This is a genomic window from Pseudomonadota bacterium (assembly GCA_039024915.1).
Lineage (GTDB): Bacteria > Pseudomonadota > Alphaproteobacteria > Rhizobiales > MH13 > MH13.
Genome location: JBCCPK010000003.1, coordinates 1 through 57,671, shown reverse-complemented (window position 1 = coordinate 57,671; position 57,671 = coordinate 1). Strand labels below are relative to the sequence as shown.

Sequence of the window (57,671 nt, the reverse complement as noted above, 5' to 3'; positions counted from 1 at the left end):
TATAGCGTTTGCCGTGGCAGACATCGCAGGTCACGTAGACATCGGGCAGGAAGTGCATCTCAATCTTGATGACCCCATCGCCCTGGCAGGCCTCACAGCGCCCGCCTTTAACGTTGAACGAGAAGCGCCCCGGCGCGTAACCGCGCGCCTTCGCCTCCGGCAGGCCCGCAAACCAATCGCGGATCGGTGTGAACGCGCCGGTGTAGGTGGCCGGGTTTGATCGCGGGGTACGCCCAATCGGCGACTGATCGATGTCGATGACTTTGTCGAGATATTCGAGGCCAGTGATTGAATCGTGCGGCGCGGGGTTGTCGCGCGCACCGTTCAGACGCCGGGCTGCAACCTTGTAGATGGTCTCAAGCAGAAAGGTCGACTTTCCACCGCCCGACACACCCGTCACGCAGGTAAACGTGCCCAGCGGTATCTTCGCATCGACGCCCTTGAGATTGTTGCCGCGCGCGCCCTTCACTGCGATGGATTGGCCCTTTTTGCCCTTGCGACGCTTCGCAGGGAACGGGATCGCCATCGTCCCCGACAAGTATTTCCCCGTGAGCGACTTGGGGTTGGCCATGACCTCGCCGGGCGTGCCTTCGGCCACAATCTGGCCGCCATGAACGCCGGCACCGGGGCCGATATCGACGACATAATCGGCGGTCCGCACCGCGTCTTCATCATGCTCGACAACGATGACCGTGTTACCCAGGTCACGCAGGTGCTTGAGCGTATCAAGCAGGCGGTCATTATCCCGCTGGTGCAAACCGATGGATGGCTCATCAAGGACGTACAAGACGCCCGTGAGGCCGGAACCAATCTGAGAAGCGAGGCGAATGCGCTGACTTTCGCCACCCGATAACGTGCCCGATGATCGCGAAAGCGTCAGATACTGCAGACCGACATCGTTGAGAAATTTCAGGCGATCTCGGATTTCCTTCAGGATCGCCTTGGCAATCGCATTCTGTTTGTCGGTGAGCTTTTCCGGTAGCGCGTTGAACCAATCATTGGCGGCAGCGATCGACAGCGTTGAAATCGCGCTGATGTGCTCGCCATCGATCTTGACGGCAAGTGCTTCGGGCCGGAGGCGATAGCCTTTGCAGGCCTCACACGGCCGGTCGGACTGATACCGGGCCAACTCTTCGCGAACCCATTGCGAGTCGGTTTCACGCCAGCGCCGTTCGATGTTGCCGATCACACCCTCGAAGGGCTTTTTGGTTTTGTACGAGCGCAAGCCATCGTCGTAGGTGAAGGTGATATCCTCATCGCCAGAGCCATAGAGGATCACCTGCTGGACTTTCTCCGGCAGGTCGCTCCAGGACTTCGCCATCGACGCCTTATAGTGGCGGCAGATCGCTTCGAGCGTTTGCGTGTAGTACGGTGAGGTGTTGCCTGTCTTCGCCCACGGTGCCACCGCCCCCTGGCGCAGCGAGAGGGAAGGATCGGGGACGATCAGCGCCTCTTCAAACTCCAGTGTTGTGCCAAGCCCATCGCAGGTCGGGCAGGCGCCTTGCGGCGAGTTGAAGGAAAACAGCCGCGGCTCGATTTCCGGGATGGTAAAGCCTGATTCAGGGCATGCGAAGCGCTCGGAAAACATGATGCGCTCGGGCAGCGGCTCGCCCTCCTTGAGATCGGCGAATTCGGCAACGGCGAGCCCATCAGCGAGCTTGAGCGCGGTCTCGAAGCTGTCGGCCAGCCGGGTTGCGAGATCATCGCGCACGACGATGCGGTCCACGACCACATCGATGTCGTGCTTGTACTTTTTGTCGAGTTTTGGCGCGTCGGCGATCTCGTAATAGTCGCCGTCGACTTTCAGGCGTTGGAAGCCCTGTTTCATAAGTTCGGCGATTTCCTTGCGGTATTCGCCTTTACGCTGGCGTACAATCGGCGCGAGCAGATAAAGCCGCGTGCCTTCCGGCAGGGCCATTACCCGGTCGACCATCTGGCTGACAGTCTGGCTCTCAATCGGCAAGCCGGTAGCAGGCGAGTAGGGGACGCCCACCCGCGCCCACAAAAGCCGCATGTAGTCGTAAATCTCGGTGACCGTCGCCACCGTGGAGCGCGGATTGCGGCTGGTCGTCTTCTGCTCGATTGAAATGGCCGGTGATAGGCCGTCGATCTGATCGACGTCCGGCTTCTGCATCATTTCGAGGAACTGCCGCGCATAGGCCGATAAGCTCTCAACGTAGCGGCGCTGCCCCTCGGCGTAAATCGTATCAAACGCGAGCGACGATTTTCCCGACCCTGACAGGCCGGTCATCACCACCAGACTGTCGCGGGGCAGAGAGACGCTCACATCTTTGAGGTTGTGCTCGCGTGCACCGGTCACGGTGAGATACTTGTTGGAATGCGCAGGGACTGGCGGTTTAGAAGCGGCCATCAAAAACTCGGATCAAAGACTGAACGGGTTGGGGGGAGCGAGGCGCCCGAACCAAGAACATTAGCGCAAGGGCGAGGACTCACCAGTGTGAACAAACATAGAACATCACTTGTCTCCTGACACAAGTCTCGATAGGGTGTGGATAACAATCCCGGCCATACTGTCAGCCACCGAAAGGCCTCGCAGCGGGTGCACGGCGCGCGTATGGCTTGACGGTAATGAGGTTACGGCAGGCGGCGCCCATCGGATTGGATGGCACCAGCAAGGAGAGCACCATGGCAGGTAGCGTTAACAAGGTCATTTTGGTGGGCAATCTGGGTGCGGACCCTGATGTGCGCTCGTTGCAGTCGGGCGACAAGCTGGTCAACCTATCTTTGGCGACGTCCGAAACGTGGCGCGATCGCCAGTCTGGCGAGCGCCGTGAGAAGACCGAATGGCACCGCGTGGTGATCTTCAATGAGAACCTGGCCAAGGTGGCTGAGCAATATCTGCGCAAGGGTTCAAAGATTTACATCGAAGGCGCACTGCAGACGCGCAAGTGGCAGGACCAGAACGGTCAGGATCGCTACTCGACCGAAGTTGTGCTGCAGAAGTATCGCGGCGAACTGACGATGCTTGACGGCCGCAATGACGGTCAGGGGGCATCTGGTGGTCAGATGGGATATGGCAGTGGAGGCGCGTCAATGCCGCAAGATCGCGGACCAGCACCGGCCATTGGTTCTGACCTGGACGACGATATCCCATTCTAGGCGCCTGGCGAGACAGCTTTGCCAATGCATGCAAGGTTGGTCGTTATGTCGTCGATTTTGTATGCCCGTTTAAGCGCCAGAGACATTCTAGATCGGGATTGGTGAAATGTCTGATTGGCTCAAGCGGGTTGTTGGACTGGGTATCGGCGCAGCCGCTCTGCTGCCCGCCTCGGCAAATGCTTTCTTTTGGGGCACAAAATTTGGTGTCGCCTCCTGCGAAGCGTCAGTCGCCGGGCAGTGCGATAGTATCAACGACAAGACAGCGCTCTATCGCAGCACGTCACTCCGCATTGTCTATTATGCGCCTGACGGAACCTACTATCAGGTCGAAAGCACCACGGTTGTGACCGGGCGATGGCGCGTCGATGAGACGGGCGAAAACGTCATCCTACGCACCTTTGGCGCTGGCCAGTTTCCACCGCAACCGATTGGTGAGTTCGTGGCCCGGGCATCAGATATCGTCGATGGTGATCCAGCAGCATTGGCGGACAACAAACGGGGCATCTACCTGCTTCCCTTGCGGGACCTGCCGACCGAAGAAATCATTGCGCAGGTCCGTGCACGTTAACCGAGCCGGACGGTGCCTAGGGTGACACGCCAATCACTGTTACATGTGGCTTTGGTCGTCCGAGACTATGACGAAGCGCTTGACTTCTATGTCGGCAAACTCGGCTTCGATCTGCTCGAAGACACCTACCAACCGGCACAAGACAAGCGTTGGGTCGTCGTGGCACCGCCCAATTCCTCAGGCTCGACGATCCTCTTGGCCCGTGCATCCAAGCCGGAGCAGGAACGCTTCATAGGCGATCAGGCTGGGGGCCGTGTTTTCCTATTTCTCAAAACCGATGACTTCGAACGCGACTACAAACGGTATCTCGATGCTGGTGTCGAGTTTACGCGCCCGCCGACCGACTTCGATTACGGCCGGGTCGCAGTTTTCAAAGACCTGTACGGCAATCTTTGGGACCTGGTGCAGCATGCGGACGACCACCCATTGGCCGGTCGCTTCTAGAGCAATCCTCTGCACTTTTCCTCCCGCGATCGCTCGCGCCGCGGCTCTGCAAAAGCGGTGAAGCCCTACCCGAACCGTCTATGGCATCGTCTGTACGGAAAGGTCCGCCGCGTGACAGGTAACAGCGGTTCCGTATCGTCAGGCCGATAAATCCAGCCCCAGGACGGACCGGATATTCGCGCTTTGTGTGGTTGGTAAGCCTGTCGCTTACCCGGGAATATGCCGCCAAAACCCTCTGAGCGCAGTGGAATGTTGCCTGCATCTCGAATGGCTGCCGACTGCCGCATTTTCGCAGTGAAGTGCTTGAGGGCCCGCACCAAAGCGGCCGCTAGCGAAAAAGCAACCGAGTTTCAGGTATCGACTTAAGGCCTTTGTAATCCCAAGCCGCTAGATGATGGGCATCACAAGCTTTGTTTGTAGAGTAGGTGGGTATGCTTGATGCTGTCCTGACCATCGCCCAATCCGTCGGCGACAAAGGCCTGTTCATTATTCTGGGCTTCAGCCTTTTGCTGCTGGTCATTACTGCGCTTCGCAAGGGCTTCAAGCAGACATTCTCCAAAAAATTCTTCTCCGGTTCCGCCGCGACTATCATCCTGTACTCGATGAATGTCTGCACCGGGATCGCCATTACGGTGTTTCTGTTCGATATCAGCAAGCTTTACAGCGTTATCAGCTTGCCCACCATCGACCCCGCATTTTGGGACGATGTGCCAATCGTTCTGACGTTCCTCGCAGCGCTCGTGGTCAAAGACTTCATCGACTATTGGACGCATCGATGGATGCATATGCGCTGGCTTTGGCCGGTGCATGCCGCGCACCATTCCGAAGAAGAGATGACCGGTCTGACGACCTATCGCGTGCACTTCCTCGAGACGTACGTGATGATCATCTCGTACGTCTTGGGCGCATCGTGGCTCGGTATCCCGAAAGAAGCGATCGCAGGCGGCGGCATTATCTATCTGTTGCACAATGCTTATGTGCACGCTGACCTGGATTGGGAGCACGGGCCGTTCAAATATCTGCTGGCATCACCGCGCTTTCATCGCTGGCACCACGCCAACGAGCCATCGGTTTTCGGGAAGAACCTCGCGAATATGATGCCGATTTGGGACGTCCTGTTCGGGACGTATCATAACCCCCATCGGTGCCCACACGAGCTTGGAATCGATGAGATCAAGCACGACGATCCGGTCGCTATCTATTTCTACCCGTTCAAGAAATGGGCGAGCGAGCTGCGGGCAGAATTTGCCTCGTCACCGGCGGAAGGGACCGCACCACTGGTCGACGAGCGACAGGAACCGCGGTCGGCGCTACAAGACCCGCCGGCTCGCCCGTATACAACGGGCTAACTGGCCGCCACCACCAGTTCGGTGACCCCATCGGCGATGAACTGGACCGCCAGCGCAGATAGGATCACGCCGAGCAGTCGCGTCAGGATAATCCGTCCGGTATTGCCCAGAAGCTTTTCGATCCGTCCGGCTAACAGAAAGACCGTCAGGCACATCAAGATGATGGCGAGCAACACGCCGACCAGAGCACCCGTCCCGGTCCAGCTTGCGGTCTCTTGTGCCTCGTGGGAGAGCAGGACCATCGCCGCGATAGCGCCAGGGCCTGCCATGAGCGGGATCGCCAGCGGGAACACCGCAACATTCTTGATATGATCCTTGTCCATGGCGCGCGATGTAGTCGTATCGCGCCGCTCGGAGCGTTTTTCGAACACCATCTCAAACGCCAGCCAGAACAACAGGACGCCGCCGGCGATCCGGAAAGCTGGCAGCGTGATGCCCAGCGCATCAAGCAGGCTTTGGCCGCTGATGCCAAACACCAGCAGGATACAAAAGGCGACGATGCAAGCCCGGATCGCCACCTCGAGACGCGCGGCCCGGTCCATCCCTTGCGTCAGCGTCACGAACAAGGGTGCAAGCCCGATCGGATCAATCGTGACGAGGAGGGTGACTGCCGCATTGGAGACGAAATCAAGGAGCATGAAGGCTCCCTGACAGCCGATCTCCAACTCCGCAAGGCCCTGCTTTTCTAAGCGGTTGATAAAGCGCTCGTCGGGGGCGCTATTTTTTGTGTGCGGGCGCTGAATCGGCTAGTCAGAAGCGACGCAAATACAAAGAGATTCGCCTTGTCAGACGACTCAGAAAACCAAGTGCCGCCGTCGGGCGGCAGCGGTGATATTCGTTCGGTCTCCATCTCCGGAGAAATGCGAAAATCCTACCTTGATTACGCGATGAGCGTGATCGTCAGCCGTGCGCTACCGGACGTGCGCGACGGCCTGAAGCCTGTGCATCGGCGCATTCTCTACTCGATGCATGAATCGGGCTATGATTGGAACAAGGGCTACCGCAAGTCTGCGCGCGTTGTCGGCGACGTCATCGGTAAGTACCACCCGCATGGCGACCAATCGATCTACGATGCACTGGTGCGCATGGCGCAGGATTTCTCCATGCGTCTGCAGCTACTCGATGGGCAAGGTAACTTTGGCTCGGTCGACGGCGATCCCCCGGCTGCGATGCGCTACACTGAGGTGCGCATGGCGCGCCCAGCGCACTTCCTGACCGAAGATCTCGACAAGGACACGGTCGATTTTCAGGACAATTACGATAACACCGAAAGCGAGCCGACGGCGCTTCCTGCGCGCTTTCCGAACCTGCTGACCAATGGTGCCGGCGGTATCGCGGTCGGCATGGCGACGAACATCCCACCGCACAATCTGGGCGAGGTGATCGACGCAACGGTCGCTCTGATAGATGACCCGGAGACAGAGCTTGAGCAGCTCATGGAGATCTTGCCGGGCCCCGACTTTCCAACCGGAGGGCTTATCCTCGGTCGCACAGGTATCCGGCAAGCCTACTCGACAGGTCGGGGCTCGGTCATTATGCGCGGCCGTGTCGAAGTCGAGGAGATCCGCAAGGAGCGCGAGGCGCTGGTGATTTCCGAGATTCCCTACCAGGTCAACAAGTCTTCGATGATTGAGAAAATCGCCGACTTGGTGCGCGAGAAGCGCGTGGAGGGGATCGGCGATATTCGCGATGAGTCTGACCGAGACGGCATCCGCGTCGTTATTGAACTTAAGCGCGACGCTGTCCCGGACGTGGTGCTCAATCAGCTATACCGTTTCTCGCCGCTGCAATCGACGTTTGGCTGCAACATGGTGGCGCTCAACAGCGGGCGGCCGGAACAGATGACGCTTCTGGACATGCTGTCGGCATTCATCGCCTTCCGCGAGACTGTCGTCACGCGCCGCACAAAGTTTCTGCTGGGCAAGGCGCGCGACCGGGCCCACGTTTTGGTTGGCCTGGCGATCGCAGTCGCCAACATTGATGAGGTGATCAAGGTCATCCGCTCGGCACCTGATCCAGCTTCGGCGAGGGCCGAACTGATGGCCCGTAACTGGCCGGCTGGTGACGTTGCGCCGCTTGTTGAGTTGATTGCCGACCCGCGCCACAAGGTCCTTGATGATGGCACCTACACACTGTCGGAAACCCAGGCGCGGGCCATTCTCGATTTGAGGCTGCAGCGGCTGACGGCGCTTGGGCGCGACGAGATTGCCGACGAGTTGCACAAGATCGCCGATGAGATTCGCGACTATCTCGACATTCTGGCGTCGCGCGCGCGCATTCGTCAGATCATCAAGGATGAATTGGCCGAAGTTCGCGAACTGTTTGCCAATGAGCGGCGCACGGAAATCACAGAAAGCGATGCTGACTTCGAAGACGAAGACCTGATCCAACGCGAGGATATGGTCGTCACCGTCAGCCATGCCGGCTACATCAAGCGCGTTCCGCTCTCGACCTATCGTGCACAACGCAGGGGCGGGAAGGGGCGTTCGGGCATGTCCACGCGCGATGAAGACTTCGTTACGCGCATCTTCGTTGCCTCGACGCACACACCCGTACTGTTTTTCTCGTCCTCGGGGCAGGTGTATCGCGAGAAGGTTTGGCGTCTGCCGCTATCGGCTCCTCAAGCGCGCGGCAAGGCACTGGTAAATATTCTACCGTTGTCGCAAGGCGAGCGGATCACCTCCATTCTACCGCTACCGGAGGACGAAGACACGTGGGGTAATCTCGACGTTGTGTTCTGCACGAACGTGGGGTCGGTCCGACGCAACAAACTGTCTGACTTCCAGCGTATCAACCGCAACGGCAAGATCGCCATGAAGCTCGACGATGGCATGAGCATTCTTGCGGTCGATCTGTGCACCGAGCAGGATGATTTGCTGCTGACAACGGCGAAGGGGCAGGCGATCCGCTTCCGCGTTACTGATCTTCGCGTGTTCCAGTCACGCGACAGCACGGGCGTCCGCGGTATCAATCTTGGCGACGGCGACGAGGTCATCGCGATGTCGATCCTGCGCGGGTTCGATGCGACGCCTGCCGAGCGGACGGCTTACATCAAGCGGCGTCGCCTTCTCGAAGGCGAAGTCGAGGATGTGGTCATCGACGAGGAAGGTGCAGAGGACGAGGGCAGCATCGACGAAGCGCGCTATGTGGAAATGTCGGCCGCTGAGCAGTTTATTCTGGCCATGTCCGAAAATGGATACGGTAAGCGTTCGTCGAGCTATGAATACCGCGTTTCAGGTCGGGGAGGCAAAGGCATCACGGCGATGGCCGTCACCCCGCGCAATGGGCCGATCATTGCAAGTTTCCCCGTGGAGAACACCGACCAGATCATGATCGTGGCAGAATCTGGCCAGCTTATCCGGGTCCCGGTTGATGGTATTCGCGTAGCGGGCCGAGCGACACAGGGCGTTACAATTTTCAACGTTTCAGACGCGGACAAGGTCGTGTCCGTTGAGCGCATATCTGAACCTGAACCTGAACCCGAAGACGGCGATGCCCCTGAAGCTGATTCAGAGGGTGAAGACGAGTGAGCCCTGTGGGCAATGTCTGGCCACATGCGATGGGTCATGTAAGCTGCTGTGAACAAACAAAAAACACTCTCTCGTCTGACCGAGAGAGTGTTGAGGTTTGGTGGGGGAGGTATCCACCGGGGTGAAGTCTAATAGTCGCTGCGACGGACGCGATTTCTCCGCCTCGCGTTCCGATTAGCGGCTCGCCACATCTATCGGCTGGGCCTTCTGGACCACCGTGAAGCCATGCTCGACGTCGGTGACCGCGATCGAGATACTCCGGTCGAAGCCTTCGGCGTTGTTGGTGGCAGCAATCCAGCGGGCGCAGCCATCAGTGAAGTGCGGCCAGGCTTGGCCCTGGCAGAGATCGAGTTCTGCAGCACCCAGGCGGCTTTCAACGCTGCGGGTAGGTTCAAAGGGCGCGTTGCCGGTGTTGGCTGGTGCGGTTGAAGCGAGCCAGAATCCGCTGAAAACGGCAGCGATGATGGCCAGCGAGGTCAATGCCATTGTCTTGGTCAGGTTCATCATGGGAATGCTCCATCTGTTTTCTAAGCGGCGTTACGTTCGCCGTCTTTATGCCCACACCGTGCCTGAACGCCCGATGACTGCCTGTGACAGGAATCACGAAATGCGTGCTTGCTGATTTGCAGACCGCCTTGATAGGGAAGGGCGCCCGGCTAGCGTTGTGACCGACACGACGTGCGGGGCCACCAACTGTTACCAACTGCGAGGCGACAAGCATGGTTCGACGCGGGTTCTTCCCCGGATCGTTCGATCCCATCACCAACGGCCATCTCGATGTGATCCGCGCTGGTCTAACAGTTTGTGATGAGTTGATTGTTGGTGTCGGTCAAAACCCAAACAAAACGCCGACACTGCCAGTCGAGGTGAGGTGCGCCCTGATTGAACGGATCGCGCGTGAGCTTCCCCAAGGCACAGAACGCCCGGCCACGGTGCGCGCTGTTGGCTTCTCCGGGCTGCTCGTTAAAACGGCGAGGGAGATGGGCGCAAACATTCTTTTGCGGGGCCTGCGCGATGGCGCTGACTTCGATTATGAGATGCAAATGACAGGCATGAATGCGGCGATGGAGCCTGAGTTGGAAACCATCTTTGTGCCGGCGCGGCCTGCTAACCGGCATATAACGGCCACCCTCGTTCGGCAGATCGCTCAGATGGGTGGAGACATTTCCCCCTTTGTGCCACAAGCGGTCGCACAAGCGCTCGCGACCACAAAATCGCCATCGTAGCGCCGCCTACGCCGCGGCACGCTGCCTCCAAATCGCGATCCTACGAAAAGGAAGTCAAACCTCATGCCCGCAGATATCAATTTTCGGCGTGTTGTCGCCGCATCGCTCTCGACCACCGCGCTGTTCGTCGTTGCGTCCTTCGCACTCATCACGTCCGCCCTCGCGGTCGATGTGCCTGCGGACGTCGAAGCGCTGGACGCGGAAAATGTGATGGTGATTGAAGTTGATGGCGGAGCGATTTTCATCGAGCTTCTTCCCGATGTCGCACCAGACCACGTTGCCCGCATGAAGCAGCTTGCGGGGGAGGGCTTCTACGATGGTGTGGTGTTTCACCGAGTGATCGACGGGTTCATGGCGCAAACGGGCGATCCGACCGGCACCGGCCGCGGCGGTTCCTCTTACCCGGACCTTCAGGCGGAATTCTCTGACATTGACTATGAGCGCGGGATTGTGGGCATGGCCCGTACCAACGACCCCAACAGCGCAAACTCCCAGTTCTTCATCATGTTCGCCCCCGCGCCGAGCTTGACCGGCGCCTACACGGTGTTCGGCCGCGTCGTGGCGGGGATGGAAAATGTCGATGCGATCAAGAAAGGCAGCCCGGCCCGTAACGGGATGGTCGACGATCCCGATGCGATCGTCCGTGCGCGCATTCTGGCCGATCTCAGCAGCTGATCCCAAACAATTTCAAAGCAACGAAAGGGCCCACAATGGCCGATACCAATACGCTCGTCCTGGAAACATCAAAGGGTGATGTGACCATCAAGTTGCGGCCTGACCTGGCTCCCAACCATGTCGAGCGGATCAAAACGCTGGTCAGCGAAGGTTTCTATGATGGCGTCGTCTTCCATCGCGTCATCGACGGATTTATGGCGCAGGGCGGCGACCCGACCGGCACGGGAATGGGCGGCTCGAAGCTGCCAGACCTCAAACAGGAGTTCTCCAGCGAACCGCATGTACGCGGCATCTGCTCGATGGCCCGTTCGGCTAACCCGGACAGCGCCAATTCGCAGTTTTTCATCTGCTTTGACGATGCTCGCTTTCTTGATGGTCAGTACACCGTTTGGGGCGAGGTTACCGAGGGTATGGAGACCGTTGATCAGTTCGCACGTGGGGAACCGGTCCGTAATCCGGACCAGATCAACAAAGCACGCTTGGTTTAGGCGAACGCAAATAGGCGACTATGCGCGTTGATGCGTTTGACTTCGTCTTACCTGAAGACCGCATCGCGTTACGGCCGGTTAAGCCGCGCGATGGGGCGCGGCTTTTGCAGGTTGCGCCCGATGGTGTCTTCTCCGATCATATAGTTCGAGACCTGCCGCAGTTGTTGCGCCCGGGCGACCTTCTCGTCCTGAATGAGACGCAGGTCATCCCGACACAGCTTTCTGGACATCGTTACCGGGAAGGGGCTGAACCGCTGGCCTGTTCGGTGACCCTTGTCGAAGAAGTCTCAGGGGGCAACCAACAAGCTGGACCAGTCTGGAAGGCGCTGGCGAAGCCCGGCAAGCGGTTAAAGCGCGGCGACAGGCTTATCTTCCGTTCTCAGAATCCGGACGTCTCCATGGAACTTGCGGCGACGGTGACGGGAAAGGACGAGAACGGTCTGATCTCCTGCACGTTTGATGTTCCTTCAGCAGACTTTGCAGAGCGCTTAGCCCTCGTCGGTCAGCCTCCCTTGCCGCCCTACATTGCGGCTAAAAGACAAACGGACGATGCCGACCTATCTGACTATCAGACGATATATGCCAAGTTTCGCGGTTCAGTTGCCGCTCCAACGGCAGGGCTGCATTTCACCGATGCTCTGTTCGCCGCCCTTGATGCGCGCGGCGTCGAGCGAGCATTTGTGACGCTCCATGTCGGTATGGGAACATTTCTACCCGTCAAGGCTGAAACCACCGATCAGCACGATATGCACGCCGAATGGGGCGAGATTACCGCTTCGGTTGCAGACCGTATCAACGCGACCAGAGCGGCCGGTGGCCGGATCATTGCGGTGGGCACGACCAGTTTGCGTATACTGGAAAGCGCGGTTTCGGCGGACGGTCTTATTAAGCCACTTCAATCCAAGACTGATATCTTCATCACCCCAGGCCATACCTTCCGTGCGATCGACGGTTTGATGACAAATTTCCACTTGCCCAAGTCGACCCTGTTCATGCTTGTCTCGGCTCTTGCCGGCCTCGACCGTATGAAGGCGGCGTACACCCATGCGATTGAACGGGGCTACCGTTTCTACTCCTATGGCGACGCATCACTTCTTTGGAAAGCGGGAGCCACACCGTGAGCGGCGCTTTTGCCTACAACCTGCGGGCCGCAGACGGTCGGGCGCGGCGTGGACTGATCACAACGCCGCATGGCGATGTCCAAACGCCGGCATTCATGCCCGTCGGGACCGCAGGGACCGTCAAAGCCATGTACCTCGACCAGGTTCGGCATGCGGGCGCCGATGTCGTTTTGGGCAATGTCTATCACCTGATGCTGCGACCGACTGCGGAGCGTGTTGCGCGGCTTGGTGGTCTGCACCGTTTCATGGGTTGGCCGCACACCATTCTAACCGATTCCGGCGGCTTTCAGATCATGTCGCTGGGCGCCCTTCGGAAGCTTGATGAGACCGGGGTCGTCTTCAAATCTCATGTCGATGGCAGCGCCCACACGCTTACGCCTGAGCGATCGATCGAGATCCAGGCACTGTTGGGCTCCGATATCCAGATGCAGCTGGACGAATGCATCGCGCTGCCTGCTGAGCGGAATGAGGTTATCCGTGCCATGGAGCTTTCCGCGCGTTGGGCAGAGCGATCAAAAAGAGCGTTCCAAGATCAGGGAGGCCCGCAGAAGGGCCAAGGTCTGTATGGGATCGTGCAGGGCGGTACAGATATCGAACTGCGTTTGCGCTCGGCAGAGCTCCTAACCGATATCGACTTCTGGGGTTACTCGGTAGGCGGGCTCGCTGTGGGTGAGCCGCAAGAGGAGATGCTGCATGTCCTTGATGAGACTTGTCCGGCACTGCCTGAAGGTAAGCCGCGTTACCTGATGGGTGTCGGGACACCCGATGACCTGATCGAAGCAGTTGGCCGTGGCATCGACATGTTCGACTGCGTGATGCCAACCCGCGCGGGACGCCATGCAACGGCGTATACGCGCTTCGGCAAGATCAATCTCAAGAACGCACGTCATGCGGACGATCCCAGACCGCTTGATGAGGAAAGTGATTGTCCCGCCGCGCGCGACTATTCACGCGCTTACTTGCATCATCTGGTGCGAACGGGTGAGCCGCTGGCTGGAATGCTGCTCAGCTGGAACAACATTACATACTATCAGAAGCTGATGGCCGGCGCTCGCAATGCGATTGAGCGCGGACAGTTCGACGCTTATCGCGTGGCCTGCAAGGATGGGTGGGCCCGCGGTGATATCGAACCGCGGGCCGCCTAGAGCTGGTGCGAGGTCTAGATCTGCTGAGCGTTTTGCCGGCGCAGATAAACGCCGGAAATCGAAAGACTGCCTTCATCATCTTCCGAGAAGGTGTAGATACCGCCCCAAATCTGCCCGTCGGGCGCGACGATCTCAATCATCTGAGCCGGCCCCCGCGGGGTTAGAGCGCTTTCGATGAACTCATAGCTCTGAGCGCTGTAGACGGCGGGGTAGCCGCGCTCAACCATGGATGCGAAGCGCTGAGCGTTGGAAAATCTGCGCTTGATTGCCGGAGAGGCGTAAGAGTACGCCGTCTCTGCATCCTCGGCGCGGAACGCGTCAATTTGTGCCGCAATGATTGAATGCATGCGCTCTTCCAGGTCACTCGAGACCGTTGCAGCTGGCGCCTCGTCTGCACGCGCTGAATGCGTAAACAGCGCCAGAGTGAGAGCCATCATGACGAAAGCCGCAAGCATGAGCATCGTCAGCTTGGCAAAAGCCACCGTCTGGGCGTCGCGTGTTGAGCGCACAAGTGCGTGAGCGCGATGGTTCTGGTGAGAAAGGGGACGCTGATTGAACTCGCTGGACTGGGACTGCGGCGTAAGAAACGACATGGGGAACCCTCCAATTGCGGTTAACAATCAGGAGGGTAGCGCAGGAATTGCTATCTCCAAGTGTAAGCTTTGGGCAAAAGATGCGCGAATTGTGGCCATCAGATTGAAGAGCGTCTGGGACGGACGGTCAGCCTGTGGCTGTTTGGCGAGCAGTTTCGATATATAAATCGCGCAACCGGCTTGCGATGGGCCCCGGTGCACCGTTCGACATCACCCTGTCGTCGATCTCGACAACCGGCATAACCAGTGTGGTCGCTGCGGTGATGAACATTTCATCGGCCTGATAAAGTTCATCGACATCGTACGTCCGTTCCTCGACCGATAATCCCAGTTCGTTGCACAATTGCATCACCGACAGGCGCGTCACGCCGGGCAAGACGGCATTTGACAGGTTGCGGGTGATCAGTTTTCCGTCTTTGACAATCCATGCGGTGGAGGAAGAACCCTCCGTCACGGTGCCTTCTTCAACCATGATTGCTTCCCCGGCACCCGCCCGCACGGCCTCTTCCTTCGCCATGGTTTGCGCAAGCAGCGATACCGATTTGATATCGCGCCGCTTCCAGCGCAAATCAGGTGTGGTGATCACCTTGATCCCTTTTTCTGCACGTGGATCGTTTACCAACGCGCGCTCCTGCGTGAACATCACAAGGCTCGGCTTGGCATCTTTGGGGAAGCTGAAATCGCGTTCGGCCGCACCGCGCGTGATTTGCAGATAGATACCGCCCTCCTTGAGCCCGTTGCGTCGTGCAAGCTCCAGCTGCAGGTCGGTCAGTTCGTTAAGTGGTAGGGGATGCGCCATATCCAGTTCCGACAGCGACCGCTCGAGCCGGGCGAGGTGTGGGGCGTTGTCGACCAGCTTGCCGTCGATGACGGCCGTCACCTCGTAAACGCCGTCCGCAAACAGAAAACCCCGATCGAGAACCGAAATCTTGGCTTCTTCGAGCGGAACGAACTCGCCATTTACATAGGCAATGCGTGACATGTGTGCTCCTCAAGACGTGGATCAGACGTTCGTGCGCAAAAGAGGCAACGCTGTGGACCGGCCATTAATTGTCGAGCGCCTCGAACGCTTCATCGACGAATTCACCGTCTACCGGTGTGCATCGCTCGATGTAACGACGCAAGGCCGCTGGGCCATCGTCGCGGGCCTGCTGGAAGGTTATCGTGCTCGAACACAGGCTCTCGAGTACGCCATCCGAAATGTCCAGATCGACGGCGTCATCCTCAACCGGCCTTTGCGTGCTTGATGGGCCTTTGCGTGCAGTTGGTGGGTCGAGTGGATCGTTCGGCAAGGTGTTAGACGGCTGATTGGCCGGCGGTGTCCGTACCTGCTCTATCTGACGATCCTGCGTAGGTTGCGGAGTAGGCGGTGTAAGATTGCCTGGTTGATCATCAATGAGCCCCAAGCCTCCAGTGCTGATGACCCAGGCGACTGCCAGCGCAACGATGAAGCCGATAACGGTGGCTTTGCCCATCGAGCGCTTTGGCTTCGCCGTAGCTGCTGGCTGTGCGCCGATGGTCGAGGTACGTTTGCGGATTGGCGGCACTGCGCCTGAGGGTGATGCCCGCTCCTTCTCGCCCCAGGGTCCGCGCTGCGAGGCAGTGCCGGAGCCTTGTGGTAAGGGTGGTGGAACGGATGCACTGCGTTTCACAGTTTGCTCCATCGGTTTTGGAGCGTCCTGCGCAAGTGCGGCCAATGCCTCGCGAAAATCAGCCAGAGATTGAGGGCGCACGGCGGGATGAAGCCGTAGCGCGCGGTCGGTGACCGATCGTAGTGCGCCGTCCGAAGCTTCGGAGCTGCCGAGCGCCGTCAGAGGGTCATTATCGTGGCGTGCCTGGGCATCGAGCCTTTCTGCCGCGGGCGATGGGACACAGCCGCTGATCGCCCGGTAGATAAGGCAACCGACGCTGAAGACGTCAGCGGCAGGACCCGGTTCCTCGCCGCCAAGTGCTTCCGGCGCTTGAGCACCTTGAAATGCGTGCTGCCAATCTGCATCGGCAATTTTGAGCGGAGGAAGAAGCCGCCACTCACCAGTGGTCAAGAGTATGATGTGGTGGGCGTTGAGATAACCATGGGCAGAACCCCCACGATGCATGGTTTGCAGCGCTTCGACGATTGGCAGCATGCCTGCCGCGAACTCACCAAGTGGAGCAGGCGCCGCCTGTCGTATCCAGTGATCAACGGTGACGCCGTGCAGATCGCCCTTGAAAACGGCTGCCGGACCCGTGCCGTAACGAATGATCCGATCGACGTTGAGAAGTGGAAGTTCGCCTCGAACTCCAGTTTCTGGAGGACTTTCCTGAAGCAGGACTATCGAGACGGGTTGGTCGCCTTTGGTGCTGTCGATCCCAGAATACGCCGAACCCAGACCGGTGAGTGTCAACGAACCGGTGACCTCAACCCCGTCGGCACGATCACCGATCGAAAGCCTGCCGTCCGCTTCGCGCATCTTGTCCCAACCTCTGCATGCCCGCGTTGATGATCACCATCATCCAACTGCACTGGATGTCCGCTTATCATCGGTGATGATCTTTTCGCCAGCGGGAAAGCTCAACGCAAGCCGGCATCGAAGCGGTTTGTCTTTGTGTCAGGTTCCGCAAAAGGTCGCGTGAACGACTTCGTCGGCGGCGGGCGGTGTGGCGAGTAAGGCGGCCTGTCCAGAACTGGCTGGTTCCGCGTAAGGAGACTTGAGCGCTTCGACCATGGCGCTGAAAGGCTCAAAATCCCCGTCATAGGCGGCCGCAATCATGGCTTCGACCCGATGGTTTCGTGGCATAATCGCCGGATTGACCGCGTTAAGCTGCACTCTGATCGCCGCAGTTTCTATATTGCCCAGCCGATCGCGCCAGCGCTGCAACCAGCTCGATGCATCTGCGCCCAGGAACTGAACGAGTGGTGCACCGTCTTCTATTGCCGCACCCAACGCGCGAAAAGTTCCAGTGAAATCAGCTTCACTTTCCGCCATAAGCCCCAGCAGGTCGTCGATCAGCTGTACGTCCCCGTCGTCCGTGCCTGGCAGTGCCAGTTTTGTCCGCATGACGGTTCGGTAGGCCGCCTCAAACTGCGCGGGGAAGTGGTTGACCGCTTCCTGCGCAAGGCTCACCGCCGTTTCCTCGTTCGGATCAATGGCCCGCAGTAGTGCTTGAGCAAGTACAGCCATGTTCCAGTGCGCAATGCCCGGCTGATTGGCAAATGCGTAGCGGCCCATATGGTCGATGGAGCTGTAGACCTGAGCCGGATTGTACCCATCCATAAACGCGCATGGCCCATAATCGATGGTCTCGCCAGAGATCGTGCAGTTGTCGGTGTTCATGACACCGTGAATGAAACCGACGCCCATCCATTGAGCGATGAGTTTCGCCTGACGGGCGATAACGGCTTGTAGCAGGGTCAAGCCGGGCCTCCCGTCGCGGACGATATCGGCGTCAGTCTCAACCGGATGGCGCTGGAGCGCGAATTGAACCAGTGCGTCGAGCACGTTTGGATCGGAAAGGCGTGCGGCATACTCGAAAGTGCCAACCCGCAAATGGCTCGCGGCAACCCGCGTCAGGATCGCGCCCGGCTGAACGCCTTCGCGAAGCACCATATCGCCCGTAAGGACTGCAGCTAAAGCTCGGCTTGTTGGTATTCCAAGCGCCGCCATGGCCTCGGCGACAACATATTCGCGCAGCACCGGACCGAGAGCAGCACGCCCATCGCCTTGTCGCGAGAAGGGCGTTTGCCCGGAGCCTTTGAGTTGGATGTCAAAGCGTTCGCCGCTTTCCGTCACCGCTTCCCCAAGCAGATGAGCCCGGCCATCGCCCAGCCTGGGCACAAATCCACCGAACTGATGGCCCGCATAGGCCATAGCGAGAGCCGGTTGTGGAGCGGGCCGGTGGTTGCCCGCGAAAAAGGTCGCCGCCGCTGCGGGCTCGTCCGCAAACGAAATATCAAATCCCAACGAACGCCCGAGATCGCCATTGTAGGCGACCAGTTTGGGCGACGACGCGCCGTAGGGTTCGACAGTCGCATGAAGCGCATCCGGCAAAGTGCGATACTGCATATCGAGCTTGGGAATCTGCGGTGTGGTCGTTGTGGTCAGGGTGTCCATGATCTCTCCGCAAATGTTTTGACGTCCCGGGTAGTCGAGCCCGCTCATGCATGGCAGCCATGCATACAATGGTACAAGTGGGCTTTATTTTTGACACTTTCAAAGCGCCCGACGCACAAACAGTCCCAATCCTTCACGAAAACCTTGAGTTATGACCCGTCAAATTCTTCCTATCGCCGCTCTTTTGCTTGGCTCTGGCTTCTTGTTTTTCGCCGGAGGCATGAACGCGCTGTTGTTGCCCGTTCGTGGCCAACAGGAAGGCTTTTCGCCTTTTGCGCTTGGCTTGTTGGGCACTGGTTGGGCCGTAGGTTTCGTCACTGGTTGCATCGTCGTTTCCAATCTGGTGGCGCGGGTCGGCCACATCAGGTCGTTTTCGGTCATGGCCGCGCTCGCGTCGCTTGCGGTCCTGGCCTCGCTCCTGCTGCTGACGCCGTACGCTTGGGTGCCTTTGCGGGCCTTGTCCGGCTTCTGTTTCGCTGGCGCAGCTATGATTGTTGAGAGCTGGCTCAACGAACGGGTCGACAAAGGGTCGCGCGGGAAGGTTTTCGGGGTCTACCAGATGGTCAATCTGACGGCGTCGACCCTTGGGCAGCTTGTTCTGACGTTGGGCGACACGCGCGGCTATCTGTTTTTTGTGCTTGCGGCGATGGTCTATGCGCTCGCCTTGATACCAACTGCGGTTTCCTCATCGCGTGCGCCGGCTCCGCTGGTGGCAACAAAGCTCAATATCAAGGAGCTGTGGCAGAATTCGCCCGTCGCGGTCGTATCTGTTGTCCTGATTGGTGCCTCCAATAGCGCGTTCGGCACCCTAGCAGCGGTGTACGCCAGCCAGATCGGCCTCAGCATTGGCCTTATCGCCCTGTTCGTGGCGCTTCCCGTTCTGGCGGGGGCCCTCATTCAGATCCCGGTCGGGGCTGTATCCGATAAGATCGATCGCCGCCTCGTGATGATCATGATGGGAACGTTGGCGATCGTGGCCGACCTCATGTTTATCTTCTCATCCACGCCGACCATCACCGTGCAGATCGCGTTTGCGATCATGTTCGGTATGGCGATTTTCACAATGTATCCATTGGCCATTGCGCACGCCAACGACCATGCTCCGCCCGAGGCATATGTCCGGACGTCTGGCGGGCTGCTTCTGCTATTTGGGTCAGGATCGATGGTCGGTCCGCTGCTGGCCGGCTTCATGATGAACTCAGGTGGGCCGACCGGCCTGTTTATGGTGACGCTTGTCGCCCATGTCGGTGTCATAACCTACGCCGGCTACCGCATGACAAGACGCGCGGCTGTTCCGAGGGCAGAACGCCAGCAGTTCGTCGCCACCCCAACGGCGCGGAACACAACACCTCAAACATCTGCACTACGGCTGGGTAACCCGACTTTGGACAAGGCGGAGCCGAAGGCCGCAGTCCCGCCGGTCAGTGACGCTGATGCAGCGCAATCGCCTTGAGCTTCGTCGCCACGTGCTTTTTCTGGTAGTTTGTTTGGCCGAACACGGTGTTGACGTTCATGCGCGCGCGCTCTGCATGCGCTGCACGTGAAATGGGGGTCATTTGGATCGTGATCGGGGTTGAAGCCACCTCGGCAAACTGCGTTTCAAGCGCCTGAAATCCGGCAATCAGTCCCCCGCTCGCGTGGGCACCTGAAGGTACGGCAATCGCGGCCGCCAGTGCGAGCGATGCGAGACAGGGTTTTGCAAGGGTAGGGCGCTTTGCCATGGTGTCCGTCGTTGGAAAACTGTTACGATGTCGAAGACGCTAACAGCTCAACCTTGAGGTCTGGTGCGAGAAACAGATGGCATTTTATGTAAATGCTACCGGGGCACGCCACTACGGTTGGCAACGCAGGAGATCGGCTTCGCAACGCCCGTGTTTCGATGCGTACACCGATCTGGACAGATCGGTGCCGGCTCCTACGAGATGCCGACAAAGCGGTCCGCGTACCGCAGGCTGACCAAAATCAACGCCGGTCGTGAAAGGCCAGCTTACGTCCTTTTTCAGGCGGCAGCAGCTTGTCCGGCGATTGCGCGGCACATGTCCCGCAGCACAACCACATGCGCTTTATGGCCAAGCTGTGTGAAGATCGGCGCCTTGAGTTGATCGAGAACGGATTTTGCCTGTTCCCGGTTCAGTTGCAGGTCTTCGTAGTTCTCGGTTCCCGGTTTCAGTGTGTGGTAATGTATCGAGGCGGGGGACCACCTCTGACAGAAATGCGCAAATTGCTCGATTTCATGGAAATTGCTGCGAGTGACGACGAACGACATCATCAGTTGCCCGCTGCCGCGCGCGCCTTCGATGAAGTCAAGGTTTTCGATAAGGCGCTCCCAGTTTCCGCGAGCAATCGTCTTCTGGTAGGTCATCCGGGTCGCCGCGTTGACCGAGACGTTGACATAATGAAGCTTCGAGGCGGTGATGCGCTGACGCAGATCGTCATCGAGATAGGAGAGGCTGGTGACGAATTCGAACTTCGGCGGGTCGTCGACCTGAGACGCCTCACGCAATATCCGGCGCGTGGTTTTCTGGAGAAAGGGTTCACCTCCGCAGAAATGCACCAGCTTCAAATTGCGTAGGTTACTTGTCACGAAATTTGTCATTTTGGCAGCTGTGCCGTTGTTCATCTTTTCAACTGTCAAAAAACAGAACTCGCACCCGATCGGACACGCGACATTTACATTGTCCGCGATTTTAGACGGTCCCAGCGGTACATGAAGTGACTTCGATTGAATGGCGCGACGCTGATCGGGCCTCAAAAACTCCCATGTGTCTATGAAATCGCTGTCGATCTGATGGAAACGATCTTCGTTAAAGACCGGGCATGTCTCGCAACAGTAATCGTACGTTCCGTCATAGATCGATGCGCGGACAGCTTTGGCTTCGATTGAGTTGAAGGTCTCTAAGATCCCAGCCTGATTTATGTTTCCAATCGGCTGCTTCATGATTGTGGATATGCAAGTGAGCGCTCGACCGTCAGTGTAGATTTCCATGTTGTAGAAGGGTTGGATGCACCTGATCGTCTTCTCGTTTCGGTACGCGCCCAGTGTTCGCTTAAAAAGGAACTTGAGGATTTTTGCGACGAGCGGCAACCGCTGCATGCTCACCGAAACGATCGATCGAAGCGTATTGAGCGCTTTGGAATCCGACTGATCTTTTGCCTCTTCCCTAGAGGTAAATCGCACCATAAGTATTGATCCCAAATCCGTACTATCAATCTGATTATCTTCTCAGTCTAGATAAAAAATCAATGTTAATTATAATGGATCTGTTGAATAAATTCGACTGTGAAAAATATAACCCTCGACAATAAACGCTTTGTATTGATCGAGCTCTCACGAGCTGTCGGAACGCGCCGGGCGGTCGCCTTTGGCGGACCAGTGTCTTGGTAATCGCAACGTGCTGGACCGCTCAGCGCTCGCCAACTACGGGATTGCGCAGAGGCTGCAACCAGCGCCACAGCGGCCACCCGCTACCTGACTAGGTTGTGGTGACTGAGAGGCAGAGATCTGTCTTGCTGGGTCGGATAGCGCTTGATGAAACGTCTATCTATTGATAGATAGAAAATGAGTATCTTGTCCGGCTGGAGCCTGCTTGGCGCTTTTATCGCAACTCGGGCCGATGACACTTTGAAAGGCTTCCATGGAACTGAATGCAGATTTTGGTGCCCGCGTGGTCATTCACTCAGAGAAGATGGACTGGTTGTCTTCGCCAATGCCCGGCGTTCACCGTCGTATGTTGGACAGGATTGGGGATGAGGTCGCACGGGCAACGACGATCGTTCGCTACGATGCCGGCAGTCACTTTTCGGAACACACTCACAGTGGAGGCGAGGAGTTCATCGTCCTTCAGGGAGTGTTCCAGGACGAGCATGGTGACTATCCTGCGGGCACCTACGTGCGCAATCCGCCAGCGACCGCGCATACGCCAAGCTCCGAAGACGGTTGCACCATCTTTGTGAAGCTTTGGCAGTTCGACATGGCAGACCGCAATCAGTTTCGCAAAGATATGGCCAATGAACTTGGTGCACCGAAGGACGGCGTCGCCACAGCGTTGCTGCACGAAGACCCACAGGAACGGGTGACGTACAACCAACTCGCTGCTGGCGCCGAGCTTGCTTTGGCGGACGAAGGCGGGATCGAAGCTCTTGTCCTCGATGGCAGCCTATCGGAGGGCGACGACACGCTTGAAGCGGGCGGCTGGCTTCGCCTACCAGCAGGGATGCCAATGAACGCAAAGTCAGGTCTCGATGGCGCGAAGGTCTGGGTCAAGAGCGGGCATCTTGTCCACGCGCGAGCGCCGGTGTTGCTGTGACCAACTCCCAACCGTTGATCCTCGTCGCTGGTGCCGGCGCTGGGCTTGGTCAAGCAATCCTTAAACGCTTCGACGCAGGTGGCTACACCGCAGTTGGGCTCGGTCGCACCGAACCGGATGATCCTGTTGGTGAGTTTCATGCGGTTGATTTGGCCGATCCCGCCGCAGCGCTTGACGCGATGAGCAAAGTGACCGCCGAACATGGTGCCCCCAAAGTCGTCGTTCATAACACCGCCGAGCTTGTAATCGCACCGTTCTCGGATACCCATCTGAGCGACTATCAGCGTACCTGGCAATCGATGGTCCAATCGGCTATTCTGCTAGCGCAATCAACGTTGCAACCCATGGTGCGCGCGGGGGGAGGCGCATTCATCGTTTCTGGTGCAACGGCCTCGCTGAGAGGTAGTGCGCGCTTCTCAGCCTTTGCGAGTGCAAAGTTTGCTCTGCGCGGCCTGACCCAGTCGCTTGCGAGAGAGTTCCAGCCGGCTGGTGTGCATGTCTGCCACACAGTCCTTGATGGGATCATCGATACACAGCGCTCGCGTGAGCTTCACAGCCTCGATCCAGCGAGGATGATGCGTCCCGAAGACATTGCAGACGTGTATTGGCAGATCGCTCATCAACCCCAGTCCACCTGGACCCATGAGATGGATTTGCGCCCAGCCTCCGAGGGTTTTTAAGCGATGAAGACGCTGATCATCGGTGGAGGGTTATCCGGTCTTGCCATAGCCGAGCAGTTGGAAGCTGAGGGGCAAGACTATCTGCTGCTCGAAGCGCGCGCCCGCTTCGGGGGGAGGATTATGACCGAGCAACTGGGTGCTGGGTATTTTGACATGGGCCCCGCCTGGTTTTGGCCTGGTCAGCCGCGTATCGCATCTCTGCTGGATCGGCTTGGATTGCAGAAATTTGACCAGTACGCGACGGGCGATTTAGTCTTTGAGGACGAGCAAGGACACGTTCAGCGTGGGGCTGGCTTCGCGTCCATGCAGGGCTCGTGGCGTCTCGAAGGTGGCCTGGCAAAGCTGACGGAAGCTTTGGCGGATCAGGTACCCCCAGCACGCAAGCGCTTGAATACCCGCGTCACTGCTGTCGTGCGCGACGGGGCCCGGTGCACGGCCAAGCTCGTGGACGGTTCGACTCAGACGGCCGATCAGATTGTGCTCGCAATGCCGCCGCGGATTGCAGCCCAGCTAACCTTTGAACCTGCACTACCAACGGCAGCTATCCGAGCCATGCAATCGGTGAGCACCTGGATGGCAGGTCAGGCCAAAGCCGTTGCGGTTTACGATACACCTTTCTGGCGCGATGCTGGGTTGTCGGGGGACGCCATGAGCCGACGAGGCCCTATGGTTGAGATCCATGATGCGTCTCCAGCTTCGAGCGGGCCGTTCGCTTTGTTTGGCTTTATCGGTGTGCCGCCAAAGGCGCGCAGCGATGAGCAGCTGCTTCGCCTGGCAATCGAGGCTCAGCTGGTACGGCTGTTTGGGTCAGATGCTGCGGAACCGAAAGCACTGTACGTCAAAGACTGGGCGTTTGATCCGTTAACTGCGACCGACGCCGACTTGGCGCCCCAATATGCGCATCCTCACTACGGGCTGCCATCCGCACTTATGGGACTATGGGACGAGAAATTGATCTTCGCAGGAACCGAAGTTGCTCCGCAATTCGGCGGCTATCTGGAAGGCGCTCTAGAGGCGGCGGAGGCCGCCCGCCAGCACCTAAAAACAGCCGAAGCAGTGGGCCTGTGATTGAGGTATGAAGAGGGAGGCGGTGCGCGTTGATCATTCCAACTGCCCCCTCAACCTAGCGATGCATACTGTAAGAGCGATCATGGACACGAATGACCGATAGGCGTGACAAGATCCTCGATGTTGCGGAGAAGCTCATCCGGACGCACGGCTATAGCGGATTTTCGTTTCGCGAGGTCGCAAGCGAGGTCGGCATAAAGTCGGCCAGCGTCCACTACCATTTCCCAACGAAGCCAGACTTAGCTGCAGCCGTGGCGAAACGTTACCGCGAACGCTTTGCAGCGGCACTGGAAGAGACAGAGGCTGAAGGAATGGACCGCGTCGCGGCGTGGCGCTTGCTGTTCAAAAGGGCCTTTGAAGAGGACGGCTTGATGTGCCTATGCGGTATCCTCGCCGCCGAGGGCGACAGCTTGCCACCCGAAGTCGCCAAGGAAGCGCGAGGGTTCCTTCAATTCGGGATCAGATCCCTAAATGAGGTTGAACCCCAAAACGGCCCCCGTATCCTCTCCCAACTCGAAGGTGCGATGCTGATTGCCCGTTCGACTGGCGACCTCAGTGTTTTTGAAGAGGCAACCAGCGCTCTGGCTGTTCGATAGCTGCGATGCCAGGTGCACCTTGGTAGTTCATTGAAGTGCGCTGTACTTGCCTCACCCTACCGCTTGGGTTTTGGCGCTTTCAGCGGCCTGTTCTTCTCTATCCTCCGGCAGGACAAGCGACAGGATAATGGCTGAGAGACCTGCCAAGGTGATCGGGGTCGCAACAACCTGCTTGAGGAAATCGGGCATGTGCTGTGTTGCATCGGGCACAAGCGTCACGCCCAAGCCCAGGCCGAACGATATCGCCATGATGTAGACTTTGCGCCGGTCCATCTTTTGCGTCGCCAGTATCCGGATGCCAGCCACCGCTATCGTTCCAAAAAGCACCAGTGTAGCCCCGCCCAACACAGGCTTGGGAACGAGAAGGAACGCAGATCCAATGATGGGAAGGAAACCCAGAATAACGAGAATGCCCGCGATGTAGAGCCCAACGTGGCGGCTCGCGACGCCCGTCATTTGGATGACACCATTGTTCTGCGAAAAGGTGGTGTTGGGGAAGGTGTTGAATAGTGCTGCGATCCCCGAATTGATCCCATCGCCCAAAATGCCGCCCTTGATACGCTTCATGTACGTCGGCCCCTCGACCGGCTGCCCGGCGATGATGGAGTTTGCGGTGAGATCTCCTGACGTTTCGATCGCAGTGACCAGATAGATGAAAGCGATCGGGATGAATAAGACCAGGTCGAAGTCGAGGCCAAACCTCAACGGCGTTGGCAGTGCGAAAACGGGACCGTCGCCAAAGCTCGAAAAGTCCACCTGACCGAGAATGGCGGCTAAAACGAAGCCGACTATCAGCCCAATCATGATCGCCGAAATTCGGAGCATGGGGCCGCCGTAAAACGTGAATGCCAAGATGGTCACAACAACGACCGAGCCGAGCAGGAGATTGATCGGCAGTCCAAGACTTTCGCCCGCACCCACGCCACCTGCAAAATCGGTGAAGCCAACTTTCACAAGGCTGAGCCCGATCACGGTGATGACGATGCCAGTGACGGTGGGGGTGATGATCTTGCCCAGTTTGTCAACAAATTGGCTCAGGATGATCTCAACCACGCAGCCGGCCAAGCACAGGCCAAAGAGCATTGCGAGAATGTCTTCTGGCGTGCCGCCGGCGCCTTTGACGGCAAAGCCAGCGGCCAGAAGTGCGCCAAGGAAAGCAAAGCTCGTGCCCTGAAGGCTCAAGAGGCCCGAGCCAACCGGCCCAATCGTCTTGCACTGAATAAAGGTCGACACGCCCGAAACGAAAAACGCCATCGCGATAAGGTATGGGATCAGGTCTCCCAAACCCAACACGCCGCCAATGATCAGTGTTGGGGTCACGATACCGACGACGGATGCCAGGATATGCTGAACCGCCACGAGTAGACTGGCAGGCGGTGGTGGAGCATCTTCCAAGCCGTAGATCAGATTGGTTGGTGTCGGCTCTGTCATGGTCGTCGTCGTCCTCTGAAGCAGATGTGGGCGACTCCGCCTTTGCTCAGCCCACGCCCTGTCCGTTGTGCGCAGCAATATGAATGCCAACCTTGCTCACATGTTACGAAAGGACGAGGGTACTGGCGCTAGGTTGTAGAGGAAACCGAGCAGGACTCGGGGCGTCATCTGAGGACTAAGTCCCTGAGAAGACTGGGCTACAACGACTGACCTTCCAAATATCAGGTCCGTAGACCCTGGCGAGGTCACCGCACCCAAGGAGCTTTTGCTGTTGGTTGCGGCGCACAGAGGAATGGCGCATTCGTAGGCAACAAGCCCTGAAAACGAATGCTTGCTGCAATGCAAAACAGACCTAGGGCCTAAAACAGGCCGCGCTCCCTTTTGGTCGCCGCAGTTGCAGTCCAGCATTGAATGCCCCGAGACCAGAGCCGTTCAATGTGCTGCTGGGTGGAACGGTTATCCTTAGTCAGCATGGACAGATTGAAGAGCTAGTCCCAGCGATAGGCTACGCGGTGTCGGCAGCGACTGAGACCGTTTGTTACGTCTGCAATTGGCCGCAAGGCGGACATACGGGGATTGTCGGCTTCCAGTCCGTTCCGAAGCCCAACATGCGCCGCTCAGCTTGTCTGGTGAAAACTCAAGAAGTTTCGCCATCCACCAAACTTCGATATATCCTGAGCACCGTCCAACCCCGCCTCCTCGCACAAAAAGCCTTTGACTTTGCGCCCATCGTCGACCTCTACGGTTCCGATTGCGAGCGGCGACGGGATGCCGTCCATGAAACTGCCAACCGCTTCGCTTGGCAGCGCCCAGACTTCGATATCGATACCGACACCGCTGCCATTGTGGTCGCGAACGAGTCCTGGCCGATAAGGCGGCCCGCCGGGCAACGCAAATAGGCGGTACTCAGGCGCCGTCCGCGTGGGGCCGATGAGCCGGGCACCTCTAGATGTCAGCTCGCCATTCAGTGGCAGACCGGACATGTGCGCCCCGCATACAGCAAGGGCCAATTCATCGGAGTTTGATTGCACCTTTTTGGAGCTGTTGGTTTCAAGGATCGGATAGGGGGCGTTCGTTGCGCCTAACTTTGGGGCGCGGGTGGCTACCAGCTTGCTCGCTTGCGCGGCGACTTTCCCATCTTCTCCGGCCTGCGCGATCAATGTCACACTCCCTGGGCGTCCGTCGTGTCGTGGACCGGTGGGCGCTGTGATGGCGCACAGATTCAGAAGGTTCACGAAGTTTGTGTAGGTGCCCAAGTTGGAGTTGGGCGTTACCGGGTCGGCCTCAAGTGCTTCACACGAATAGAAAGTGGGTATGGACGGAACGCACATCATGTCAGCCTGCGCGACAAGTGGGTCACACGCACGCCGCAACTTTTCCAAGTGATACATGCCTTTGAAGGCATCTGCCGCGCTCAGTGTTTCGGCTTTGCCGACAATGGCGCGCGTAACCGGGTGGACCTCATCGGGTTGTGCAGTCATCATCTGCTCAATCGCGGCGTAGCGCTCGGCAACCCAGGCGCCCTCGTAGAGCATCTCTGCCACCTGATAGAATGGCGTAAAGTCGACCCGCTCGATCTCTGCGCCTTGCTCGGCAAGGCTCGCGAGCGAGGCATCAAAATCCTCGGCCTGAACCTCATCTCCGAAGAAGATCAAGCTTTCGGCATCGGGTGCGCAAATGCGTGGGGTGGGCAGCGCAGCCGGTATCGGGTCCAAGGGTGTTTTACGGGAATAGGCATCTTGTTCGTCGTAACCGCCAGCTACCGTGAACACGGCGTGTGCATCCTCAACAGTGAGCGCAAAGATTGAGACTGTATCAAGCGTCCTGCACGCTGGCACGACGCCCGTCGCGGAGATTGCCCCCAAACTTGGTTTCAGGCCGACAATGTTGTTAAGCGCGGCCGGCACGCGACCTGATCCAGCCGTATCCGTTCCGAGAGAAAAGGGTACAATGCCGTGCGCAACGATCACGGCTGAGCCGGATGACGATCCACCGGGGACAATCGCCGGGTCGATCGCATTTTTGGGCACGCCATACGGCGAACGAACGCCCACCAAGCCAGTGGCAAACTGATCGAGATTGGTTTTGCCCACTGGAAGCGCACCAGCTGCCCGCAGATTGGCGACCACGAACGCGTCGGCATCCGGCTCGTACCGGTAAGCTGGGCACGCCGCTGTGGTCGGCATACCGGCAACATCGATATTGTCTTTGGCCGCAAAGGGTATGCCCCACAGTGGGCGGCTTGGGTCGTATGATCCGAGCGCCTTGGCCTGTTCGAACACAGTTTCCTCATCGGCCAGATGCAAGAATATCGCAGGATCATTCACATGCCGCAGTCGGCGAAAAACCTCGGCGATGACATCGGTAGGTGATGCGCCCTCGGCGTAAGCCGCTTGCAAGTTGCCGATAGTGAAGGGGAGATCTTGGAGTGATGCGGTCATGATAATCTGCTTTACTCAGCGGCCGCACGATCAACGGCGCCGCTGTCCAAACTAGGTGGCTTGGGCGCTGCCGAAAGAAGCGTCTTTGTGTAGGGATGTTGGGGATTGTCCATGACCTTATGGGCCAGCCCTTGTTCGACGATTTCGCCTGCCTGCATCACGATCACATAGTCGCACAGCAGCCTGACAACGTGCAGGTCATGGCTGACGAACAGGTAGGTCATGCCCAGACGACTGCGCAGGTCTGCAAGCAGGTTCAAAACCACCGCTTGTATCGAAACATCAAGGGCAGCGGTCGGTTCATCGAGAATGAGAAACTTTGGATCAAGCGCGATTGCCCGAGCGATCCCGACACGCGCTTTTTGTCCGCCCGAAAGCTGGTGGGGAAACCGATCAAGAAGGTTGGTGGGCAGCCCGCACAGGCTCGCCAGTTCTTCAACGCGCGTCGCGAGCGCGGCGCCACGAAGCTTGCTCATCCGCAAGATCGGGTCGCTGATGGCGCGGCGCGCTGTGTCGCGCGGATTAAGGCTGTCCGTGGCGTCCTGAAATACCATTTGGATGTCGCTGCGTCTTGGATCGCGCACGAACAGGTCGGCCTTGACCTGCGCGATGTCATCTCCGCCGAACACAATCTCGCCCGAAGTGGGGTCGAGCAACCGGACCAGCATGGACGACGTTGTCGATTTTCCACATCCCGACTCGCCTACGAGACCGACACTTTGCCCCTCGAAGATGGAGAACGAGACGCCCTTCACGGCGTGCACAGGTCCTGCCTTGCCCGGATAGGTTTTGACGAGCTCTTTCACCTCGATTAGAGGCTGGTCACCAACGGTATGAGGCGCGAGTGGTGTTCGATTTTCGGCCGGTAGAAGGTCCCGCAATTGCGCACCTGGCCGCGGCGTCGCATCGACCAGCTTGCGCGTGTAGGCATGTTGAGGCGCGGAGAAGAGATTGGAGGATTTCCCCGTCTCAACGATCAGCCCATCCTTCATCACGGCCAGCCGATCGCAGTATTCCGCCGCCAGCCCGAGATCATGGGTGATGAGAATGGACGACATGTTTCGTTCGCGCGTCAGGTCGCGAACAAGGTCCATAACTGCTTTCTGCGTGGTGATGTCGAGGCCGGTGGTCGGCTCATCGGCAATCAGAAGCCTTGGGTTACACGCCAGCGCAATCGCAAAGACGACCCGTTGGCACATGCCGCCTGACAGCTCAAACGGATAGGCTTCATAACGTGCCTCCGCATCTCGGATACGAACGGCCTCCAGCGCTTCAATAGCCTTGTTCTTCGCATCAGACGCAACCGCTTGCGCATGCACACGCAGCACATCCTCAAGTTGGTGGCCAACCTTTCGGATCGGATTGAGGGCTGCGCGCGGATTTTGAAAGATCATGCTGATCTCGCGCCCGCGAATGTTGAGCATGTCACGCTCTGCGGCCCTTGCAAGGTCTTGGCCGTCATACTCCGCACTGCCCGCCTTGATGCGTCCACCTGCGTCGAGAATGCGCATCAACGCGTAGGACGTCACCGATTTGCCCGAGCCGCTTTCGCCGACGATGCCCAGGGTTTCGCCTTTGCCAAGGTCGAACGATATGCCGCGCACGGCGTCGACTTCGCCCTTTCGGGTCGTGAACGAGACAGCCAGGTCCTTGATCGACAGCACGCTACGTTCTCCTGCGTGGGTCGACGATGTCCCGCAAGCCGTCCCCCATGAGGTTGAAGGTGAATACTGCCAGCATCAGCCAAAGGCCGGGGAAGAGCGCGATCCACCAGTGCCCGGAGATGATATAATTTGCTCCCTCTGCAACCATGATGCCCCACTCCGGCGTAGGGGGCCGAACCCCCAAACCGATGAAGGACAGGCCCGCTGCGTTGAGGATAGCCCAGCCCATATTGAGCGAGATTTGCACCATCATAGGCGGCAGCGCATTGGGAAAAATGTGAAAGGCCAGCGTTCGAATGTGGCTGTTGCCTGATAGGCGAGCCGCCAGGGCGAAGCCCGCTTCGCGCCGGATATTGACCTCCGCGCGTACAAGACGTGCGTAAAACGGGATGTTTATCAGGGCAGTCGCGTAGATGATGTTTTCGACCGTGTTGCCGAGCGCGGCCACGATACCCATTGCCAGAACGAACAGGGGAAAGGCCATGATCGTGTCGAGAAGCCGGTTGAGGACCGCATCGATCCAGCCGCCCCAGTAGCCAGCGACCGCACCTAGCACCGAGCCGATGACGAACGAGATCGCAACGGCGAGCACCGAAATTGTGAGGTCCAATCGCGTGGCCACCACAACGCGGGAAAACACATCGCGACCGAGATTGTCCGTGCCAAACCAGTGGGTGGCATTGGGCGGTTGGAGCGCATTGGCCGCGTTCGTGGCAAGCGGATCAAACGGCACAAGCATCGCGCCAAAGAAGGCTTGGGCGATAAAAAACGCAAACATACTGAACGACAGCAGCGTGACCGGGTTTTCCCGCAGAACATAGACGAGATGCGCGAACGTGCTGTCTGGCGTTCGCTCGGGGAGGTGGGTGGTGTCGGTCATTTCGCGCCGAACCCGATGCGCGGATCAATCAACGCGTAGCTCAGGTCAATAACGAGATTGAGCGTCACGAACAGAAGCGCCATGGTCAACACGAAGCCTTGGACGGCTGCGTAGTCCGACGCAATGAGCGCTTCGACCGCATAAGATCCGATCCCGGGCCAAGCGAACACCTTTTCCACCAGCACGATAGCGCCCAGCACGAACGAGAACACCATGCCCAATGTCGTCACCACCGGTAACAGAGCATTACGCAGACCGTAACCGAACAGCACCTTGCGCCGCGAGAGGCCTGCAGCACGCGCCATCCGGATGTAGTCCGATGATAGAGCCTGCAGCATGGCGGCTCGCGTCATGCGTGCAATGGGTGCGAGGGTGAACAAAGCCAGCGTGATGGTTGGCAACGTTAGCTGTCGGGCGGCTGCCCAAAAGGTTTCGGTATCGCCGGCGAGCAGGCTGTCGATCAAATGAAATCCGGTGACCCGCGGCGGATCGAGATAGATGAAATCAAGCCTGCCGAGCGGTGAAGGCGCCCAACCAAGAAGATAGTAGAAAACGTAAACAAGCAGAATGCCGGTGAAGAAGGTCGGCAACGATACGCCCGCGGTCACGATCACGCGGCACAGATGATCGACCCACGAGCCCTGGCGAACCGCAGCCAAAACGCCCAGCGGTATCGCAATCAAGCACGACAGCATCAGCGCGCAAATCGTGAGCTCCAATGATGCGGGCAGTCGCGTCGCGAGATCTGTGAGCACTGGCTGCCCCGTGCTCACGGCCTGGCCAAGATCGCCGCGCAGCAAATCCCCGACGTACACAGCGAACTGGGTAACAAGCGGCTTATCCAGCCCCAGATCCTGGCGAACCTGTTCAATAGATTCCGCATCCGCCATGGCGCCGGCGAAATAGACCGCCGGATCACCAGGAAGGGCGCGGGTCAGGATGAAGCTGATGACCACCACCCCCACAATCACAGGGATGGTTTGCAGCAGCCGCAATCCGACAGCCCGCGCTCGGCCGTCCATCGCTCAGACGCCCGTCATGCGGCGAGGATCAAGCTGCCGATGGAACCAGAACTCATAGCCCGACGCACCGTTCACAGCGACGTTCAATGCCGGCTGATAAAGCGGAATGCGCGGGATGTCCTCAATAACGATTTCCATCAGACGCTTCATCACCGGCGCCCATTCGGGATCATCCATGGGCAGGTGCAAAATCTGATCGGTCAGCGTATGCACCTCCTCATTGTCGTAGTTCGAGGAGTTGAACAGGCGTTCGCGCTGGTACGCCCAGAAAAAATAGTAGTCAGGGGTATTCAGCCAGCCGCCGAAGTTCTCTAGGTGCAAATCCAGTGTCTTATCGACCAGCGCAACCGTGCGCCAGTTCGCGCCCGGGATCCGTTCGATTTCGGTTGTGATGCCCAATTGGCCAAGGCTCTCTTGCATCAAGAGCGCCGTCGGTTCCATCCAGCTGGCAAGTCCAAGACTGATCGACATCGTCACGTCAAAGCCATTAGCAAAAGACGACTTTTCCAAATGCTCGCGCGCGAGATCCATGTTGGTTGAATAGGGGAACGGGCGCGGCCAGGCGGTATCGGTGATCTCCTGGGACCCACCCCACATCGGCGCGCCACGCCCATAGGCTGCGGATTGAAAGATCGCCTCGTAGGGGATGGCGTAGGCAACCGCCTTGCGCACATCGGGGTCCTGAAACGGCTCAAAGTTGGAGTTGAGGCATGCGCAATGGATGCAGTTCTCAATCGGTGTCGAGAACACGTCCACTGTACCGGCAAGCTCGGACGCATCGCGGTCTGGAATGTTGAAGGAGACCTGAACGTCACCGCGCTCAATAAGCGCGCGGCGTGTTGCAGCGCTTGGGACTTCTCGCATGATCACACGGCGAATGGCAGGCACCGGTCCACCGGTCCACGCGTCGTTGCGCTCATAAACCAGCTGCTGACCCTGGTCCCAACGCGTTACAATGTAGGCACCCGAACCAGCCGTGGTGGTGTGCAGATACTCCATCGCCCAAGGGTCGTCGTCTGTCGCGTTTTCCATGGCGACCTTGGAGTTGATGATGAACGGCACGGGCACCGCGAGGTTTGGCAGTGACAGTTTCGAAGGAAAATCGAGTGTCAACACAAAGGTCCGATCATCGAGCGCTTCGAACTGATCGGGCCGGTTAAAACCGCCGGCGCGCATCTGCACCGAAGGAAAGCCGCCGACTGAGACAGCGCGGTCGAAGGACCATTTCACGTCCGCCGCTGTGACCGGCGAACCGTCAGAAAACTTGGCATCTTCCTTAAGCGTGAAGGTCAGCACGAGGCCATCGTCCGATATGGTCCAGCTTTCGGCCAGTTCGGGAACGATGGTGTTGTAATCGTAGGACATCTCGCCCGTTGGCAGCTGTTTAGAGCCGAAGCCAACCAAACGGTCATAACAGTTGATCGCCACTTGGTAGCTGGCACGGTTCGTCCCCGTGCGGTGCAAATCAAGGCTGTTGATGGTTTGACCCGAGGCGACCACCATTGTGTCGAGCGCTTGCGCGTGCGCGCTTGTTGCCCAGGCGAAGGGCACCATTGCAGCGCCGCCAGCTGCGGCAGTGAACTTCAAAAAGTCTCTACGGTTCGTCTTCATCGCATGGGTCTCCGAAACGAGTGCTGAGTTTTCGTTCTTTCAGCATTCCATGTTGCGACCGGTTCTTGAAATGCTATGATTTCACCAGACCGATGCATGAAATGCACCAATTGAGGCTTGCATGCAGCACCTTGAAACCCTGCGATTTGTCGAAGCGATTGCCCGCGCGGGATCCATTCGCAAGGCGGCGGAGGATTCCAACATCACCGCTTCAGCCTTGAACCGCCGATTGGCGCGGTTTGAGCGCGAGTTCGGCGCGCCGATCTTCGAGCGCTTGCCAAGGGGCGTGCGTCTGAATGCGGCGGGTGAACTTGTGCTGCAGCACTACAGAGCACAGCGATCTGATCTTGCACGCGTGCAAAGCCAGGTCGCTGACCTGACGGGGGTACGGCGTGGCCACGTTTCCATCGCTTGCTCGCAGGCGCTGTTGCCCTTCTTCTTGCCGCAGCAGATCGCGCGCTATCGGAAACAGTATCCTGGCGTGACGTTTTCAGTGAGCGTGCGAGATCGCGAGCAAGCCGAAGCCGAGCTGGCGAGTTTCAGCAGCGACTTAGCGCTGGTCTTCGAACCCGTCGTTTTGGCAGATTTTCAGGTTCTGCAAGCCATTCCGCAGCCGGTTTGTGCGGTCTTCGCCTCAGACCACCCGCTCGCCGAAAAGGGTGAACTGCGTCTGCGCGATTGTCTGGACTATCCCCATGTCGGGCCAGCGCGAAAGTACGGGGTGCGCAACCTGCTTGATGCCGCAGCGAAGTCGATTGGACGAACGGTGGAACCGCTGGTTGAGACGGAATCCTTCGAGCTGATCAGATATTATGTCCTGCGCGAACAGACCGTTGGGTTCCAAATCCCGGTGGGCTTGCAAGGAGCGGAGCACACTGGGCTTGCTTTCAAACCGATTTCCACCCGCGATATGAAGCCTGGCGGGCTTTTGCTGGGCCAATTGCGGGGCCGTGTCTTGTCGGTGGCCTCGCTGCGGTTTGCCAATCAGGTGCAGCAAGCGCTGCTCGACGCTTTGGACGGCTAGCGCCTATTTCTGTCAGCTACCCAGATAGCATGCGTATCGGATCAAATAGCAGGCTCGGTTGGGATCATCCAAGGTCTTAAGGCACTATTGGTCGCCGCTCGTACGGAGCGCGGAAAATCGACGTTCTTGCAGCCGTCGAACCAAATTCCGCCTTGGGCAACGGGCGGCACCCTGGCGATTGGCTGCAACTGACAGCAGAATGGATATTGCCTCCCTAGGATCCGCAGGCCTTGAAGGCCGATCAAATCAGAGGTTGCTATGCAGATTCTTGATGGGCGGAACATAGCGAGTTTGCCCGAAGCAGGTGGTGCCAGCTGGCCACCCTCAGCCAGGCACGACCAAAGCACCGACTTCACGGCCGTAGGTCAGATCGGATGTCCCAAGCCTTCCCACCGCGGTATCGCTCCAGGAGAAAGTCCATAAACGCTCGCACCTTCACCGAGAGGACATTGGCCTTGGGATAGACAAACCAGAGGGCGGACTGTGCGCTCGCCTGCCAATCGGGCAGCACGCGGAGCAGTTCTCCCCTTTGGATTTCGCGTTGGACACTCCAAAGTGAGTTGATCGAAATGCCAGCGCCGGCAAGCGTCACGACCTTCTGGCTTAGCCCATCATCGACGATCAGGCGGCTGTTTGCAGCTTTCGGATCGAAGACGGCTTGCTCCCCATCAGATCCAATGAGCGATCGAGATGCCAAATCCTTGAATGCAACCAGCTGATGATCAGCTAATTCGTCTGGGTGTTCGGGTGCCGGCTGCTCTGTAAGGTAGTCCGGCGACGCACATAGGATGCGAACGTCATCACTGAGTTTGCGGCCCTTAAGACTGGTGTCCTCCATCACCATGTTCCGTAACGCCAGATCATAACTGCCTTCGATCAGGTCAAAGGCTGTGTCCGACAGTCGGAGGTCTAGCGTCAGCTTTGGGTGCTGAGCGAGGAACTCGGGCAAAATAGGGGCGATGTAGAGCTGTGCGAAACTACTTGGGGCCGTAAACCTCAAGGTTCCTGATGCTTCCGCCTCACCCTTCCCGAGCGCAGCGAACGCAGCATCTTCTTGGGCTAGGATTTCTCGCGCAAAAGGCAGGAACTCCGCGCCTTCCAGTGAGAGCGACACCTTGCGTGTTGAGCGGTGCAGAAGGTCCGCGCCAACCGCCTGTTCCAGTTTGGCCAGCCGTGCGCTGGAGACCGCTGGAGCTAGGCCAAGATCGCGCCCCGCGGCGCCTATGTTGAGCTTGTCCGCCGCCAGCACGAACAGCCGGAGCGCGTCTGTGTCCATCGCATTATATCCTAAAACCGAATTCTAAATGCGATTATTCGGCGTTTATTCCGAAAACGCAATCTATAAATGAAGGTGCGTTGAATACGCGACTTGGAAGGCGAGATGACCCGGACTGGCACCGTCAACTACCATGTTCACAAACCCCAGCGGCAGGCGTTCGAGATCGACGCTGGCGGCGTGGTGGGCGTACTCGTTTCGCCAGAGTTGGTGGAAACCGAAATCCCGGTACGGGATCTGCGCGATGGCGAGACCACAGTATCGTTTGCCGATGACAGCGTGAGGCTGACCACTGCGCCCAGCGCTGTTAAAGACTTCTCGGAAGACGGTTGGCGATCGACCTACGATACAGAGCTGACCTACATTCTGCGGCGCAAACTCCCCGCACAAGAGGTGGTCATTTTTGACCACACCATCCGCGAGGATGACCCTAACTCCGACAGGAAACCAGCGCGAAACGTCCACAGCGACTACAGCGAGGAGGGAGCAAAGAACCGGCTTTTTGACATCCTCGGGTCAGAGCGGGCGCGGGAATGGGAACAAGGCCACTACGCGTTCATTAATGTGTGGCGTCCCATTGGTGCCTGGATCAACTCAGCGCCGCTGGGCTTTATTCGTCCGTCGTCCGTATCGGAAGACGACTGGATCCTGATCGATCTAATATACCCGGACCGGCGGGGCCACATCTTAGGTCTCGTAGCCAACGCCGACCACGAATGGGTGTACTTATCGAAGATGACGCCCCAAGAGGTTGCTATCTTCAATATTTACGACAATCGCGGGTTGGCTTCCATCGGCCACAGCGCCATCGATCTGGTCGAAGACCCCACTATCACGCGCATCCGCAAGAGCATCGAGAGCCGCACGCTTGTGCGGTACTGAGGCAAACATGCTGGACATGAACACACAGGATTTTCCGCACATCAACGGGGCCTACGCGCAAACCTTCAAGCCAGAGAAGCTGACGCTGGGGCTCGTTGTTCCGCTAGAGGCGCACCGAAACAATCCGGTCCCCAACCTCGAGCGGCATCTGCAACGCGCGCAGCTCGCCGATCAGCTTGGGTTCGCATCGCTTTGGCTGCGCGACGTTCCCTTCAACGTTCCGTCCTTTGGGGATGCCGGGCAGACGTTCGACCCGTTTGTTTATCTCGGCCTCTTGTCAGGCGCGACGAGAACCATCGGGCTTGGTGTCGCCTCAATCATCTTGCCGCTGCGCCATCCTGCCCATGTGGCGAAGTCAGCGGCGTCGGTAGACGTGCTGTCGAATGGTCGGTTGCTCTTGGGGATCGCGTCAGGGGACCGCCCGGAAGAGTACCCCGCCATGAACATGGACTTCGCCACCCGAGGCGAACGGTTCCGCGACAGTGTCGCCTACATTCGCGCAATGGCTGACGACTACCCGCAGGTTCAAACCGAGCAAGGTGTGGTCTTCGGCAGCGCCGACATGCTGCCCAAGCCAACCGGCGGTCGGCTCCCCTTGCTGCTGACGGGAGGATCACGGCAGCATCCGGATTGGGTGGCTGAAAACAGCGATGGCTGGATCACCTATCCACGCGATCCTGCGAGCCAAGGCCGGGTCGTGGCGGACTATCGCAAGCGGGTTGCCGCATTTGGTGGTCCTAACAAGCCGGTGGTGCAATCGCTTTATGTTGACGTTCAGGCGGACGCGGATGCCGAAGCGCGTCCGATCCATCTCGGCTTCGCCTCCGGCACGAAATTCCTGCGCCAATACCTCGCCGACATTCGGGCGTTGGGCATCAACCATGTCGCGCTCAACCTGCGGTTCAACGGCGCTGATGTCGAAGACACCATGAAGCGGATTGCAGACGATCTGCTACCCGAGTTCAGCCTCTAAGGAACAGATATGAGCAAGACCATCCTGATTACCGGCGCCACTGATGGCATCGGTCTTTTGACCGCACGCAAGCTGTCTGACGCGGGCCACACGGTACTGGTCCACGGTCGCAGCATGGACAAGCTAGCGGCTGCTGCAGATATGATCGGCGGCGCACCTAAGACCTATCGCGCTGACCTGAGCAAAATGGGTGACGTGAAGGCGTTCGCCGACGCCGTCTTGGACGATGTTCCGTCGCTGGACGTGCTGATCAACAATGCTGGCGTCTTGAAGGCGTCGGAGACCCAGACCGAAGCCGGCCGCGACATTCGCTTCGACGTCAACACCATCGCGCCCTACCTGCTGACGCAGCTCTTGTTGCCGATCATTCCGACGGATGGACGCGTTGTGAACCTCTCATCGGCGGCCCAAGCGCCGGTCGGCGTCGATGCCATGCGCAGCTATCGCCCGATGGCCGATATGGATGCCTATGCGCAAAGCAAACTGGCGATCACCATTTGGACGGCGAAACTTGCAAAACAGCATCCAAACGGCCCCGCGATAATCGCCGTGAACCCAGGGTCGTTGTTGGCCTCAAAGATGGTGCACGAGGGCTTTGGCGTTGCAGGCAACGACCTCAGCATCGGTGCCGATATCCTGATCTCTGCCGCGCTCGAACCGGCTTTCGCTGGTGCATCTGGAAAGTACTTCGACAATGACAGTGGGCGATTTGCGTCGCCCCATCCGGCCGCAATGGATACCAATCATGTGCGCTCAGTCATGCTGGCCCTGGTTGAGATAGCATAGCTTCTGGCGCTCCGGGCGAAACAAGGGTCGCTTGCTTGCGCGCCTAGCAAAGCAGCGTGCGGAGCAGCTTTCTCATGGTGCCACGCCGACGCCCTCTAATGGCGGCAAAGCATGAGTAATCGGGCTTGGTGCTAAACTGTCGAGCTCCCGTACAGTTCGCAGATTTGAAGCTGCGATTTGAGGGAGATACTGATGACCTACTATGTCGGACTGGATGTTGGGCTACGTACGCTGGCGCTTTGCATTGTGGATGCCAAGGGCGAGATCGTTCTAGAACGGTCTTTGCCGTGTGAAGTTGCTGACATCGCGGATTGTCTTGAAGCCTTCGGTGAGCCGGTCGCGTTGATCGGCTTTGAAGCCGGCACGATGAGCCAGACACTCTTTCATGGTCTGTGCGCGGGGGGCTTTGACGTCGTCTGCATGGAAGCTCGGCAGGTTGCCGCCGCGTTATCGGCGATGCGCAAAAAGACCGACAAGAATGATGCGCGGGGTATTGCGCAGGTGGTTCGGTCAGGCTGGTACAATCAGATTCACATCAAGAGCAGGGCCAGCCACTACGACCGCGCGCTGTTGACCAGTCGCAAGACCGTGCTGCGCAAATGCATCGACCTGGAGAATGAGATCCGCGGCTTGCTCAAGGCCTTCGGTATTCGGTTGCCTCGAACGGTCAGGCGCTACACCTTTGATCGTGACATCCGGCCAATCATCTCCGCTGATGATCGACTGGCCCATGCCCTGTTGCCGATGCTTGATGCTCACGAAGCGCTTCTGGCAACGTTCAAGGAGCTGGACCGACGCGTTACGAAGGCAGCCAGGGACGACGAGGTCTGTGGTCGGCTGATGAGCGTGCCAGGCGTCGGCGAGGTCACCGCGCTGAGCTTCAAGGCGGCCGTCGATGATCCAGCTCGGTTCACATCCTCGCGCAACGTGGCCGCGCACTTCGGTCTTACACCAAGACGCTTTCAATCAGGTGAAATAGATAATCTGGGGCGCATCTCAAAAGCCGGTGATCCGGCTGTTCGCGGCTATCTCTATTCGGCAGCCAACTCGATGCTGACCCGCGCCGGCAACTTCTCCAGCCTCAAGGCATGGGGTCTTCGTCTCATGAAGACCAAGGGCCGCAAACGCGCCACTGTCGCCGTTGCCCGCAAGCTTGCCGTCATCCTGCATCGCATCTGGATTGATGGCACTCAATTCCGTTGGAGCGCTGGGGAGGTCAACGCATGAGATAGAACCGAACCACTCGTTCCAACGGGATCGTCCTCACCTGGACGAGGTTCGTGGATGAAGTCGATTCATGTCCGTGCGACTTTCGAGCGCGAGGCAAAGCAGGGCTCTCCACAGCCGGTCAGACACATGCATGCAGCAGCGCACGATATGACACGCGCCAACAGACTGCGAAGAGAAGCGTGACCCAGGTGAATGCGAAACCCAGAGCAAATAAGATCGGAGCTTGACTGATACACCCGATTAGAGAAGCGGGTATGCAGCCAGCGGCCACGCGTCGGAAAGCCACCAATGCCGAATGACGATGTATCGGCGCTCACCACTGATTATAGGCGAGGAACTTGCCGGTCATGGACACCTTGACCCGATCGCCTTTGGGGTTCTCGATGCGTTCAATAAATAAATCAAAGTCGATCGCGCTCATGATGCCGTCGCCAAACTCCTCATGGATCAGTTCCTTGATGGTGTCGCCGTAGACGTAAATGATCTCGTGAAAGCGGTAGATCAGAGGATCTTTGGACACCGCCTCCGCCTCTTGACCTTTCTTGGGTGGCCTTTGCAAAGCGATTTCGACGTCTTTTGCGCGGTTGCCTAGATCAAGAGCGCCCGCGACCTTTGAAGCCACGTCTGCTGGCAGTGCGTTCTGACCAAGACAGGCAGAAACCACGAAAACCTCCGACATGCCTGCCGCTGCAGAGATTTCCTTCCAGGTTTTTCCCTGCATGAACTTCGCGGCCATAATGACTTCGGTCATCTCCACCTTGGACATCAAACCAGTAAGCTCTGACATCGTTCGTCTCCTTTATTAAACTGTGAAAACTTGGGTCGTGAGAAGATGAGCGCCCCCGAAGGGTCTTGCGGGCGCTCAAATCCACGCAGGGCGTTGGACTGAGGTCTGGTTTGTGAACAACGACGCCAGAGCTTCAACTAGGGCTAGTAGGGCAGGCCCTCTTCAATCGGTAGGGCTGGATCGCGCGACCATTCGTTCCAAGAACCAAAATAAATGGAGACGTCTTTCACGCCCGCTTCTTTGAGTGCCACGAAGGTGTTGGAGGCGCGCGCGCCTTTAAAGCAATAGAGCTTGACGGGTGTGTCCGGCTTGATGCCCACCGTTGCGCACTCTGCAAGGATTTCACTTTTCGACTTCAGGACTGAGCCCTCGGCGGTCGGCTTCATCATGCGATACCATTCAATCCAGACGGCGCCTGGTATGCGTCCTTTCCGCGGGCAGAAGTCCTTGCCATAGGGGGACGAGGATTCCGCTATCCATTCATCGGCGTCCCGAACGTCGAGGATGACGGAAGAGCCATCAGAGATGGCTGCCATCATGTCTTCCTTGTCCATCATGATAGATGACGCGGTCGGATCGACCTCAAAGCCGCCTGGCGTTGGAGTCTCGACCTCCGTTGAGATGGGCAGACCGGCTGTCGCCCAGGCTGCATAGCCGCCGTGGAGGACTTTGATTTTCGGATAGCCGAGAAAGGAAAGGAGGTAATAGCCCCGGCACGACTGGCCGAAGCCGGTGTCCATTGACGCCTCGTAGATAACCGCTGTCTTGGTACCATCGAGGCCCGCTGCGGCGAACTCACCGGCAAACTTGTCTTTTACTTCAGCCATACCAGCCGGATCGGACGTCGCTAGGAAGGTGAAGATGTCGTGCATATTGACCGCACCTGGAATGTGCCCAGCCTTGAAGCTAGCCGGGTCCCGCGTATCGATAACAACTGCTGATCCGGCATCAATCATCGACTTGAGGTCGACTGAAGAAACAAGCGCGCTTTCCATGTCAATTGTCCTCTGCATGTTGTGTTCGTTTTGTTTTTTGGCTTCGCCCGCGAGGCGCGTGTGCCGCGCTGAAGCGCCAAGTTTTCAAGCGTCCATTTCAGCGATCATTTTGCGCAAATGCTTGGTCGCCGGCGTGACGATTGCGACGAAATACGCTTCACGCAGCCGACGCTGCGCTGTGCCATTGGAGACATAGCCGCGAGCACCGCAGTGGAGCTGAGCCCAGTGCGCAGCTTCGACCGCCAACTCGCCGCCCTTTAGCCTGGCCTTCAAGACCCGCTTAAAGAAGCTGTTGGACGTATCGTAGGGCGTCTTGGCCAGCTCCAGAACTTCGTCGAGAAGCGCCTTATAGTCAGCCTCAAGGTCTGAAGATTGCTTTTCTAGATACTGGTTCACATGCCCAAGCGGCCCCTCAACCTTTTTGATCAGATCAATGCAGTTGCGGATGATCCCGGCGGCCATTCCGCACTGCATGAGCACGAAGCCGGGGCGCATATCCTTGATGAATTGATCGGCAGGATCTGCAAGGATATAGTCGTTGGGAAGGAACACCTCCCGCATTTGGATCGCTTGGGTGGCAGTGCCGCCCATCGCCACGAAATCGTGGTCCAGACGTAAGTTCAGACCTTCCCACTCGGCATGAAAGATGGCCATGACCCGCTTGGGTTGAGCTTCGCCTTCAACCTCTGCGTGGAACATCGTCCCGAAGTAGCCGTCTTCCAAGAGGTTCGAGACCCACGGAAGCGATCCTTTGACGATGTATCCGCCTTCGACGCGCGTACCCTTCAGGCGCATCTTTTCGATGTCAGCAAGTGCCTTCATCGGGTTGGACATGCCTGTCCCCCCAAGCGATTTACCCTGGGCGATCTTCGGCAGGATTTCAGTTTTCAGGAACTCATTGTCGGACGATGAAATGTACCAACCGAGCGTGTCTTGGCACCACATGCAAAACGCCGTCGACAGACAGTGCTCGGCGGCGGAAGCCATGGCGAGAATTGCATGACTGACATCGACCTTTCCGTTGCGGCCACTCAAGTGGCTGCCATAGGCCCCGGCACCGCCAAGCGCGCGCATGATGTCCTCAGGATAGAAACGCTCCTCATCAATCTTTCGAGCAATCGCCTTCAAATCGGAATCCGTGATTGCCTTAATCTCTGAAAGATCGTTGGTCTTGATTGGGGTCACAATGTTCATGCCTGGTCTCCGGCTCTTGGGGGGAACGTTTGCGCCCTGCTTTCAGTTGAAGCGAGAACAGGGCGCAGTCGGGCATTAGACAGTCTCAGCGACCATGTTCACCGGACGAGAGAATGTGTTGAAAACAGGCGACCATTGGATGACGTGCTGCACCAACTCGTCGATTTCTTCCTTGGGGCAGTCGCCTTCCATGTCCACGATGATCCGCACGTCAGTGAAACCAACGGGCTTCTCAGAGACGTCACCGGTCCCCCAGACCGCCGTGATATTGAGGTCGCCCTCAAGCGCGATCTCGAGCTTCTTGACGGTGATGCCGCGTGCGACGGCGTTGGCGTGTAAGCCAACGGCGACACAGGAGCCCAGTGCAGCAAGCGACGCTTCCGATGGGTTCGGGGCGGTATCGTCACCTAACAGGCCCGGTGGCTCATCAACGATGTATGGCTCAAGATCGCGGATGTAATTGGCGTGCCGGAAACGACCCTCCGCAACAGTCTTGCACTTCAGCGTTTTAACGGCCTTGGGATCGGCTTTGCCTTTGGCGATCAGCGCGTCCAGGCCATCTTTAGAGATGGGGGCGAGGCAGCCAGTGAGGGCGGTTGCAGGTTGAGACATGTGTTTCCTCCATGTGTTTAAGGGGGCAGATGCGTTGAGCATCGCCTCTCACGAGCGATGCCAACTGAGCCTTGCGATCGTCTGCTGGCAGGCGAAATCCAAAGCAAATCCAATAATTCCAATGACGATGACGGTGGCCGCCAGCCGGTCGTATTCGAGCGTGTCGCGCGCATCGTTGATGGCGTAGCCAAGCCCAGACGTGACACCGAGATATTCGGCGGGGACGAGCACGATCCACGCCACACCCAGCGCCAGCCGAACACCGGTCAGGATGTCCTGCGAGATAGCCGGCAGAATGATCGTGAACAGCATATGCCAGGGCCGAGCACCAAGATTGCGTGCCACCTTGAACCAGTCCGGCTCAACCCGTCGCAAACCGGCCGCGGTTGAGAACAGGATCGGCCAGACCGCCGCCACGGCGATAAGAAACACGATCGCCCCGTCCCAGGTTGTGAAGGCCATCACGGCCAGCGGCATCCACGATAGCGGCGAGATCATCCGCAAAAACTGAAACGGGATGTTTGTGATCTCTCGGATGACGGCCACACGACCGACGAGGATACCGACAGGCACCCCGATGGCGATCGCAATGATAAGGCCCTGCATGACACGTTGCAGGCTTGGCCACGTCATGGCCCAGGCTTCGCCGCTTGAGATCATGTCCACGAAGCGGCTGATGGCCGGGCCCGGCGCAAAATCGGCGAACGCAAACATGCTTGGGTCGTTGGCGATGACGTAGCCCCCAAGCCACCAGAGCCCGAACAGCAGGCCCATGCCAATGGCTGCGTAGAGCAAGTTGTAGAGCGCTTTAAACGATCCTGCTTCGCGCGAGGCTCCGTGATCGCCATCGCCATCGTCGACGATGTCCGCGGGCTGGCCACCGCTCAGGGAGGCAGGATCGTTCAAGGAGACGTCCGTTGTCATAGCGCGAGGACTTCCTCCCGGTTGAACGGATCGTCAGGATTGACCGACGGGTCGTTTTTCCAATCGGGGTAGAGTTCCAGCGCGTTGCGCACGTAGTCGTAGTTCACCAGATCATCGGACACGAACTGCGGGTCGAGACCGTCCAGGAAGGTGGTGTCGCCACCAACAATGGTCTTGTTCATCTCTTCAACGATGAGCTTGGTCGCCGAAGGATAGGGCCAAGGCTGGAAGTCGATACGGCCATTGCCCCAGTCACTCGCGTGCTTGATCGCGCCGCTCTCGGTGTAGCTGTTTTCCTCGCCGTAGAGCGTCATCGCCCGCTCAACGACCGCTGCGGGCATGGGCAGATAGCCCTCGCCATCTCGCGACATGAGCCGGGCCACTTCAGACTTGTTCTGAGACGCATAGACCTGCGCGCGGACCACCGCGTTGACCACCTTTTGGGTCCACTCCTGCTTTTCGGAGGTGACCTGCTCGTGCATGCAGATCACGCAGCACGGATGGTTCTTCCAGATGTCACCGGTGAAGCGAAGCATGGTCGCGCCAGCGCGCAGCTCGCCCATTGCGTTGAACGGTTCAGCCACGATGTAAGCGTCAATCTTCTGACCGGCGAGCGCTGCAGGCATCTCCGGCGGCGGCAGAATTTGCAGATTGCACTCGTTGGCCGCGAGCGGTTCATCCTGACTCTTGATGACCGGCACAACGCCAGACTGGCGAAGCGCGTACTGCAGCACGATATTGTGCATAGAGTACCAGAACGGCACTGCGACCTGCTTGCCACCCAACTGGCTGAAGTCCGTTATGTCGGTGTGGCCACCGACAACGAGGCCGGACCCGTTGGTGTGTGCCCAGGCCATGACCTTGACGGGGATGTTGTTGTTGTAGCGCATCCAAACGGGGATCGGCTTCAACAGGTGTACAAGGTTGAAGCGACCCGCGACGAAGCCTTCAACCAATGGTGACCAACCGCGGATGAGCGTCGGGCGCTCGGCCTCGAGTCCCTCATCGGCGAAATAGCCCATGCCGTGAGCAACCAGGAGCGCTGTTGCGTCTGTGATGGGAATGTAGCCTGCTCGGACAACCTCATCGTCTGCAGACGCAAAGGCAGGAGAGTTCATTGCGCCGATAAGCGGTGCGAGCGCGGTCATCAGTCCGCCAGCTGCAAACATGTCGAGCGTTTGACGACGGGTGAAATCGGTCTTGGCGTACTCGTCGACGAGAGAATGAGCGTCCGATGTTTCTTGTTTGCGGTCCGTCATGGGGTATCCTTTCAAAAACTCGTGTTCACAGGGCCACCGTTCGCTCGCCCGTCGGGCTCGCGGAAAGGGAGGGAGAGGCTTTGGGAAGTGACGTGTTGAGCTTGTGGGCGGCTTCGCCTTCGTTTGCGTCGCCCCTACCGGCACCGTCTAACTCCAGACCGGCTGCGCGCTCATAAGCTTTGTTCAACCTGGCGCGTGCAGCTGCATACTCGCCTGAGCGGAGGTCGTCGCGATTCTCCAAGTTAATGGGAACGGTTGAACTGATACGCCCAGGATTGGCGGTCAAAACGATCGCCCGTTCGGCCATAATGACTGCCTCAGCCAGATCGTGGGTGACCAGAACGACGGTGATGTCGAGGTCTTTGGCGATCCGCCTGACATCGCGCTGAAGGCTCGCACGGGTAAATGCATCGAGGGCCGAGAACGGCTCATCCAGGAAGAGGACCTCAGGCCTGAGCGCCAGCGAACGCGCAAGCGCGACGCGCTGTTGTTGTCCGCCTGAAAGGTCTTGGACGTTTCGGTCCGCATAGTCGGAAAGCTCGACCAGTTCCAAAAGTTCCGGGACCCGCTTGGCGATCTCGTGCGAGCGGTTGGTGAACTTCAAGCCCAAAGCCACGCTTTGGGTTACGGTCATCCAGGGAAAGAGCGATGGCTTTTGAAACATCATCACCCACTTGGGGGATGGCTCCGTGACCCGTTTTCCATCAACGCGAATCTCACCGCGGGTGGGCGACATGAGACCAGCCATAATGTGCAGGAGGGTGGACTTGCCGCAGCCCGAGCGACCCACAAGCCCCAATACTTCGCCTGGTTGAACGTCGAAGGAAATGTCACTCAGCGCCGGGGTCTGACCACGCTTGTAGATGTGATTGACGCCTGAGACTTGGACATGCGCTGAAGTCATGCATAACTCCGGATCCATAGGAAACAAACCTTTCTGTTTCCCTCATTGCATTACGCATGCCAACCTTTATTCAAGGCGGATTATTCCAATGCATTCAGACATTTAGATATGCGATTGCGTTTTTTCGAAAGCTTCGGGCAGATCAATCTGATGCACCCAGATCGTGCCTATGGGTGGCGCAGCCGCCGCCTTTTTGCACATGGTGAACCTCAGGTTCACCTACCCATAAAATAGCCAGCGCATTGAGTAGCGCTATTTCCCCGGATAGTAGGTCCGGGAGCCAGTTCGCCAAAAAGGAGGTCGAAAATGGCTGATGTGTCGACAGTGATGGCCAAGAATATTCCTCACCATAGCGGCGCGGCGCGCGAACGACTGCTTTTGGCCGCCTGCGATCTTTTCTGTCGATACGGGATCAATGCGACCGGTGTGGACAGCATTGTTGAGGCAGCGGGTACAGCCAAGACCACGCTCTACAAAGCCTTCGGCTCCAAAGAGGGTTTGATTGAGGCTGTCCTTGCGCATGAGGGCCAGAGCTGGCGCGATTGGTTCTCCAACGAAATAGACGCCTACGATGGAGCGCCAGCCGAAAAGCTGCTGCACGTGTTCGCTGTGCTTAAGCGTTGGTTCCAGGAAGACAGCTTCTATGGTTGCCCCTTCATCAATGCTGTCGGCGAACACGATAAGGAAGATGACCGTATCCGGCTGCTAACGATCCAGCACAAGACGATTGTGTTGAATAAAATCACCAGCCTGACCGCCGATGTGCGTCCCGAAGATCCCGAAGGTCTGACGCATGAGCTGGCGCTTCTCATCGACGGCGCGATCGTCGCCGCGCTCGTCACAAAGGATGCGACCGTCGCCGATCACGCGCGCAACGCGGCCAGAAGACTGCTGACCTAGCTTTGCCCTGGCTCGTGCTTTGCTGCGGATGAGACGGCTAATCGCATTTGCAGACAACGGCAGTGAGCCATCTTTCCCGAAATCCGTTGGGTGCGCTGAAAACCATTGGTCTTGGAAACTGCGGGAAACAACCAATCCAGACCGACAGCAAAACAGTAGCGGTCACGATCAGTTGCTCGGTCCACTCTTGGCAGCTTGCCCCGATCCGCAGCAGCGGCAGCCTGGGATCACTCACGCTCGTGCTTCCAGTGATACAAATTCGCCTTTGTTGAAGCAGGCATGATGCTGCAAACAAGCGCCCCATTGAGGCGTAAGGCTTGGTTTTCGGCCCAGCAAGCAACGCTTGACAGCCTGAGACGACCTAAATAGCCTTATTTTGGAAGTTATTCCATTATAAGGGAGTTTTGCTATGGCATTCGCGTTTTCCAGGCGGTCCTCGTTGGCCGTTGCCCTGCTGGCCACGACGGCATTCGCCGTACCGGCCCATGCCCAAACCTCGATCGACGTCGCCATTGTTGGTGAGGCCGACACATTCGATCCGATGATTTCGACCAAAGATGTTGTCAGCGTGGTCACACAGCACTTCGTCGAGACCCTCTACACGTTCGATGAAAATTGGAATGTGGCGCCACTGCTGGCGACAGGACTGCCAACCATAAGCGATGACGGGCTGACCTACACGATCGGAATACGCCAGGGCATCACGTTCCACGATGGTTCTTCCATGGATTCTGCGGACGTGGTTGCTTCTCTCAATCGCTGGCTTGAAGTCGCAACGCGTGGACGAGGCGTCGCTGACACGGTGGCGTCCGTCGATGCGACAGGCGACTACGAAGTCACCATCACCATGAACGAGCCGTATTCCCCTCTGCTCTCCTTGTTGGCGTTCTCCAATTCGGCAGCTGTGGTCTACCCGGAAGAAATCATTGGCGAGACCATTGACGAGGTAATCGGCACGGGGCCCTACCGGATCGCCGAGCACGTGCCGGACCAGTACCTGCAACTCGTAAGGTTTGATGGCTATGTCTCTCGCGATGAGCCATCCAGCGGGGCTGCCGGTGCTCGCATGCAAGTGGCCGATGAAATCCGGTTCCTGCCGGTTCCCGACCCCAACACCCGCGTTGAAGGGCTTCTGTCGGGCCAGTTCCACTTTGCGGAAAGTCTTCCCGCCGAAAGCTTCGCTCGAATTTCTGACAGCGATGCGGCTGAACCGCTGTTACTCCGCCCGTTTGGGTGGCCGATCTTCGCCATCAATCACAAGGCGGGCCTTCTGACCGATCTGCCGTTGCGTCAGGCCTTGCAGGCTGCTCTGCCTATTGATGATATGCTGTTCGCCGCGTTCGGCGACGATAACTTTTTTGTTGTTGATGGGCCGATGTATCCGGAGGGCTGGTCGTGGCGCAACGATGCGGGGACCGAGCTGTACAATCAAAACGATCAGGCCGCCGCAGGCGCCCTGCTCGAAGCAGCAGGGTATGACGGAACGCCGCTGCGCATTCTGACCTCACGCCAGTTCGACTTCCACTTCAAGATGGCTGAGGTTGCTAAGCTTGCCTTGGAAGCGGCAGGTTTCACCGTCCAGATGGATGTCGTGGATTGGGCCACTCTCGGTCAGCGCCGCAACGACCCGGCCTTGTGGGACATCTACATTACCCACTCACCATTCCTGCCAGAGCCTGCCCTGACAAGCCTCTATGCAGCCAGCTCGCGCCTTGGCTGGTCAAACCCGGAGAAGGACGCGATCCTGGCCTCTTTTACAACCGAGACGGACACGGCGCGTCGCCAGGAGCTGTTCGCAGATTTGCAGGAGCAGGTTTTTGAGGACGTCGGCTTCATCAAGATTGGCGGCTTCAATGCTCTGTCCGGTATCGCCGCCGGCGTTGAGGGCGTTGCACCGACCCCCTGGCCATTCTTCTGGAACGCAAGCGCCGAATAAGCGCTAGACTTTGGGCCCGCGCATGCATGTGCGGGCCGAATACCCCGAACTCTCCTCCTACCAGGCGGCGACCATGACCAATTACATTCTGCGACGGCTTTTCGGCATGGTCGTGGTTATCTTTTTGGTCCTCACAATCGCTTTCATCATTGTGCGGTTGGCGCCTGGTGACCCCGCCGCGCTGATGCTGGGACCTGTAGCCACGGTTGAGGATGCACAAGAGCTTCGAGCGCGGCTAGGGCTCGATCGTCCGATACCCGTTCAATATGCTACGTTCGTTTTAAACGCTGTCCAAGGCGACCTTGGGACGTCGATCTTCTTCAATCAACCGGTCACCGACGTGCTTGTGCGCCGCGCTGAACCAACGATTTTCTTGTCCGTGTTTTCTTTGCTGATTGCACTGATCATAGCGACACCGATTGGCATTTATGCAGCCTATCGGCGCGGTTCTTTCCTCGATCAAAGCGCTATCTCACTGGCGATGCTGGCGGCGTCGATACCCAGTTTTTGGACGGGGCTCATGTTCCAGCGCTATCTGGCAACAGAGCTCGGTTGGTTCCCCGCTTCCGGATATGGTGGGCCAGACGCCACCTTCTTCGAGCGCATGGGCTATCTTGTGCTGCCATCCATTGTCCTGGGGATCGTCAATTCAGCGCTGATCCTGCGGTTCACGCGTGCGTCCATGCTCGATATTTTGGGCGAGGATTATATCCGCACCGCGCGTTCAAAAGGCATGTCGGAGCGCCGCGTTGTTCTGCGCCATGCGCTTAAGAATGCAGCTATCCCGATCATCACGGTTGTCGGTCTCACCTTTGCGCTGCTCGTGTCCGGAGCGGTGGTGACGGAGCGCGTCTTCAACATCCCGGGGATGGGGAACTTGGTGGTGAGTGCCGTTCTGCGCCGGGATTACCCGGTTATCCAAGGGACGCTCATCGTCGTCGCATCGCTGTATGTGATCATCAATCTGCTCACGGACCTGCTCTACCTGGTCGTCGACAAACGCGTGAAGTATTAAGCCGATGGCCGCGTCCGCACTCTCCGACGAGCCAAAGTTTTTGATGCTGTTGTTTTCCAGGCGCACCGTTCTGTTTGCGCTGATCGCGTTCGTCGCCATCGTGAGCCTTTGCGCCTTAGCGTTGCTCATTGCACCGGCCAATCCCGAAGCGATGTCCGTTCGTGCGCGATTAACCCCACCGGGCGCTGACTTCTTGCTCGGGGCCGACGCCTTCGGACGCGATGTGGCGTCTCGGCTGCTCTATGCAGGCCAAGTATCGCTGACAATTGGGCTCGGGGTCGCAATCCTGTCGTCCGTGGTCGGAATGGCCATTGGGCTTTTTGCAGGCTTCTTCAGGCGCCTCGATGGACCGCTCTCTCGCTTGATCGACGCGATGATGGCCTTTCCCGACATCCTTCTCGCGATTGCGTTGGTGGCGATCTTGGGCGGGTCGATGATCAACGTCATCCTAGCGCTATCCATTGTCTACGCACCCCGCATTGCCCGCGTTGTTCGGGCTTCCACGCTTGTTATCCGAGAGCTCCCCTACGTCGAAGCCGCAAGGGCGCTGGGCTCGTCAACCTGGACGATCATGACAAGCCATGTGCTGCGGAACATTCTGTCGCCGATCATCGTCCAGGCAACCTTCATTTTTGCCTACGCCATGTTGGCCGAAGCTGGTTTGTCCTTCCTTGGTGTTGGCGTCGATCCATCCACGCCCACTTGGGGAACGATGATCAACGAAGGGCGCCAGTTCATCGATCAGGCGGCGTTTTTGATCCTTTTCCCGGGCCTCGCCATCTCCATCTCGGTGCTCGCGCTTCAGCTCATCGGCGATGGTTTGCGCGATGCGCTTGATCCGAGACTGGCCAAGGACTTGTGACCATGGCGCTCACGCTCACAAACTTTCGCGCAATCGGCTTCGATGAGACGTCATCGGAGATTCATGTCGATGCAGCTGGAAACGTCGCGCATGAGGCTGACGCTAGCGCGAGGCTCATTGATTGCAATGGCGCTTATCTCTCGCCGGGTTGGTGTGACCTGCATGTTCACGTTTGGCATGGTGGTACGGACATTTCCGTTCGCGCCAGTCAGGCCGGTCGATCAACCGGGGTCACGGCGATGGCCGATGCAGGGTCCGCCGGCGAGGCCAACTTTCACGGGCTGCGCGAATACGTCATCGAGCCGCATTCTGAGACAATCAAAGCCTTTCTGAACATTGGATCGATTGGCTTGGTCGCCTGCAACCGCGTGTCCGAGCTCATTGATCTGCGTTCCATTGATGTCGACCGAACGCTCGATGTCATCGAGGCCAATCGTGATGTTATCTGCGGCGTTAAAGTGCGGGCCAGCGGGGTCATTGTCGGTGGCTGGGGCATCACGCCTGCGAAAATAGCCAAACGCATCGCGGAGATTTCGGGCCTGCCTCTTATGGCCCATGTCGGTGAACCACCGCCGTTGCTTGATGAGGTCTTCGATATCTTAGGACCAGGTGACATCGTCACACACTGTTTCAATGGGAAGCGTGCAGGGTCCATCCGAGACACCAACGCCTTGTTCGAACACGCACAAAGGCTGGCTGATAGGGGCGTCCGGATGGACATCGGCCATGGCGTGGCGTCCTTCGACTTTGAAGTGGCCCGCCAGTCCATGGCAGCTGGTCTGACGCCGTTCTCGATCTCAACCGATTTGCATCGTCGGAACATAGACGGCCCAGTCCACGATATGGCGACAACGATGTCGAAGCTGCTCGCAGTCGGCCTCCCGTTGGAGGAGTGCATCGCTTCGTCAACGGATAGACCGAGGCGCATGCTGGGGCTCAGCGGAAGCGATGGGCTGACGCCTGGAATGACGGCCGATTTCACGATCTTTGAGGTGGAGGAGACCAACGTTGAAGCAACGGACAGCCAGGGCAACACCTTGGTGTTGACCTCCATGTTTGCCCCGCAGATGACCGTCATCGGCACAAGCGTTGAACATGCTGCTCGGAGAGGCGCATGACCGATACCGATCTGGTACTCGACGTCTCGAGCTTGCAAGTCGCTTTCCGCTCCAACCGCGGAAGCGTGACGGCCCTGCGCGAAGTGAGTTTCCAGCTTCATGCTGGCAAAACACTTGCTCTTGTTGGGGAGTCGGGCTCAGGCAAGTCGGTGACGTCGCTCGCGATCATGGGGCTGCTTCCCAGGAACGGATCCGTCACCGGCGGCCGCATTCGATACCGACGCCGAGACGGCAATCCGCTCGATTTGACGGGATCGAGTGAGCAAGAACTGCGCGAGATGCGCGGTGCTGAGATAGCGATGATCTTCCAAGAGCCGATGTCATCGCTCAATCCGCTCTTCACGGTGGGCGATCAGATCAGCGAAATGCTCCTGCTCCACGGATCCATGGACGCAGCCGCCCGCCGGAAGCGAACCTTGGAAATGCTTGAGCTGGTAGAGATCCCGGCGGCAGCGTCACGGCTGGACACCTATCCTCATGAGCTATCCGGCGGCATGCGCCAACGGATCATGATTGCGCTTGCCATGGTTTGCAATCCAGCGCTCCTGATCGCCGATGAGCCCACAACGGCTCTCGACGTCACCATCCAAGCGCAAATTCTCGACTTGATGCGCCGCCTCCAAAAGGAGCTGGGCATGTCCATTCTCTTCATCACCCACGACATGGGTGTGGTCGCTGAGATGGCTGATGATGTTGCCGTGATGTACGCTGGTGCCGTGGTTGAACAGGCGTCCGCAAAGGACCTGTTCGCTCAGACCCGCCATCCCTATACGCAGGGCCTTCTGGCTTCGATCCCGCAACCGGGGCGCCGCGAAGATGAGTTCCTGGTATCCATCCCGGGCTCCGTTCCTCCCCTCAACGCCATGCCGGAAGGGTGTGCCTTTTCTCCCCGGTGCTCCTTTGCCTCAGGGGCTTGCGGGCATCCGATGTCCCTGCGCGAGATTGCGCCGGGACACCAGGTCGCCTGTGTGAAGGCAGAGGAGGACGTCGCGCATGTATGAAATCGAGCCTTGGTCCAAGTCAGACCCTTTGATCAGCATACGCCACCTATCGAAGCGGTTCGAGACCGCGCGCGGAACGGTCAACGCTGTCAATGATGTCAGCTTCGATATTCCTAAAGGCTCCATCACCGGTCTCGTGGGCGAGAGTGGCTCGGGGAAAACCACGCTTGGGCGCGCGCTTCTTCGGCTGACTGAGCCTTCCGAGGGACAGACGTTTTTCCAAGGGCAGGACCTGAACGCGCTTAGCCCGGCGCAGATGCGGGACATTCGTCGCCGCATGCAGATCATTTTTCAGGACCCGGTTTCTTCACTGAACCCTCGAATGAAGGTTCAGTCGATCATCGCTGAAGGGCTTGTTGCGCACGGCATTGGTTCGCCCGCCGAGCGTCGTGATCGTGTGGCCTCTCTGCTTGAAGAGGTGGGGCTCCAGGCCGATCACATGACCCGGTTCCCGCACGAGTTTTCAGGTGGGCAAAGACAGCGCATCGGCATTGCCCGAGCGCTCGCCCTAGAACCTGATTTCATCGTGGCGGACGAGAGCGTTTCGGCCCTTGATGTATCGATCCAGGCGCAGGTGCTGAACCTGTTGCTCGAGCTGCGCGAAAAGCGAAACCTGACGATGCTCTTCATCGCGCATGATCTGTCTGTTGTGGAGTACCTCTGCGATCAGATCGTCGTTATGTATCTGGGCAAAGTGGTGGAGATCGGCCCGTCGCGCCCGCTCTATTCGAGCCCCTCACATCCCTACACCCGAGCCCTTTTGTCCGCGATACCGCTGCCTGACCCTGCGCTCTCGCGCCAACGGACGATCCTGAAGGGCGATATTCCCAGCCCGTTAGCGCCCCCATCGGGATGCGTGTTTCGAACACGGTGTCCTAACGCAGCTGAAGAATGCGCGCATGGCGTTCCCGACGCTGTCCTCATCTCCGCCGGACATCAATCGTACTGCAAGCGTTTGGGAGAAGTCGCATGACCCTTATGGAACGCGTGGATGCGCCAGAAGACCGCTTGGCGCAATTGGGCATCGAGTTGCCCGATCTAGCGCCTGTTCCGATTGGCGCGTTTTGCAACGTGCGACGCTCGGGGCATCTCGTCTTTGTCTCAGGGCAAGGTCCAGTCACGTCTGATGGTAGGCTGCTAACGGGCAAGGTTGGCGCTGATGTTACCTCGGAGGCCGCGCGTGAGCATGCAAAGCTCGTCGCAATCAACATCCTTGCCGCGCTCAGGGACAATCTTGGCGATCTAAACGGCGTCGCAGGGGTCATCAAGCTGCTAGGCTTGGTCAACGCAACGTCAGACTTTGCGAACCACCCCTATGTCATCGACGGTGCGTCGAACCTGTTCGCTGAGGTCTTTGGCAAGGACGGCGTGCATGCCCGCTCATCGTTCGGAGTGAGCTCATTGCCCAATCAGATCACAGTCGAGATCGAAGCGATCTTCGAAGTACCGCAATGACCGCTGCGCAGCATCTAGGCTGCCTGTTTGCGTCCAAGCGCCCGCTCGACGAGTTCGGCGGCACGCTGAACTTCAATTGTCAGCTCGCCCAGACGCTCCTGAACGCGCTGCTCGGGCAGGACGATCGACATGGTCGACACGCAGGCCCCATCGATGTCACGGATGGGGGCCGCAATACAGGCGACCGAGTACTCCGAGTTTCCCATCTGGAGGGCCAGCCGGCGTGTATAGTCTTCGCGCGATTGGCGAGACAGCTCGATCGGATCAATGTCCGCAATGCCCGTTTGCGAGGGGCGGGCGGCAGCCTTGAAGATGGCCAGTCTTTCGTCTTCCGGCAGATGGCCGAGCAGGAGCCGGCCTGATGCTGTCCAATTCAAAGGCACGCGCGTTCCAACATCCGAGGTCACTCTGAAGTGCCCTTCACCAACCGCCATGGCGATGACAACCATCATCATATCATCGCGTGCGCACACCTGGACCGTTTCACCCGTTCTGCGGCTAAGCTCTCGCATCTCTGCTTTGGCTTCGGCAAACATGTCCATCTTGGAGCGGTAGACCAAGCCGTACCGCATCAGCCTAGGGCCCAGCCAGATCATCTTGCCGTCGCTGCGGGAAAGCATGTCGCGCTCAATCAACTCATCCACCACACGGTAGATCGTCGAGACGGGGGCGCCCGTTGACTTTGCCAGATCGTACGCTGTCATCGGCATTTGCCGTTCGGTCAAGATATCCATGACCTGGATTGCACGATCAATACCGCTGGTGCGGGTCCTGGGGGCCATAGAAAACTCTCCAAATCCTTTATTCCATAATAATAGAATTTCAAGTGACTTCGCAAGGCAGAGAAATGACCGACTTTGAAGACCCCAAACGCTATTGGGCCTGGCACGACCGCCACGGCTACCAGCGGTTTGTGAATGTCTCGGGAACGATGACAGGGCTAGGCGGCTCCATCGTTCGAAAGGATATTCGCGAAGCCGTTGAGGCAACGATGGCTCGCTTTGTGAAAATTCACGACCTTCAAACGCACGCCAGTCGCGTCATAGCGGAGCTAACTGGTGCGGAAGCGGGTTGCATAACCGCGTCGGCCAGTGCCGGCCTTACACTGTGTGTTGCCGCAACCATGACTGGGATGGATCCTGCCCGGGCAGAAGCCCTGCCGACCGCGCCCGGCGAGAGGAACGAGGTCGTCATTCAGTTGGGCCATCTGTGCGGCTATGGCGCTCCAGTCTCAACTGGCATTGAGCTGGCCGGCGCGACGGTGCGGCCAGTTGGACAGTCAACTTTGGCGATGGACCATCAGCTCGAGGGTGCGCTGACAGACAGGACGGCGGCCGCGATGTACGTCGTTTCGCATCATGTGGTGCACTATGGTCAGATACCACTGGGACGGTTCATTGAGATTGCCCACGCGAAGGGCGTGCCGGTCATTGTTGATGGGGCCTCAGAGTATGACCTTAAGGGCTTCATCGATGCTGGTGCGGATTTGGCTGTGTATTCAGCGCAAAAGTTCCTGGGTGGTCCAACCGCAGGCATAATCGCTGGCAAGCGCGATCTTGTCCGCTCAGCCTACTTGCAGAACATTGGCATCGCCCGCGGCATGAAGGCTGGAAAAGAGAGTATTGCTGGCGCAATCGCAGCGATGGAGGCCTGGCAACGGCTTGATCATGATGCGATCCGAGAAGAACAAACAGCGGCGCTGGAGCTCTGGCAGCAAGCACTTGATGGAATCGAGGGTATTCGAGCCTTTCCAATTCCCGATCCAACGGGAAATCCTCTTGAGAGGCTCCAGGTTCATGTTAGCGAAGACGTGCTGGGCACAACCGCCGCCACGGTAGCACGCGCGCTGGGCCAACGAGATCCAGCGATCGTCGTGAGAGACCATGAGGTTGAACTCGGGTACTTCCAACTCGATCCGTGCAATTTAGCGCCTGGTCACGCAGATATCGTAGCTGATGCGCTTAGAGAAACGGTGTCCAAGGCTGGTTCGCTCACACCATCGGACGATGATCTGGCCCGTGCGCGACAAGGCAGCATTGAGGGCTACCTCAATTGGTTGGCTCGCAAGTAGCGGTTGAAAAGGGTACGTTCCTTACCGCCATCTTGCCCGCACATCTTGCGGTGCTGTGTGCTTCGACCGTGCCTTGGTCGATTCAAACACCGGCGAGACTTCAATCTGAGCAGAATTCCGCTTGGTCATCGGGCACAGACGAACCGGTTGAATTCCAGTTTCGTTTGGCCACGTGCGCAAAGTCCTGATCGTCATTGCCCAGGCAACGCTTTCATCTAATCGGAACGCTTGCATATGGCATCACCAAGCGAAAGCTCTGAGGCCTGCTCGGAAGAGGACGCTGGTCGATGAGATGCGCGCGGATTGGGCTGTCTCCATTCGCCGGGCCTGCTCGGTGATCAGGTTTGACCCCAAGACCTACCGCTTTACGTCTCGCCGACCCGATCAGGCCCCACTGGAACAGCGGATCAAAGAGAT

At 58.2% G+C, this 57,671-nt stretch carries 53 protein-coding genes and 1 pseudogene (1 of these 54 running past the window's edge); 30 read left to right on the top strand and 24 right to left on the bottom strand.

What is annotated here, in order from left to right:
* Positions 1-2,371 carry the 5' portion of an excinuclease ABC subunit UvrA gene (gene uvrA / locus AAF739_06510; protein ID MEM6382310.1) on the bottom strand. Its footprint begins 542 nt before the window's first position, so 2,371 of the gene's 2,913 nt are visible here — the first part of the coding sequence; its start codon is at positions 2,369-2,371; the stop codon falls past the left edge of the window.
* Between the two features lie 275 nt (positions 2,372-2,646).
* Here uvrA and ssb point away from each other — a divergent pair, with 275 nt between their 5' ends.
* From ssb to AAF739_06490, 4 genes are all read left to right on the top strand, one after another.
* Positions 2,647-3,120 (top strand): single-stranded DNA-binding protein, encoded by a 474-nt coding sequence (gene ssb, locus AAF739_06505; protein ID MEM6382309.1) that lies wholly within the window; start codon positions 2,647-2,649, stop codon positions 3,118-3,120.
* 106 nt (positions 3,121-3,226) lie between these two features.
* A complete protein-coding gene (locus AAF739_06500) occupies positions 3,227-3,688 on the top strand; it encodes a hypothetical protein (protein ID MEM6382308.1) in 462 nt (153 codons plus the stop codon).
* A 21-nt stretch (positions 3,689-3,709) separates the two neighbouring features.
* The gene (locus AAF739_06495; GenBank protein ID MEM6382307.1) at positions 3,710-4,132 is read left to right on the top strand and encodes a VOC family protein; all 423 of its coding nucleotides are present in this window, start codon (positions 3,710-3,712) and stop codon (positions 4,130-4,132) included.
* 431 nt (positions 4,133-4,563) lie between these two features.
* Positions 4,564-5,481, top strand: coding sequence for a sterol desaturase family protein (locus AAF739_06490; GenBank protein ID MEM6382306.1), 918 nt, complete (start codon positions 4,564-4,566; stop codon positions 5,479-5,481).
* Here the strand turns inward: AAF739_06490 and AAF739_06485 are convergent.
* A complete protein-coding gene (locus tag AAF739_06485) occupies positions 5,478-6,119 on the bottom strand; it encodes a MarC family protein (GenBank protein MEM6382305.1) in 642 nt (213 codons plus the stop codon). The genes AAF739_06490 and AAF739_06485 overlap by 4 nt on opposite strands.
* Positions 6,120-6,263: 144 nt before the next feature.
* Here AAF739_06485 and gyrA point away from each other — a divergent pair, with 144 nt between their 5' ends.
* A complete protein-coding gene (gene gyrA / locus AAF739_06480; GenBank protein MEM6382304.1) occupies positions 6,264-9,011 on the top strand; it encodes a DNA gyrase subunit A in 2,748 nt (915 codons plus the stop codon).
* A 174-nt stretch (positions 9,012-9,185) separates the two neighbouring features.
* On the opposite strand, the gene AAF739_06475 is transcribed toward gyrA, so the two are convergent.
* A complete protein-coding gene (locus AAF739_06475) occupies positions 9,186-9,518 on the bottom strand; it encodes a hypothetical protein (protein ID MEM6382303.1) in 333 nt (110 codons plus the stop codon).
* A 212-nt stretch (positions 9,519-9,730) separates the two neighbouring features.
* On the opposite strand from AAF739_06475, the gene coaD reads away from it, so the two are divergent.
* The 5 genes from coaD to tgt all read left to right on the top strand — a co-directional run bounded on the left by coaD (position 9,731) and on the right by tgt (position 13,666).
* Positions 9,731-10,237 carry a pantetheine-phosphate adenylyltransferase gene (gene coaD, locus AAF739_06470; GenBank protein MEM6382302.1) on the top strand — a complete coding sequence of 169 codons (507 nt, stop codon included), beginning with the start codon at positions 9,731-9,733 and terminating at the stop codon, positions 10,235-10,237.
* Between the two features lie 63 nt (positions 10,238-10,300).
* Positions 10,301-10,912, top strand: a complete 612-nt coding sequence (locus AAF739_06465) for a peptidylprolyl isomerase (protein MEM6382301.1) — start codon at positions 10,301-10,303, stop codon at positions 10,910-10,912.
* Between the two features lie 35 nt (positions 10,913-10,947).
* Positions 10,948-11,400, top strand: coding sequence for a peptidylprolyl isomerase (locus tag AAF739_06460; GenBank protein ID MEM6382300.1), 453 nt, complete (start codon positions 10,948-10,950; stop codon positions 11,398-11,400).
* 20 nt (positions 11,401-11,420) lie between these two features.
* The gene (gene queA, locus AAF739_06455) at positions 11,421-12,521 is read left to right on the top strand and encodes a tRNA preQ1(34) S-adenosylmethionine ribosyltransferase-isomerase QueA (GenBank protein ID MEM6382299.1); all 1,101 of its coding nucleotides are present in this window, start codon (positions 11,421-11,423) and stop codon (positions 12,519-12,521) included.
* Positions 12,518-13,666 carry a tRNA guanosine(34) transglycosylase Tgt gene (tgt, locus tag AAF739_06450; protein MEM6382298.1) on the top strand — a complete coding sequence of 383 codons (1,149 nt, stop codon included), beginning with the start codon at positions 12,518-12,520 and terminating at the stop codon, positions 13,664-13,666. Before queA ends, tgt begins: the two co-directional genes overlap by 4 nt.
* A gap of 14 nt (positions 13,667-13,680) precedes the next feature.
* Here tgt and AAF739_06445 read toward each other — a convergent pair whose 3' ends face one another.
* The 4 genes from AAF739_06445 to AAF739_06430 all read right to left on the bottom strand — a co-directional run bounded on the left by AAF739_06445 (position 13,681) and on the right by AAF739_06430 (position 18,398).
* Positions 13,681-14,259 carry a DUF4864 domain-containing protein gene (locus AAF739_06445; protein MEM6382297.1) on the bottom strand — a complete coding sequence of 193 codons (579 nt, stop codon included), beginning with the start codon at positions 14,257-14,259 and terminating at the stop codon, positions 13,681-13,683.
* Positions 14,260-14,386: 127 nt separating this feature from the next.
* The gene (locus AAF739_06440; protein MEM6382296.1) at positions 14,387-15,241 is read right to left on the bottom strand and encodes a D-amino-acid transaminase; all 855 of its coding nucleotides are present in this window, start codon (positions 15,239-15,241) and stop codon (positions 14,387-14,389) included.
* A gap of 64 nt (positions 15,242-15,305) precedes the next feature.
* Positions 15,306-16,709, bottom strand: a complete 1,404-nt coding sequence (locus tag AAF739_06435; protein MEM6382295.1) for a hypothetical protein — start codon at positions 16,707-16,709, stop codon at positions 15,306-15,308.
* A 138-nt stretch (positions 16,710-16,847) separates the two neighbouring features.
* Complete coding sequence (locus AAF739_06430) at positions 16,848-18,398, bottom strand: YdiU family protein (GenBank protein MEM6382294.1); 1,551 nt, start codon at positions 18,396-18,398, stop codon at positions 16,848-16,850.
* 103 nt (positions 18,399-18,501) lie between these two features.
* Between AAF739_06430 and AAF739_06425 the strand changes: the two genes are divergently transcribed.
* A complete protein-coding gene (locus AAF739_06425; GenBank protein MEM6382293.1) occupies positions 18,502-19,803 on the top strand; it encodes an MFS transporter in 1,302 nt (433 codons plus the stop codon).
* Here the strand turns inward: AAF739_06425 and AAF739_06420 are convergent.
* Both AAF739_06420 and AAF739_06415 read right to left on the bottom strand, forming a co-directional pair.
* Positions 19,772-20,071 (bottom strand): hypothetical protein, encoded by a 300-nt coding sequence (locus tag AAF739_06420; protein MEM6382292.1) that lies wholly within the window; start codon positions 20,069-20,071, stop codon positions 19,772-19,774. The two genes, AAF739_06425 and AAF739_06420, sit on opposite strands and share 32 nt — an antisense overlap.
* A 278-nt stretch (positions 20,072-20,349) precedes the next feature.
* On the bottom strand, positions 20,350-21,102 hold the full coding sequence (locus tag AAF739_06415) for a radical SAM protein (GenBank protein MEM6382291.1): 753 nt from the start codon (positions 21,100-21,102) through the stop codon (positions 20,350-20,352).
* 883 nt (positions 21,103-21,985) lie between these two features.
* Between AAF739_06415 and AAF739_06410 the strand changes: the two genes are divergently transcribed.
* The 4 genes from AAF739_06410 to AAF739_06395 all read left to right on the top strand — a co-directional run bounded on the left by AAF739_06410 (position 21,986) and on the right by AAF739_06395 (position 25,001).
* The gene (locus AAF739_06410) at positions 21,986-22,657 is read left to right on the top strand and encodes a cupin domain-containing protein (protein MEM6382290.1); all 672 of its coding nucleotides are present in this window, start codon (positions 21,986-21,988) and stop codon (positions 22,655-22,657) included.
* Positions 22,654-23,337: an SDR family NAD(P)-dependent oxidoreductase gene (locus AAF739_06405; protein MEM6382289.1), complete on the top strand. Its 684-nt coding sequence runs from the start codon at positions 22,654-22,656 to the stop codon at positions 23,335-23,337. Before AAF739_06410 ends, AAF739_06405 begins: the two co-directional genes overlap by 4 nt.
* A gap of 3 nt (positions 23,338-23,340) precedes the next feature.
* A complete protein-coding gene (locus AAF739_06400) occupies positions 23,341-24,405 on the top strand; it encodes an NAD(P)/FAD-dependent oxidoreductase (GenBank protein ID MEM6382288.1) in 1,065 nt (354 codons plus the stop codon).
* 92 nt (positions 24,406-24,497) lie between these two features.
* Complete coding sequence (locus tag AAF739_06395) at positions 24,498-25,001, top strand: TetR/AcrR family transcriptional regulator (GenBank protein ID MEM6382287.1); 504 nt, start codon at positions 24,498-24,500, stop codon at positions 24,999-25,001.
* 51 nt (positions 25,002-25,052) lie between these two features.
* Here AAF739_06395 and AAF739_06390 read toward each other — a convergent pair whose 3' ends face one another.
* The 6 genes from AAF739_06390 to AAF739_06365 form a co-directional block, all read right to left on the bottom strand.
* A complete protein-coding gene (locus AAF739_06390) occupies positions 25,053-26,432 on the bottom strand; it encodes a nucleobase:cation symporter-2 family protein (protein ID MEM6382286.1) in 1,380 nt (459 codons plus the stop codon).
* A 617-nt stretch (positions 26,433-27,049) separates the two neighbouring features.
* The gene (gene atzF / locus AAF739_06385) at positions 27,050-28,873 is read right to left on the bottom strand and encodes an allophanate hydrolase (GenBank protein ID MEM6382285.1); all 1,824 of its coding nucleotides are present in this window, start codon (positions 28,871-28,873) and stop codon (positions 27,050-27,052) included.
* A gap of 11 nt (positions 28,874-28,884) precedes the next feature.
* A complete protein-coding gene (locus AAF739_06380) occupies positions 28,885-30,537 on the bottom strand; it encodes an ABC transporter ATP-binding protein (protein ID MEM6382284.1) in 1,653 nt (550 codons plus the stop codon).
* Between the two features lies 1 nt (position 30,538).
* Positions 30,539-31,417 carry an ABC transporter permease gene (locus AAF739_06375; protein MEM6382283.1) on the bottom strand — a complete coding sequence of 293 codons (879 nt, stop codon included), beginning with the start codon at positions 31,415-31,417 and terminating at the stop codon, positions 30,539-30,541.
* Entirely contained in the window at positions 31,414-32,439 is a 1,026-nt protein-coding gene (locus tag AAF739_06370; protein ID MEM6382282.1) for an ABC transporter permease, read from the bottom strand. Before AAF739_06370 ends, AAF739_06375 begins: the two co-directional genes overlap by 4 nt.
* A gap of 3 nt (positions 32,440-32,442) precedes the next feature.
* Entirely contained in the window at positions 32,443-34,050 is a 1,608-nt protein-coding gene (locus AAF739_06365; protein ID MEM6382281.1) for an ABC transporter substrate-binding protein, read from the bottom strand.
* Positions 34,051-34,171: 121 nt separating this feature from the next.
* On the opposite strand from AAF739_06365, the gene AAF739_06360 reads away from it, so the two are divergent.
* A complete protein-coding gene (locus AAF739_06360; GenBank protein ID MEM6382280.1) occupies positions 34,172-35,074 on the top strand; it encodes a LysR family transcriptional regulator in 903 nt (300 codons plus the stop codon).
* Between the two features lie 352 nt (positions 35,075-35,426).
* Here the strand turns inward: AAF739_06360 and AAF739_06355 are convergent, their stop codons facing one another.
* Positions 35,427-36,350, bottom strand: a complete 924-nt coding sequence (locus AAF739_06355) for a LysR substrate-binding domain-containing protein (protein MEM6382279.1) — start codon at positions 36,348-36,350, stop codon at positions 35,427-35,429.
* A gap of 105 nt (positions 36,351-36,455) precedes the next feature.
* On the opposite strand from AAF739_06355, the gene AAF739_06350 reads away from it, so the two are divergent.
* The 4 genes from AAF739_06350 (at position 36,456) to AAF739_06335 (ending at position 40,218) form a co-directional block, all read left to right on the top strand.
* On the top strand, positions 36,456-37,232 hold the full coding sequence (locus AAF739_06350; protein MEM6382278.1) for a CmcJ/NvfI family oxidoreductase: 777 nt from the start codon (positions 36,456-36,458) through the stop codon (positions 37,230-37,232).
* A 7-nt stretch (positions 37,233-37,239) separates the two neighbouring features.
* Positions 37,240-38,205: an LLM class oxidoreductase gene (locus AAF739_06345; protein ID MEM6382277.1), complete on the top strand. Its 966-nt coding sequence runs from the start codon at positions 37,240-37,242 to the stop codon at positions 38,203-38,205.
* Positions 38,206-38,214: 9 nt separating this feature from the next.
* Positions 38,215-38,991: an SDR family NAD(P)-dependent oxidoreductase gene (locus AAF739_06340; GenBank protein ID MEM6382276.1), complete on the top strand. Its 777-nt coding sequence runs from the start codon at positions 38,215-38,217 to the stop codon at positions 38,989-38,991.
* A gap of 192 nt (positions 38,992-39,183) precedes the next feature.
* Positions 39,184-40,218: an IS110 family transposase gene (locus tag AAF739_06335; protein MEM6382275.1), complete on the top strand. Its 1,035-nt coding sequence runs from the start codon at positions 39,184-39,186 to the stop codon at positions 40,216-40,218.
* Positions 40,219-40,534: 316 nt separating this feature from the next.
* Here the strand turns inward: AAF739_06335 and cynS are convergent, their stop codons facing one another.
* The 7 genes from cynS to AAF739_06300 all read right to left on the bottom strand — a co-directional run bounded on the left by cynS (position 40,535) and on the right by AAF739_06300 (position 46,896).
* Entirely contained in the window at positions 40,535-41,008 is a 474-nt protein-coding gene (cynS, locus tag AAF739_06330) for a cyanase (GenBank protein MEM6382274.1), read from the bottom strand.
* Between the two features lie 143 nt (positions 41,009-41,151).
* Positions 41,152-42,003: a sulfurtransferase gene (locus AAF739_06325; GenBank protein MEM6382273.1), complete on the bottom strand. Its 852-nt coding sequence runs from the start codon at positions 42,001-42,003 to the stop codon at positions 41,152-41,154.
* Between the two features lie 84 nt (positions 42,004-42,087).
* Positions 42,088-43,197 carry an acyl-CoA dehydrogenase family protein gene (locus tag AAF739_06320; protein ID MEM6382272.1) on the bottom strand — a complete coding sequence of 370 codons (1,110 nt, stop codon included), beginning with the start codon at positions 43,195-43,197 and terminating at the stop codon, positions 42,088-42,090.
* Between the two features lie 75 nt (positions 43,198-43,272).
* Complete coding sequence (locus AAF739_06315) at positions 43,273-43,809, bottom strand: OsmC family protein (GenBank protein MEM6382271.1); 537 nt, start codon at positions 43,807-43,809, stop codon at positions 43,273-43,275.
* A gap of 48 nt (positions 43,810-43,857) precedes the next feature.
* Positions 43,858-44,733 carry an ABC transporter permease gene (locus AAF739_06310; protein ID MEM6382270.1) on the bottom strand — a complete coding sequence of 292 codons (876 nt, stop codon included), beginning with the start codon at positions 44,731-44,733 and terminating at the stop codon, positions 43,858-43,860.
* Entirely contained in the window at positions 44,730-45,992 is a 1,263-nt protein-coding gene (locus tag AAF739_06305) for an ABC transporter substrate-binding protein (GenBank protein ID MEM6382269.1), read from the bottom strand. Before AAF739_06305 ends, AAF739_06310 begins: the two co-directional genes overlap by 4 nt.
* Before the next feature lie 25 nt (positions 45,993-46,017).
* Entirely contained in the window at positions 46,018-46,896 is an 879-nt protein-coding gene (locus AAF739_06300; protein ID MEM6382268.1) for an ABC transporter ATP-binding protein, read from the bottom strand.
* A 306-nt stretch (positions 46,897-47,202) separates the two neighbouring features.
* On the opposite strand from AAF739_06300, the gene AAF739_06295 reads away from it, so the two are divergent.
* From AAF739_06295 to AAF739_06260, 8 genes are all read left to right on the top strand, one after another.
* Complete coding sequence (locus AAF739_06295; GenBank protein ID MEM6382267.1) at positions 47,203-47,796, top strand: TetR/AcrR family transcriptional regulator; 594 nt, start codon at positions 47,203-47,205, stop codon at positions 47,794-47,796.
* Between the two features lie 409 nt (positions 47,797-48,205).
* On the top strand, positions 48,206-49,732 hold the full coding sequence (locus AAF739_06290; protein ID MEM6382266.1) for an ABC transporter substrate-binding protein: 1,527 nt from the start codon (positions 48,206-48,208) through the stop codon (positions 49,730-49,732).
* Between the two features lie 73 nt (positions 49,733-49,805).
* Positions 49,806-50,747 carry an ABC transporter permease gene (locus AAF739_06285; protein ID MEM6382265.1) on the top strand — a complete coding sequence of 314 codons (942 nt, stop codon included), beginning with the start codon at positions 49,806-49,808 and terminating at the stop codon, positions 50,745-50,747.
* A gap of 4 nt (positions 50,748-50,751) precedes the next feature.
* A complete protein-coding gene (locus tag AAF739_06280) occupies positions 50,752-51,609 on the top strand; it encodes an ABC transporter permease (GenBank protein ID MEM6382264.1) in 858 nt (285 codons plus the stop codon).
* Positions 51,610-51,611: 2 nt separating this feature from the next.
* On the top strand, positions 51,612-52,727 hold the full coding sequence (locus tag AAF739_06275) for an amidohydrolase/deacetylase family metallohydrolase (GenBank protein MEM6382263.1): 1,116 nt from the start codon (positions 51,612-51,614) through the stop codon (positions 52,725-52,727).
* Positions 52,724-53,728 carry an ABC transporter ATP-binding protein gene (locus AAF739_06270; GenBank protein ID MEM6382262.1) on the top strand — a complete coding sequence of 335 codons (1,005 nt, stop codon included), beginning with the start codon at positions 52,724-52,726 and terminating at the stop codon, positions 53,726-53,728. Before AAF739_06275 ends, AAF739_06270 begins: the two co-directional genes overlap by 4 nt.
* A complete protein-coding gene (locus tag AAF739_06265) occupies positions 53,721-54,701 on the top strand; it encodes an ABC transporter ATP-binding protein (protein ID MEM6382261.1) in 981 nt (326 codons plus the stop codon). Before AAF739_06270 ends, AAF739_06265 begins: the two co-directional genes overlap by 8 nt.
* Complete coding sequence (locus tag AAF739_06260) at positions 54,698-55,183, top strand: RidA family protein (protein MEM6382260.1); 486 nt, start codon at positions 54,698-54,700, stop codon at positions 55,181-55,183. The genes AAF739_06265 and AAF739_06260 overlap by 4 nt, the downstream gene beginning before the upstream one ends.
* A gap of 14 nt (positions 55,184-55,197) precedes the next feature.
* On the opposite strand, the gene AAF739_06255 is transcribed toward AAF739_06260, so the two are convergent.
* Complete coding sequence (locus AAF739_06255) at positions 55,198-55,965, bottom strand: IclR family transcriptional regulator (protein MEM6382259.1); 768 nt, start codon at positions 55,963-55,965, stop codon at positions 55,198-55,200.
* A gap of 65 nt (positions 55,966-56,030) precedes the next feature.
* Between AAF739_06255 and AAF739_06250 the strand changes: the two genes are divergently transcribed.
* Positions 56,031-57,254 (top strand): aminotransferase class V-fold PLP-dependent enzyme, encoded by a 1,224-nt coding sequence (locus tag AAF739_06250; protein ID MEM6382258.1) that lies wholly within the window; start codon positions 56,031-56,033, stop codon positions 57,252-57,254.
* Positions 57,255-57,498: 244 nt separating this feature from the next.
* Positions 57,499-57,671: pseudogene (locus AAF739_06245) on the top strand (IS3 family transposase).

Coding starts and splice junctions, on each gene's coding strand:
- ssb (MEM6382309.1), top strand. CDS start 2,647: ATGGCAGGTAGCGTTAACAAGGTCATTTTGGTGGGCAATCTGGGTGCG.
- AAF739_06500 (MEM6382308.1), top strand. CDS start 3,227: ATGTCTGATTGGCTCAAGCGGGTTGTTGGACTGGGTATCGGCGCAGCC.
- AAF739_06490 (MEM6382306.1), top strand. CDS start 4,564: ATGCTTGATGCTGTCCTGACCATCGCCCAATCCGTCGGCGACAAAGGC.
- AAF739_06485 (MEM6382305.1), bottom strand. CDS start 6,119: ATGCTCCTTGATTTCGTCTCCAATGCGGCAGTCACCCTCCTCGTCACG.
- AAF739_06475 (MEM6382303.1), bottom strand. CDS start 9,518: ATGATGAACCTGACCAAGACAATGGCATTGACCTCGCTGGCCATCATC.
- coaD (MEM6382302.1), top strand. CDS start 9,731: ATGGTTCGACGCGGGTTCTTCCCCGGATCGTTCGATCCCATCACCAAC.
- AAF739_06465 (MEM6382301.1), top strand. CDS start 10,301: ATGCCCGCAGATATCAATTTTCGGCGTGTTGTCGCCGCATCGCTCTCG.
- AAF739_06460 (MEM6382300.1), top strand. CDS start 10,948: ATGGCCGATACCAATACGCTCGTCCTGGAAACATCAAAGGGTGATGTG.
- queA (MEM6382299.1), top strand. CDS start 11,421: ATGCGCGTTGATGCGTTTGACTTCGTCTTACCTGAAGACCGCATCGCG.
- AAF739_06445 (MEM6382297.1), bottom strand. CDS start 14,259: ATGTCGTTTCTTACGCCGCAGTCCCAGTCCAGCGAGTTCAATCAGCGT.
- AAF739_06440 (MEM6382296.1), bottom strand. CDS start 15,241: ATGTCACGCATTGCCTATGTAAATGGCGAGTTCGTTCCGCTCGAAGAA.
- AAF739_06435 (MEM6382295.1), bottom strand. CDS start 16,709: ATGCGCGAAGCGGACGGCAGGCTTTCGATCGGTGATCGTGCCGACGGG.
- AAF739_06430 (MEM6382294.1), bottom strand. CDS start 18,398: ATGAGCGGGCTCGACTACCCGGGACGTCAAAACATTTGCGGAGAGATC.
- AAF739_06425 (MEM6382293.1), top strand. CDS start 18,502: ATGACCCGTCAAATTCTTCCTATCGCCGCTCTTTTGCTTGGCTCTGGC.
- AAF739_06420 (MEM6382292.1), bottom strand. CDS start 20,071: ATGGCAAAGCGCCCTACCCTTGCAAAACCCTGTCTCGCATCGCTCGCA.
- AAF739_06410 (MEM6382290.1), top strand. CDS start 21,986: ATGGAACTGAATGCAGATTTTGGTGCCCGCGTGGTCATTCACTCAGAG.
- AAF739_06400 (MEM6382288.1), top strand. CDS start 23,341: ATGAAGACGCTGATCATCGGTGGAGGGTTATCCGGTCTTGCCATAGCC.
- AAF739_06395 (MEM6382287.1), top strand. CDS start 24,498: ATGACCGATAGGCGTGACAAGATCCTCGATGTTGCGGAGAAGCTCATC.
- AAF739_06390 (MEM6382286.1), bottom strand. CDS start 26,432: ATGACAGAGCCGACACCAACCAATCTGATCTACGGCTTGGAAGATGCT.
- atzF (MEM6382285.1), bottom strand. CDS start 28,873: ATGACCGCATCACTCCAAGATCTCCCCTTCACTATCGGCAACTTGCAA.
- AAF739_06375 (MEM6382283.1), bottom strand. CDS start 31,417: ATGACCGACACCACCCACCTCCCCGAGCGAACGCCAGACAGCACGTTC.
- AAF739_06370 (MEM6382282.1), bottom strand. CDS start 32,439: ATGGACGGCCGAGCGCGGGCTGTCGGATTGCGGCTGCTGCAAACCATC.
- AAF739_06365 (MEM6382281.1), bottom strand. CDS start 34,050: ATGAAGACGAACCGTAGAGACTTTTTGAAGTTCACTGCCGCAGCTGGC.
- AAF739_06360 (MEM6382280.1), top strand. CDS start 34,172: ATGCAGCACCTTGAAACCCTGCGATTTGTCGAAGCGATTGCCCGCGCG.
- AAF739_06355 (MEM6382279.1), bottom strand. CDS start 36,350: ATGGACACAGACGCGCTCCGGCTGTTCGTGCTGGCGGCGGACAAGCTC.
- AAF739_06350 (MEM6382278.1), top strand. CDS start 36,456: ATGACCCGGACTGGCACCGTCAACTACCATGTTCACAAACCCCAGCGG.
- AAF739_06345 (MEM6382277.1), top strand. CDS start 37,240: ATGCTGGACATGAACACACAGGATTTTCCGCACATCAACGGGGCCTAC.
- AAF739_06340 (MEM6382276.1), top strand. CDS start 38,215: ATGAGCAAGACCATCCTGATTACCGGCGCCACTGATGGCATCGGTCTT.
- AAF739_06335 (MEM6382275.1), top strand. CDS start 39,184: ATGACCTACTATGTCGGACTGGATGTTGGGCTACGTACGCTGGCGCTT.
- cynS (MEM6382274.1), bottom strand. CDS start 41,008: ATGTCAGAGCTTACTGGTTTGATGTCCAAGGTGGAGATGACCGAAGTC.
- AAF739_06325 (MEM6382273.1), bottom strand. CDS start 42,003: ATGGAAAGCGCGCTTGTTTCTTCAGTCGACCTCAAGTCGATGATTGAT.
- AAF739_06320 (MEM6382272.1), bottom strand. CDS start 43,197: ATGAACATTGTGACCCCAATCAAGACCAACGATCTTTCAGAGATTAAG.
- AAF739_06315 (MEM6382271.1), bottom strand. CDS start 43,809: ATGTCTCAACCTGCAACCGCCCTCACTGGCTGCCTCGCCCCCATCTCT.
- AAF739_06310 (MEM6382270.1), bottom strand. CDS start 44,733: ATGACAACGGACGTCTCCTTGAACGATCCTGCCTCCCTGAGCGGTGGC.
- AAF739_06305 (MEM6382269.1), bottom strand. CDS start 45,992: ATGACGGACCGCAAACAAGAAACATCGGACGCTCATTCTCTCGTCGAC.
- AAF739_06300 (MEM6382268.1), bottom strand. CDS start 46,896: ATGACTTCAGCGCATGTCCAAGTCTCAGGCGTCAATCACATCTACAAG.
- AAF739_06295 (MEM6382267.1), top strand. CDS start 47,203: ATGGCTGATGTGTCGACAGTGATGGCCAAGAATATTCCTCACCATAGC.
- AAF739_06290 (MEM6382266.1), top strand. CDS start 48,206: ATGGCATTCGCGTTTTCCAGGCGGTCCTCGTTGGCCGTTGCCCTGCTG.
- AAF739_06285 (MEM6382265.1), top strand. CDS start 49,806: ATGACCAATTACATTCTGCGACGGCTTTTCGGCATGGTCGTGGTTATC.
- AAF739_06280 (MEM6382264.1), top strand. CDS start 50,752: ATGGCCGCGTCCGCACTCTCCGACGAGCCAAAGTTTTTGATGCTGTTG.
- AAF739_06275 (MEM6382263.1), top strand. CDS start 51,612: ATGGCGCTCACGCTCACAAACTTTCGCGCAATCGGCTTCGATGAGACG.
- AAF739_06270 (MEM6382262.1), top strand. CDS start 52,724: ATGACCGATACCGATCTGGTACTCGACGTCTCGAGCTTGCAAGTCGCT.
- AAF739_06265 (MEM6382261.1), top strand. CDS start 53,721: ATGTATGAAATCGAGCCTTGGTCCAAGTCAGACCCTTTGATCAGCATA.
- AAF739_06260 (MEM6382260.1), top strand. CDS start 54,698: ATGACCCTTATGGAACGCGTGGATGCGCCAGAAGACCGCTTGGCGCAA.
- AAF739_06255 (MEM6382259.1), bottom strand. CDS start 55,965: ATGGCCCCCAGGACCCGCACCAGCGGTATTGATCGTGCAATCCAGGTC.
- AAF739_06250 (MEM6382258.1), top strand. CDS start 56,031: ATGACCGACTTTGAAGACCCCAAACGCTATTGGGCCTGGCACGACCGC.